Origin of the sequence: Acetobacterium sp. MES1 (assembly GCF_002237635.1) — a bacterium.
GTDB classification, from domain to species: domain Bacteria; phylum Bacillota; class Clostridia; order Eubacteriales; family Eubacteriaceae; genus Acetobacterium; species Acetobacterium wieringae.
In genome coordinates this window covers 115,344-173,014 of the sequence record NZ_MJUY01000036.1, presented here as the reverse complement: position 1 = coordinate 173,014, position 57,671 = coordinate 115,344, and the positions used below count along the sequence as shown (strand labels likewise).

At 41.7% G+C, this 57,671-nt stretch carries 56 protein-coding genes and 1 tRNA gene (2 of these 57 cut by a window edge); 49 read left to right on the top strand and 8 right to left on the bottom strand.

The genetic code is table 11. From position 1 onward, the window contains the following. The 10 genes from priA to BI182_RS11395 form a co-directional block, all read left to right on the top strand. Positions 1–1,774, top strand: the 3' portion of a protein-coding gene (gene priA, locus BI182_RS11440; protein ID WP_286808108.1) for a replication restart helicase PriA. The gene continues 617 nt to the left of window position 1, outside the view; 1,774 of the gene's 2,391 nt are visible here — the last part of the coding sequence; its start codon lies beyond the left edge, outside the window; its stop codon occupies positions 1,772–1,774. Positions 1,775–1,809: 35 nt separating this feature from the next. Next, positions 1,810–2,250, top strand: coding sequence for a peptide deformylase (def, locus tag BI182_RS11435; RefSeq protein WP_070371208.1), 441 nt, complete (start codon positions 1,810–1,812; stop codon positions 2,248–2,250). Further along, entirely contained in the window at positions 2,247–3,188 is a 942-nt protein-coding gene (gene fmt, locus BI182_RS11430) for a methionyl-tRNA formyltransferase (protein WP_286808106.1), read from the top strand. The genes def and fmt overlap by 4 nt, the downstream gene beginning before the upstream one ends. A 57-nt stretch (positions 3,189–3,245) precedes the next feature. Next, positions 3,246–3,947: a zinc metallopeptidase gene (locus BI182_RS11425; protein ID WP_070371209.1), complete on the top strand. Its 702-nt coding sequence runs from the start codon at positions 3,246–3,248 to the stop codon at positions 3,945–3,947. Beyond that, a complete protein-coding gene (gene rsmB / locus BI182_RS11420) occupies positions 3,944–5,284 on the top strand; it encodes a 16S rRNA (cytosine(967)-C(5))-methyltransferase RsmB (RefSeq protein WP_286808104.1) in 1,341 nt (446 codons plus the stop codon). Before BI182_RS11425 ends, rsmB begins: the two co-directional genes overlap by 4 nt. A 170-nt stretch (positions 5,285–5,454) precedes the next feature. Beyond that, positions 5,455–6,486, top strand: a complete 1,032-nt coding sequence (gene rlmN / locus BI182_RS11415) for a dual-specificity RNA methyltransferase RlmN (protein WP_148636443.1) — start codon at positions 5,455–5,457, stop codon at positions 6,484–6,486. Continuing rightward, positions 6,483–7,229, top strand: coding sequence for a Stp1/IreP family PP2C-type Ser/Thr phosphatase (locus BI182_RS11410; RefSeq protein WP_070371212.1), 747 nt, complete (start codon positions 6,483–6,485; stop codon positions 7,227–7,229). The genes rlmN and BI182_RS11410 overlap by 4 nt, the downstream gene beginning before the upstream one ends. Beyond that, positions 7,219–9,135 carry a Stk1 family PASTA domain-containing Ser/Thr kinase gene (gene pknB / locus BI182_RS11405; protein WP_250932802.1) on the top strand — a complete coding sequence of 639 codons (1,917 nt, stop codon included), beginning with the start codon at positions 7,219–7,221 and terminating at the stop codon, positions 9,133–9,135. Before BI182_RS11410 ends, pknB begins: the two co-directional genes overlap by 11 nt. Before the next feature lie 187 nt (positions 9,136–9,322). After that, positions 9,323–10,213 (top strand): ribosome small subunit-dependent GTPase A, encoded by an 891-nt coding sequence (gene rsgA / locus BI182_RS11400; protein WP_250932800.1) that lies wholly within the window; start codon positions 9,323–9,325, stop codon positions 10,211–10,213. Continuing rightward, positions 10,210–10,845, top strand: a complete 636-nt coding sequence (locus BI182_RS11395) for a thiamine diphosphokinase (RefSeq protein WP_286808101.1) — start codon at positions 10,210–10,212, stop codon at positions 10,843–10,845. The genes rsgA and BI182_RS11395 overlap by 4 nt, the downstream gene beginning before the upstream one ends. Positions 10,846–10,996: 151 nt before the next feature. Here BI182_RS11395 and rpmB read toward each other — a convergent pair whose 3' ends face one another. Continuing rightward, positions 10,997–11,185: a 50S ribosomal protein L28 gene (rpmB, locus tag BI182_RS11390; protein ID WP_084505041.1), complete on the bottom strand. Its 189-nt coding sequence runs from the start codon at positions 11,183–11,185 to the stop codon at positions 10,997–10,999. A gap of 138 nt (positions 11,186–11,323) precedes the next feature. Between rpmB and BI182_RS11385 the strand changes: the two genes are divergently transcribed. The 13 genes from BI182_RS11385 to BI182_RS11325 all read left to right on the top strand — a co-directional run bounded on the left by BI182_RS11385 (position 11,324) and on the right by BI182_RS11325 (position 27,283). Then, complete coding sequence (locus BI182_RS11385; protein ID WP_070371215.1) at positions 11,324–11,668, top strand: Asp23/Gls24 family envelope stress response protein; 345 nt, start codon at positions 11,324–11,326, stop codon at positions 11,666–11,668. 12 nt (positions 11,669–11,680) lie between these two features. Beyond that, entirely contained in the window at positions 11,681–13,294 is a 1,614-nt protein-coding gene (locus BI182_RS11380) for a DAK2 domain-containing protein (protein ID WP_286808100.1), read from the top strand. 42 nt (positions 13,295–13,336) lie between these two features. Then, complete coding sequence (gene recG / locus BI182_RS11375; RefSeq protein WP_286808099.1) at positions 13,337–15,376, top strand: ATP-dependent DNA helicase RecG; 2,040 nt, start codon at positions 13,337–13,339, stop codon at positions 15,374–15,376. A gap of 8 nt (positions 15,377–15,384) precedes the next feature. Further along, positions 15,385–15,981: a 16S rRNA (guanine(966)-N(2))-methyltransferase RsmD gene (gene rsmD, locus BI182_RS11370; RefSeq protein WP_148636448.1), complete on the top strand. Its 597-nt coding sequence runs from the start codon at positions 15,385–15,387 to the stop codon at positions 15,979–15,981. Continuing rightward, positions 15,944–16,441, top strand: a complete 498-nt coding sequence (coaD, locus tag BI182_RS11365; RefSeq protein WP_070371219.1) for a pantetheine-phosphate adenylyltransferase — start codon at positions 15,944–15,946, stop codon at positions 16,439–16,441. The genes rsmD and coaD overlap by 38 nt, the downstream gene beginning before the upstream one ends. Further along, the gene (locus BI182_RS11360) at positions 16,438–16,884 is read left to right on the top strand and encodes a hypothetical protein (RefSeq protein ID WP_070371220.1); all 447 of its coding nucleotides are present in this window, start codon (positions 16,438–16,440) and stop codon (positions 16,882–16,884) included. The genes coaD and BI182_RS11360 overlap by 4 nt, the downstream gene beginning before the upstream one ends. Positions 16,885–16,957: 73 nt before the next feature. After that, positions 16,958–17,797 (top strand): CvfB family protein, encoded by an 840-nt coding sequence (locus tag BI182_RS11355; protein WP_070371221.1) that lies wholly within the window; start codon positions 16,958–16,960, stop codon positions 17,795–17,797. Further along, positions 17,787–18,962 carry a DUF362 domain-containing protein gene (locus BI182_RS11350; protein WP_286808082.1) on the top strand — a complete coding sequence of 392 codons (1,176 nt, stop codon included), beginning with the start codon at positions 17,787–17,789 and terminating at the stop codon, positions 18,960–18,962. Before BI182_RS11355 ends, BI182_RS11350 begins: the two co-directional genes overlap by 11 nt. Positions 18,963–19,074: 112 nt before the next feature. Continuing rightward, positions 19,075–20,712, top strand: a complete 1,638-nt coding sequence (gene ilvB, locus BI182_RS11345) for a biosynthetic-type acetolactate synthase large subunit (RefSeq protein WP_502691639.1) — start codon at positions 19,075–19,077, stop codon at positions 20,710–20,712. Positions 20,713–20,723: 11 nt separating this feature from the next. After that, a complete protein-coding gene (gene ilvN / locus BI182_RS11340; protein ID WP_070371223.1) occupies positions 20,724–21,221 on the top strand; it encodes an acetolactate synthase small subunit in 498 nt (165 codons plus the stop codon). Positions 21,222–21,432: 211 nt separating this feature from the next. Then, positions 21,433–22,005 carry an NADH-quinone oxidoreductase subunit NuoE gene (gene nuoE, locus BI182_RS11335; protein ID WP_070371224.1) on the top strand — a complete coding sequence of 191 codons (573 nt, stop codon included), beginning with the start codon at positions 21,433–21,435 and terminating at the stop codon, positions 22,003–22,005. Further along, complete coding sequence (locus BI182_RS11330) at positions 22,002–23,753, top strand: NADH-quinone oxidoreductase subunit NuoF (protein ID WP_286808068.1); 1,752 nt, start codon at positions 22,002–22,004, stop codon at positions 23,751–23,753. Before nuoE ends, BI182_RS11330 begins: the two co-directional genes overlap by 4 nt. A 14-nt stretch (positions 23,754–23,767) precedes the next feature. After that, positions 23,768–27,283: a molybdopterin-dependent oxidoreductase gene (locus BI182_RS11325; protein ID WP_286808060.1), complete on the top strand. Its 3,516-nt coding sequence runs from the start codon at positions 23,768–23,770 to the stop codon at positions 27,281–27,283. A gap of 154 nt (positions 27,284–27,437) precedes the next feature. Here the strand turns inward: BI182_RS11325 and BI182_RS11320 are convergent, their stop codons facing one another. Genes BI182_RS11320 through BI182_RS11310 form a run of 3 tightly spaced genes read right to left on the bottom strand, consistent with a single transcriptional unit; the run spans position 27,438 to position 28,731 of the window. Continuing rightward, positions 27,438–27,740 carry a hypothetical protein gene (locus BI182_RS11320; RefSeq protein ID WP_148636456.1) on the bottom strand — a complete coding sequence of 101 codons (303 nt, stop codon included), beginning with the start codon at positions 27,738–27,740 and terminating at the stop codon, positions 27,438–27,440. A gap of 40 nt (positions 27,741–27,780) precedes the next feature. After that, complete coding sequence (locus tag BI182_RS11315) at positions 27,781–28,524, bottom strand: DUF3169 family protein (protein WP_286808057.1); 744 nt, start codon at positions 28,522–28,524, stop codon at positions 27,781–27,783. Between the two features lie 3 nt (positions 28,525–28,527). Beyond that, positions 28,528–28,731, bottom strand: a complete 204-nt coding sequence (locus BI182_RS11310; RefSeq protein WP_070369411.1) for a helix-turn-helix transcriptional regulator — start codon at positions 28,729–28,731, stop codon at positions 28,528–28,530. Positions 28,732–28,932: 201 nt separating this feature from the next. Here BI182_RS11310 and polA point away from each other — a divergent pair, with 201 nt between their 5' ends. The 6 genes from polA to BI182_RS11280 all read left to right on the top strand — a co-directional run bounded on the left by polA (position 28,933) and on the right by BI182_RS11280 (position 35,384). After that, on the top strand, positions 28,933–31,575 hold the full coding sequence (polA, locus tag BI182_RS11305; protein ID WP_286808051.1) for a DNA polymerase I: 2,643 nt from the start codon (positions 28,933–28,935) through the stop codon (positions 31,573–31,575). Between the two features lie 11 nt (positions 31,576–31,586). Then, on the top strand, positions 31,587–32,192 hold the full coding sequence (coaE, locus tag BI182_RS11300) for a dephospho-CoA kinase (RefSeq protein ID WP_250932783.1): 606 nt from the start codon (positions 31,587–31,589) through the stop codon (positions 32,190–32,192). A 110-nt stretch (positions 32,193–32,302) separates the two neighbouring features. Then, a tRNA-Leu gene (locus tag BI182_RS11295) sits at positions 32,303–32,389 on the top strand. Between the two features lie 168 nt (positions 32,390–32,557). Beyond that, complete coding sequence (locus BI182_RS11290) at positions 32,558–33,385, top strand: DUF1002 domain-containing protein (RefSeq protein ID WP_070369414.1); 828 nt, start codon at positions 32,558–32,560, stop codon at positions 33,383–33,385. A 287-nt stretch (positions 33,386–33,672) separates the two neighbouring features. Next, complete coding sequence (locus tag BI182_RS11285; RefSeq protein WP_228883423.1) at positions 33,673–34,707, top strand: HD-GYP domain-containing protein; 1,035 nt, start codon at positions 33,673–33,675, stop codon at positions 34,705–34,707. Positions 34,708–34,733: 26 nt separating this feature from the next. Beyond that, a complete protein-coding gene (locus tag BI182_RS11280) occupies positions 34,734–35,384 on the top strand; it encodes an adenylate kinase (protein WP_070369416.1) in 651 nt (216 codons plus the stop codon). Positions 35,385–35,443: 59 nt separating this feature from the next. Here BI182_RS11280 and BI182_RS11275 read toward each other — a convergent pair whose 3' ends face one another. Beyond that, positions 35,444–35,716: a DUF5661 family protein gene (locus tag BI182_RS11275; protein ID WP_026394762.1), complete on the bottom strand. Its 273-nt coding sequence runs from the start codon at positions 35,714–35,716 to the stop codon at positions 35,444–35,446. Positions 35,717–35,888: 172 nt separating this feature from the next. Here BI182_RS11275 and BI182_RS11270 point away from each other — a divergent pair, with 172 nt between their 5' ends. After that, a complete protein-coding gene (locus tag BI182_RS11270) occupies positions 35,889–36,224 on the top strand; it encodes a Rieske (2Fe-2S) protein (protein ID WP_070369417.1) in 336 nt (111 codons plus the stop codon). Between the two features lie 108 nt (positions 36,225–36,332). Here BI182_RS11270 and BI182_RS11265 read toward each other — a convergent pair whose 3' ends face one another. The 3 genes from BI182_RS11265 to BI182_RS11255 all read right to left on the bottom strand — a co-directional run bounded on the left by BI182_RS11265 (position 36,333) and on the right by BI182_RS11255 (position 41,994). After that, a complete protein-coding gene (locus BI182_RS11265) occupies positions 36,333–38,903 on the bottom strand; it encodes a chemotaxis protein CheW (protein ID WP_228883428.1) in 2,571 nt (856 codons plus the stop codon). Positions 38,904–39,097: 194 nt separating this feature from the next. After that, positions 39,098–40,654: a carboxylesterase/lipase family protein gene (locus tag BI182_RS11260; protein WP_070369419.1), complete on the bottom strand. Its 1,557-nt coding sequence runs from the start codon at positions 40,652–40,654 to the stop codon at positions 39,098–39,100. A 68-nt stretch (positions 40,655–40,722) separates the two neighbouring features. Further along, positions 40,723–41,994, bottom strand: a complete 1,272-nt coding sequence (locus BI182_RS11255; protein ID WP_070369420.1) for a nucleotidyltransferase — start codon at positions 41,992–41,994, stop codon at positions 40,723–40,725. 148 nt (positions 41,995–42,142) lie between these two features. Here BI182_RS11255 and BI182_RS11250 point away from each other — a divergent pair, with 148 nt between their 5' ends. The 19 genes from BI182_RS11250 to BI182_RS11160 form a co-directional block, all read left to right on the top strand. After that, positions 42,143–43,333: an acetate/propionate family kinase gene (locus tag BI182_RS11250; protein WP_286808025.1), complete on the top strand. Its 1,191-nt coding sequence runs from the start codon at positions 42,143–42,145 to the stop codon at positions 43,331–43,333. Between the two features lie 70 nt (positions 43,334–43,403). Beyond that, positions 43,404–43,862 (top strand): YceD family protein, encoded by a 459-nt coding sequence (locus BI182_RS11245; RefSeq protein WP_070369422.1) that lies wholly within the window; start codon positions 43,404–43,406, stop codon positions 43,860–43,862. Positions 43,863–43,895: 33 nt separating this feature from the next. After that, on the top strand, positions 43,896–44,075 hold the full coding sequence (rpmF, locus tag BI182_RS11240) for a 50S ribosomal protein L32 (protein WP_084504954.1): 180 nt from the start codon (positions 43,896–43,898) through the stop codon (positions 44,073–44,075). A 124-nt stretch (positions 44,076–44,199) separates the two neighbouring features. Then, complete coding sequence (gene plsX / locus BI182_RS11235; protein WP_070369423.1) at positions 44,200–45,195, top strand: phosphate acyltransferase PlsX; 996 nt, start codon at positions 44,200–44,202, stop codon at positions 45,193–45,195. Positions 45,196–45,198: 3 nt separating this feature from the next. Then, positions 45,199–45,423, top strand: coding sequence for an acyl carrier protein (gene acpP, locus BI182_RS11230; RefSeq protein ID WP_070369424.1), 225 nt, complete (start codon positions 45,199–45,201; stop codon positions 45,421–45,423). A 149-nt stretch (positions 45,424–45,572) separates the two neighbouring features. After that, positions 45,573–46,235 (top strand): ribonuclease III, encoded by a 663-nt coding sequence (gene rnc, locus BI182_RS11225; RefSeq protein ID WP_070369425.1) that lies wholly within the window; start codon positions 45,573–45,575, stop codon positions 46,233–46,235. Positions 46,236–46,249: 14 nt separating this feature from the next. Further along, a complete protein-coding gene (gene smc / locus BI182_RS11220) occupies positions 46,250–49,822 on the top strand; it encodes a chromosome segregation protein SMC (RefSeq protein ID WP_286808000.1) in 3,573 nt (1,190 codons plus the stop codon). A gap of 84 nt (positions 49,823–49,906) precedes the next feature. Further along, on the top strand, positions 49,907–50,809 hold the full coding sequence (gene ftsY / locus BI182_RS11215) for a signal recognition particle-docking protein FtsY (protein WP_286807996.1): 903 nt from the start codon (positions 49,907–49,909) through the stop codon (positions 50,807–50,809). Between the two features lie 188 nt (positions 50,810–50,997). Then, entirely contained in the window at positions 50,998–51,354 is a 357-nt protein-coding gene (gene ylxM / locus BI182_RS11210) for a YlxM family DNA-binding protein (protein ID WP_070369428.1), read from the top strand. A 9-nt stretch (positions 51,355–51,363) separates the two neighbouring features. After that, positions 51,364–52,701, top strand: coding sequence for a signal recognition particle protein (gene ffh, locus BI182_RS11205; RefSeq protein ID WP_070369429.1), 1,338 nt, complete (start codon positions 51,364–51,366; stop codon positions 52,699–52,701). A 71-nt stretch (positions 52,702–52,772) separates the two neighbouring features. Next, positions 52,773–53,018: a 30S ribosomal protein S16 gene (gene rpsP, locus BI182_RS11200; RefSeq protein WP_026394772.1), complete on the top strand. Its 246-nt coding sequence runs from the start codon at positions 52,773–52,775 to the stop codon at positions 53,016–53,018. Positions 53,019–53,034: 16 nt separating this feature from the next. Then, a complete protein-coding gene (locus BI182_RS11195; RefSeq protein WP_026394773.1) occupies positions 53,035–53,265 on the top strand; it encodes a KH domain-containing protein in 231 nt (76 codons plus the stop codon). Positions 53,266–53,331: 66 nt separating this feature from the next. Further along, positions 53,332–53,847 carry a ribosome maturation factor RimM gene (rimM, locus tag BI182_RS11190; protein ID WP_070369430.1) on the top strand — a complete coding sequence of 172 codons (516 nt, stop codon included), beginning with the start codon at positions 53,332–53,334 and terminating at the stop codon, positions 53,845–53,847. Beyond that, positions 53,844–54,542, top strand: a complete 699-nt coding sequence (gene trmD, locus BI182_RS11185; RefSeq protein ID WP_070369431.1) for a tRNA (guanosine(37)-N1)-methyltransferase TrmD — start codon at positions 53,844–53,846, stop codon at positions 54,540–54,542. The genes rimM and trmD overlap by 4 nt, the downstream gene beginning before the upstream one ends. Positions 54,543–54,632: 90 nt before the next feature. After that, positions 54,633–54,980, top strand: a complete 348-nt coding sequence (gene rplS / locus BI182_RS11180) for a 50S ribosomal protein L19 (protein ID WP_070369476.1) — start codon at positions 54,633–54,635, stop codon at positions 54,978–54,980. A gap of 76 nt (positions 54,981–55,056) precedes the next feature. After that, complete coding sequence (lepB, locus tag BI182_RS11175; protein WP_070369432.1) at positions 55,057–55,584, top strand: signal peptidase I; 528 nt, start codon at positions 55,057–55,059, stop codon at positions 55,582–55,584. 2 nt (positions 55,585–55,586) lie between these two features. After that, the gene (ylqF, locus tag BI182_RS11170; protein ID WP_070369433.1) at positions 55,587–56,426 is read left to right on the top strand and encodes a ribosome biogenesis GTPase YlqF; all 840 of its coding nucleotides are present in this window, start codon (positions 55,587–55,589) and stop codon (positions 56,424–56,426) included. 164 nt (positions 56,427–56,590) lie between these two features. Beyond that, positions 56,591–57,370 carry a ribonuclease HII gene (gene rnhB / locus BI182_RS11165; RefSeq protein ID WP_228883447.1) on the top strand — a complete coding sequence of 260 codons (780 nt, stop codon included), beginning with the start codon at positions 56,591–56,593 and terminating at the stop codon, positions 57,368–57,370. Beyond that, positions 57,367–57,671, top strand: partial view of a YraN family protein gene (locus BI182_RS11160; RefSeq protein ID WP_148636468.1) — the 5' portion only. 61 nt of this gene lie beyond the right edge of the window; only the first 305 of its 366 coding nucleotides appear in the window; its start codon is at positions 57,367–57,369; the stop codon falls past the right edge of the window. Before rnhB ends, BI182_RS11160 begins: the two co-directional genes overlap by 4 nt.

The following is a 57,671-nucleotide window of genomic DNA, read 5'->3' as shown; positions in this document are numbered from 1 at the left end:
AAAAAAGCAGTGCGAGTTAATGGAGTATCTACTCCGTAGCGATATGAAGGGTGAAGATTTAAAAATAATTACAGCCCAGTATAAAAAAAGTCTCGAGCCTTTAATAAAAAAAGGATATGTTTGTGTTAATAAGACAGCATCACAAGAGCAGCCTCTCAATCTGAGTGCTGCAGGCTATGAACATCAATCAGTTATCTTAACACACAACGAACAGCGCAGTTACAACCAATACCAGGCATTAACGAAACAAACTTCCGGGGTTTTTTTTCACGTTTTTGACGCAGTGAGTAAATATCGCTTGTTTTTCAAGGCAATCGAAGATCAATTAAAAGCGAATCGCTCATCGGTTGTCATCTTTCCGGAAATCAATATGACATTTCAGAGAATGGAAATGTTCTACAAATACTTTGGAAACAAGGTTGGCGTTTTTCACGGACAGCTCAGCCCGAAGCAACGAACTGAATTATATTTGCGGATTCGATCCGGGGAAATAAAGGTGATAATTGGGGTTCGTTCAGCGGTGTTTCTACCGTATGTTAATCTCGGCTTGATCATTATTGACGATGAGCATGATTCGTCTCATAACAGCATTTCGATGCCTCAATTTCATATCACTGATATCGCTAAAAAAGCGAGTGAAATAATGGGGGCTTTTTATATTATTGCAGACAATATCCCGAGGGTCGCCACGTGGTATCGAATTGAAAAAAAAGAGCTGGCAGTCATTCAAATTGGTGAAGAGCCACGATTCCGCCATGCCATTGAAATCATCGATATGCAAAAAGAAATGCACCAGGGCAATATGGGAATATTGAGCAGAACGCTGCTTCGATATCTCCAATCGGGCATTGAACAAAAGAGAATGAGTGTACTGTTTATCAATAACTTAGGCTATGCAAACAGCATTCTATGCAGAGAATGTGGTCATGTTGAAAAATGCCCTCATTGCGGTGTTTCGTTAAAATATTTAAATCACGATCATTCACTTCTATGTCATTACTGTGGATATAAGAAGGCTGTTCCAGTGCTATGTTCGGAATGTGGTAGCGACAAAGTCAGACACATGGGCTACGGTATTGATCAATTGGAAGAGTATCTTAAAAAGGTTTTTTCAGGTGTCCGGATCGCTACCGTACAAGGAAATATGAAACGATCTGACATTAAAAAAATTAATAAGAGCATTGCCAGTGGTGAATTTGATATTTTAATCGGAACCCAGGTTATTAATAAACATTTTAATTTATCCAATATAAGCGTTGCGGCAGCCGTTCTTATTGATCGAGATCTTAATCAGGGGAACTATCAGGCTTCGGAAAATGTCTATCAGATGTATAGCCGATTTTTTGCTAAAGCCATGGATAACAAAACAAAAGGAGTGATTCAAACCAACGAACCAGAAAATGATACAATCTACTCGATCAAGAATGAGAGTTTTCTGGAGTTTTATCGCAGCGAAATTCACTACCGTCAATTAATGCATTACCCGCCGACTGTTAAGATGATCAGTTTGAGTGTGTTTCATAAGAAAGAAAGTGAAGCCGAAAACGACTCAGTTCGGCTCTATGTTTCTATTAAGGAAGAACTAAAAGCATTTGGAATGGGACAGGCTGTTTATAAACCGGTGCGAATTGGTGTAACTAGAGGTGGCAATATCACCTACCAAATTGTCATAAAAACGGCTAAACAAAGTGTTTTTCAGAATTTAATGTCAAAAATTATCAGACTTGGTATAATAGAAGCACTTAAATCTAAAGTATCTATTCAGATTAACTAACAATTATTGTATTAAACATGAATCAGGAGGAAGAAATGGCAATTCGACAAATCAGGATCGATGATGATCCAATTCTCAGAAAAAAATCTCGAGTGATCGAGGAGATTGACGAAAAAATAAAAGTATTAAATGCTGACATGGTGGAAACCATGAATAAAGCTGAGGGGGTTGGTTTGGCAGCACCTCAGGTCGGGATCTTAAAACGTTTGTTTATTGTCGACGTTGGAGATGGACCAATGACCTTTATTAATCCTACCATCATCTCTACAGATGGAGAAGCAGAGGATGAAGAGGCCTGCCTCAGCCTTCCTGAACAATCGGGTTTGGTAAAACGGCCAGAATCACTCGTCGTTGAAGCAACCGATTTGGACGGCAAAGTTTTTCAGCTCTTTTGTTCGGATTTGCTGGCACGGGCTGTTTGCCATGAGCTCGATCACCTTGATGGGATCTTATTTACTGATCGTGTCGAAAAATGAAAAATATCAAAGTGATATTCATGGGTACCACAGATTTTGGTGTCCCAGCCCTGGAAAGCCTTGTAGCTGCGGGGTATGAGGTTCAAGCTGCTGTATGCCAACCGGATCGACCAAATAAAAGGGGAAAAAAGGTTGAGATATTACCATTGAAAGCCAAGGCATTAGAGCTTGGTATTACAGTTCTACAGCCTGAAAAAATCAGGGACACCCAATTTGTAGAAGTATTGAAAAACTTTCAGTCGGATATCTTCGTTGTTGCTGCGTATGGACAGATTCTGTCCAGAGAAATTTTGGAAATACCGAACTATGGGTCATTAAATATTCATGGCTCGCTTTTACCGGATTATCGGGGTGCGGCACCAATTCAACGAGCGATCATTGATGGAAAGAAAAAAACTGGCGTCACCATTATGTTGATGAGCGAAGGGATGGACACCGGCGATATGTTATCAAAAGCAGAATATCCGATTACGGAATCCACCACCTTTTTGGATCTTTATCGGAGTTTATCACTTTTGGGAGGGCACTTGCTAATTGAAACCATGGAAAAGTTTCTGGCGGGGGCATTAAAACCAGTTCCTCAAGATAATTCAGTGGCCACCTATGCCGAGAAGATACTTAAAGATACCGGGTACATCAATTGGCACAAAAGCAGCCGAGAAATACTGTATTTAATAAATGGTACTGATCCTGTGCCTGGAGCGTATATCGTATATAATGATGAAAAAATCAAATGTTTTTCTCCGGAGATCGTAATCTGGGAAGGTCATGAAAAGCCTGGAACGATTGTTATCGCCGATGATCGGGAGGGTCTTGTCATTAAAACCCAGGACGGTGCCTTAAGAATTGGATCAATTCAGGCGCCAGGAAAAAAGCGGTTGGAAGCCACTGTTTTTTTACGTGGGAGAAAGATGGCAATTGGAACTATTTTAAACTAGCCTAAGCAGATCTTTAGAAAATTGTGCTAGCATTACAAAAAGATCAGGAGGAATACAATGTTTATTTTAGACTATTATTGGACGATGCTGATACTTGTGCCGGGTATTATTTTTGCAGCTTATGCTCAGTATCAGGTAAGTAGCGCTTACAAGGCTTATAGCAAGGTGCCGACAAAAAATGGGATGACAGGGGCGGATGCTGCTCGACGTTTATTAAATGCTAATGGCTTAAATAGCGTTTCAATTGAAAATATAGCCGGGAATTTAACTGATCACTACGATCCGCGGAATAAAACTATGCGTTTATCATCTGGCGTTGGGCAACAGGCTAGCGTGGCCGCAGTTGGCATTGCCGCTCATGAAACTGGTCATGCTATTCAGGATAAAGAAGGGTACTGGCCGCTTAAGTTTCGAGGTTTCATTGTGCCAGTTACCGGTTTTGCAACGAATATTGCCTGGCCTATTTTTTTTATTGGCCTATTCTTTGGGCAAGCTTCTGGTTGGGGGACGATGTTTATGAATCTGGGTATTCTACTCTTTTCATTTAGCCTCTTGTTTACCGTGATCACCCTACCAGTAGAATTTAATGCCAGCAAACGTGCGATTGCTGCACTCGCTGAAAACAATCTGCTACAACCAGGCGAAGAGGTTGGTGTAAAAAAGGTTCTAAGAGCAGCGGCCCTCACTTATGTTGCGGCTGCGCTGATGTCTTTACTAACGTTAATTAGACTAATTATATTAAGAGGTTCAAGAGATTGAAAAACATTCGAAAATTGGCACTGGAAACCCTACTAAAAATTGACTACGATGGGGCTTATTCTAACTTGGAAATTAAGAGAACCCTGCAACGCTTCCCGATAAAAGATGATGATCGTCGACTATATCTTACTATTGTGTATGGCTGTCTTCAAAATCAGATCTACCTGGATTACTTGATTACGCAGCAAAGCAGTCGACCAGTAAAAAAGTTACACAAAGAGGTCAGTGAGATACTAAGAATCGCCATCTATCAACTTTATTTTTTGGATAAAATTCCCAATTATGCAATTGTCAATGAAGCGGTCAATTTAGCTGCTGAAATCCAACCTCAGGCCAAGGGTTTTATTAATGGTGTGTTGCGAAACATCATGCGAAAAATCGATGAAAACGGAAGAGAATTCAAGTTTGAAAATTGGGACAATGAAAAAGAAGCGTTATCGATTCGCTATTCTGTACCACTATGGATCGTACATAAGTATTATGAAGCCTATGGAGCTGAAAAGGCTGAAGCAATTATGCCGATGCTGAATGAAAAACCTCCCTTTACCGTACGCTGTAATACTTTAAAAACATCAAAAGAACAACTGATTCAAGATTTGCAACAGGTTGGTGTCGATGCGATACCGGCAGGCTTTTCGCCAAATGCCATTCATCTGACAAACTTGGGAATTTTTGAGAGTAATATTGAAAATTCCCGCTTATACAGAGATGGTCATTTTTCGATTCAGGATCAGGCGGCGATGCTGACAGTGGAGCGATTGAATCCACAGCCAGGTGACCGGGTTTTGGATATGTGTGCAGCGCCCGGCGGTAAAACTATGTATTTAAGCGAGATGATGAATAATTCTGGGGAAATCGTTGGTCGCGATGTTTATGGCAGTCGGTTGAAACTGGTTGAACAAAGTGCAAGTCGGCTAGGTTGTACCAACATCAGACTAGAAGAACAGGACGGTTGTGAGTATTCGCCAATCGATGAAGCTTCATTTGATAAAATCTTATTGGATGCTCCCTGCACCGGACTTGGAGTCATCAGACGTAAACCAGAGATAAAATATCGTAGTACCAAGGAAGGACGTAAAGCACTTGTTAAAATTCAGAGTACCTTACTGGAAAATGCTGTTCGATATTTAAAACCCGGTGGGGAGCTACTCTATTCAACCTGTACCATTAATAAAGATGAAAATGAAAATCAAATCGGAAAGTTATTAATTAAATTTCCTCAGTTACAGATCATTCCCGATGAACATGGAAGTAACTATACTTATACAAGTCCGTTAATGGAAGGTAGTGACTGTTTTTTTATGTGTCGATTAAAAAAAATGGATGTTTACGAATAGATGGGGTCAAATGAGTGATATTTTGAAATAATGTCCAATTTGAACAAAAAAGAGCTAAAAAAGGAGAATTGAAAAAATTTGAATTTGATCGGTTCTTTTGATATAATAGATCAATCTATGTTAAACATCTCATTGAGTGTAAGGTCTCTCTAATTGTATAGGAGTAAAACATGAAGGAAAATATTTTTGGCAGAGACATCCATGAGTGTGAAGCGCTCATGGTAAGTTTAGGTGAGGCCAAATATCGTGGGAAACAGTTATATCAATGGTTATATGAAAAAAAATGCGAAAAATTCAGTGAGATGACTAACTTTTCCAGTAGTTTGAGAAAAAAATTATCGGATCAGTATGATTTGTTACATAGTAAAATCGAAACCACGCAAGCTGATCCGCATGATGGTACAAAGAAATATTTGATTGAGTTGGAAGACCATCAATACATTGAAGCTGTGTTAATGCACTATGGACATGGTGCTTCGTTATGTGTGTCAACACAAGTTGGATGTAATATGGGTTGCAAATTCTGTGCTTCCACAAAGGGTGGAAAAATCAGAGATTTATGCGCTGGTGAAATACTGGATCAGATCTATTTAGTGGAAAAAAAAGAAAAACTGCGAATTTCAAATGTCGTAATTATGGGAATTGGCGAGCCACTTGAAAATTATCATGAAGTAATCAAATTTATTCGAATTGCAAATTCGGGGTTTGGAATCGGGCAACGAAAAATCAGTCTTTCAACCTGTGGGATTATTCCGGGAATTGAAGCTTTAGCAGAAGAAGATCTTCAGATAAATCTGGCTATTTCACTTCATTCAGTTTTTCCAGACCGTCGAAAGATGTTAATGCCCATTGCCAAACGCTATGATTTCGAACCTCTGATGGATGCCTGCAAAGCTTATTTTACTAAGACGGGAAGACGTATCACCTATGAATATGCTCTAATTGATGGTTATAATGACCGGGATGAAGATATTGGAGAACTCATTAAACTACTCAAAGGAAGTCAAAACCACCTGAATTTAATTGGTTTGAATGAGATTCAAGAAACGTCTTTAAAAGAGAGTCCCCGAATGAATTATTTTCTTGGGGAGCTGACACGACATGGGATTAATGTTACGATGCGACGAAAAATGGGAAGAGAAATTGATGCTGCATGTGGTCAACTTCGAAAAAAAAGATATGAGGATAAGGTGAGTGTATGAAATGTGCCTACGGATCCAATGTTGGATCACTAAGAAAGGTAAATCAAGATGCCTACTTGGCAGCAACCATAAAAAACGTTGATCGTATTTCTTATGTTTTTGCAGTTGCGGATGGCTTGGGAGGCCATCGCAGTGGAGAAATAGCCAGCAGAACAGCGGTGGATTTTATTAAAAATAATCTTTCCGGGATTAAAAATTACTTTGACCCGGAAGAAATGATGTCTTTTGTAAAATCCATTAATCTGGAACTAAAAAAAATAGGTGATGATGAACCCGCACGTTTGGGCATGGCAACCACCCTAACCATGTGTATCGTTGACGGGAATTATTTATGTATTTGCCATGTTGGCGACAGTCGAACTTATAGTATCACAGCCGACGAAATAATTCGATTAACAAAAGATCACTCGCTGGTTCAGATTCTGGTGGATGAAGGCAAGATAACTCAGGAAGAAGCCGAAATACATCCTCAAAAAAATGTTATTACCCGAGCACTAGGAACTGATAACTCTGTGAATGTGGATTTTTATCGATATGAAATAAACCCTCAAGCAACATATCTGATTTGTTCGGACGGGCTTTTTAATATGGTCTGTGATCAGGATATTAAGACCGTAGTTATGGAAAATAGTCTGGAAGATGCAGCAAAAAAACTCATCGATCTGGCAAACATAAACGGAGGCAAAGACAATATTACTGTCGTTTTATTCAAGCCTCTGGAAGGAGTGCCTAATGCTCAGTAGAACCTTAGGAAAACGTTATGAAATTGTCGAGCTGATCGGCCGTGGCGGTATGGCCTATGTATACAAAGCTCGGGATCTAAAACTAAATCGTTATGTGGCAGTTAAAGTGCTTCGTGAAGAGTATACTGAAAACGAACAGTTTATAAAAAAATTTGATCGGGAATCTCAGGCGGTAGCCTGTTTATCCCATCCCAATATAGTCGGTGTTTATGATGTTGGCGTCCAGGATAATATTTACTACATTATTATGGAATACGTTGATGGGATTACCCTGAAACAATATTTAATGCGAAAAGGGCGTTTGGACTATACCGAAGCAACCCGGTTTGTAATGGATATTTCCAATGCATTGCGCTGTGCTCACGAGAACAAAATCATTCATCGGGATATTAAACCTCATAATATTCTGTTAACTCGGGATCTGGTTCCCAAAGTTGCCGATTTTGGAATCGCTCGGGCGATTACCAGTTCGACGGTGACGATGACCAATCAAACCATGGGTTCGGTTCATTATATATCTCCGGAACAAGCCAAGGGCGGCTTTGTGGATGAACGCTCAGATCTTTATTCCCTGGGTATTTTATACTATGAATTATTAACGGGTAAGCTGCCCTTTGATGAAGAAAATACGGTGACAATTGCAATTAAGCACATCCAGGAAGAGATTGTCCCACCAAAATTATTGGAACCCAAAATACCAGAACGGGTCAATCAGATTGTCGTGAAACTGACTCAAAAGAAGCCCGACGAACGGTATCAGAATACTGACGAACTGATGGAAGATCTTGAGTCGGTATTGGAAAATATGAGTTTTGGAGCAGGTGACGGCAATCACCTCGGTAATGATACACACATTATCCGGGAGGGGCTTTTTCATGTTGAAAACACCGGTAGCCATGCAACGGTTCAGCCTGAAGAAGAAGATGATGATGACTATTATTATGAAACGCCAAAAGAAACGGCTGCCAGAAAGAAGAAACGTAAGATCATTCTGATTTCGGTTTTTGCAGCCGTAGCGATCATTGCTATGGGCGTTATGGCCTTTGCCTTCTTTTCAGGAAAGACGGTTGAGGTTCCAGACATAAAAGGCAAAACAACAGACGAGGCAAAAACGGCACTGGAAAAATTGGATCTGGTTTTGGAAGTTGAAAAAGAAGTTTATAACGCCGATGTCGAAGCGGGGCTAATCATTACTCAAAACCCGGAAAGCGGCAAGGAATTACAAAGTGGGAAGACCGTTAAGGTTACTGTCAGTAAAGGCGTAAAGACCGGAACGATCCCATCAGTTATTGGACTAAGTGAAACCGAAGCAGTAAAAGCGATCGAAGCGGCTAATTTTGTGGTCGGTGAAATAAAGCGTGAATACAACAGTAACTATAATGCTGAGATTGTCTTCCAAATGAATCCCAATGGCAACACAACGGCCAATGAAGGAACTAAAGTGACAATATATGTAAGCAAGGGTGAGGATCTGGTTACAGTACCCAGCGTTGTCGGTCAGACCGAAGCGGATGCCAAAAGCACCATCACAAATGCGGGGTTGACTGTTGGAACGATTACCCATGAAACCAGTACCGATTATGCTAAAGGCATGGTTATGAAACAGTCTCCTACTGATGGAAATCAAGTTTCGAAAGGCTCAGAAATAGCGATCGTGGTGAGTAGCGGTAAGGTCTCTACTCAGAAATTGACGATTGATTTAAGTGAATATATCCAAACCACACCGGCAAAATCAGTCAAGGTTAAGGTTGTATTAACTGCAGCAGATAAAACTGAGACAGTGATTTACGAGGGAACAAATATGTCAGACGATGTTTTTTCAGTTAATGTTGAGGGCGTTGGTCGAGAAACCTATGAAGTGTTTATCGATGGATCCAGTGTTGGGACAGGCTACATTGACTTTTGATTCGATGTGACTGCTAAAGACGTGTTTTTATAGTATTTACGGGTTTATACAACAATTAAGCATTCAATTCGTACATTTCAATGAAAGGTTCGACAAAAACGATGTTTCAATTGGTTGTAGAAACCCGTATTTAATTTAAAAAAGTGTGATGAGTACACAAAGTAAGTGTGAAAAAGGAGGGGTGATATTGATAGTTAACGAACAGGAAATTGGCAAAATAATCAAGGGAATCGGTGGATTTTATTATGTGAAAGCTGATAAAAGCCATGACATATTGGAGTGCAAGGCGAGAGGTGTATTACGGCATCAGAAAATCATTCCTACCGTTGGCGATGAGGTGATGATTCAATCAGATAATCCCGGGGAATGGATGATTGAGTCGATTAAGCCCCGAAAAAACATTTTTGTAAGACCGCCAGTGGCTAATGTTGATATTGGCCTTATTGTTTTCTCGATGACTAATCCAAAACCGAACCTACTCTTGCTTGACATGCTTTTAATCAGTTCAGAGATACAAAATGTAAAGCCGGTTGTCTGCTTCACAAAACGAGATTTAACAACGACTGAAGAGGAACTGGCGATAAAGGCAATCTACGAGAAAACCCCCTATCAGTTGTTTTTTTTCAGTAAAAACGATACGGATACCTTGGATAGGATTATTGCAGAAATAGGTGGAAAAACAGCATTTATGGCTGGCCCTTCGGGTGTTGGAAAGTCGACGATGGCAAATTATTTATGTGCTGATCAAACGATGGAAACTGGGGCTTTAAGCCAAAAATTAAAACGAGGAAAACATACAACCCGACATGTCGAGCTTCTGGAAACTAAGAATGGGGGTTATTTATTGGATACTCCGGGGTTTTCATCCTATCAAATTTCTGAAATGATTAAACCAGAGGAACTGCGGGAATATTTTCCAGAGTTTTCTCAAGGGAAGTGTCGCTTTAAAAGCTGTCTCCATAAGGATGAACCAGGCTGCGATATCAAAAATTCTGTTGAATCAGGAATCATCAGCGTAGCTCGATACGAGCACTATTTAAGTTTACTGGAAGAAATTAAGAAGGATCAATATCGATGAAAGTGATCATTTTTACGAACGGAGAATACAAGAGTAAAGATTTTTATGAGACATATATAAATAAAGTAAAGGCAGACTATCTGATTTGTGCAGATGGCGGTGCAAATTTTGCCAGAGAACTAAAACTAAAGCCAAATATTATTATCGGTGATATGGATTCAATTACCGCCGAAACCAGCGAATATTACAAAGCGGTACAACTTGAGATGTACCCACAAAAAAAGGACGAAACAGACACAGAACTGGCAATCATGCATGCGATCAAACGTGGCGCAGATAAAGTGATTGTGCTTGGTGGTTTGGGATCCCGGATGGATCATAGTATTGCAAATATCTATTTACTGAAACGTTTCACGGATGTTAACATCGAAGCTGAGATTGTAAATGAAAATAATCAAATCAGATTACTTGGAAAAACAACAGAATTGAGCTTTCCAATTGGCACGATTGTATCGATTTTGCCGATTGGTGAAAATGTTACGGGACTGACAATTACCGGTTTTGAGTATCCGATTACTGCAGGGGAAATGAGTGTAGATAAACCATATGGCATCAGTAATGTTGTAAATCGAAATTCTCAGCAAATTTCTTTTGAACAGGGGCTGTTGATGGTCATTGCTTCAGAAGACTAGTTTATGTGCAAAGGGAAATAACCAGAGGATTGTAGCTTTGGTGAGTATCAGACAATGACCAAACGAGCAAAAACCCGTCTGGCATATTGTCTAAAACAAGAAAAAAGAGTCTGTAAAGACTCTTGAACAATGGTTCCGAAGAAATAAGAGACTAGGCTCTTTCGACTTTACCGGATCTCAGACAACGTGTACAAACACTAATTCGTTGTGGTGTGCCTTCAATTACAACTTTTACTCTTTGTAAATTGGGTTTCCAAACTCGTTTATTGTGTTTATTTGAATGACTAACCTGGTTGCCACTTACAACGGTTTTTTTACATACAAAACATTCTTTAGCCATGACATAACCTCCCTTACGCTTACCTTTTATAAAACAAGGTGTATTATATCATAAAAATTAAAAATAATGCAATAGAAATTTTGACTTAAGTCGAATTATTATGTAAAATAGAGAGATAATAATAGAAGGAGCAATTCGATGAAAATAAATAATGAGTTAGGATATATTGATATTACCCGAAAAGCAATTGCGGATATCGCTGGAAACGCAGCCATGGAATGCTATGGTCTGGTGGGGATGGCTCATAAACGGGGAAAAGATGGTTTGATTGAGATTCTCTCAGGTGACCAGGCGAACAAAGGTGTTGGTGTAATCATCGAAGATGATCGATTAGTGATTGATCTTTATGTTATTGTAGAGTATGCCATTAAAATTTCAGTTGTTGCTGAAAACATCATATCTAATGTAAAATATCGGGTGGAAAAAGAAACCGGTTTAAAAGTCAAACGCATTTCTGTAAATGTTGTAAGCGTGCGTGTGTAAATGGAGGACAGAATGAAAACCCAGACAATAGACGGTGAAATGCTCATAAAAATGTTTCGTTATGGGGCGAAAAATCTTGAAATAAATAAACGAATTGTTGATGAACTCAATGTATTTCCAGTGCCGGATGGCGATACAGGAACCAATATGTCACTTACCTTTAATCATTCTGTTTCAGAGTTTGACAAGATTGAAAAAGTGAATGTCTACAGTGTAGCCAAATCGGCTTCATCGGGGGCTTTAATTGGGGCTCGGGGAAATTCGGGTGTTATCCTCTCGCAGTTGCTAAGAGGTTTTGCTGAAGGTTGTAAAACCCAGGAAGATCTGGATATTGTTTCATTGGCGGGGGCTTTAAAGTTGGCGGCTGATGTGGCCTATAAGGCGGTAATGAAACCCACGGAAGGGACAATTCTCACCGTAGCCCGGGAAATGGGTGAGTTCGCCATGGCGAAATACGAAGCTTATGACAACTTGGAAAGCTTTATCGCAGATGTTATTCATCATGGTCGGGTTACTCTGGATAAAACTCCGGATATGCTTCCAGTGTTAAAAGAAGCTGGTGTGGTTGATGCTGGCGGCCAAGGGCTGATTTGTATTGTCGAAGGTGCTCTCAAGGCACTTCTAAACGAAGAATTGGGTGTGGAACTGGAGATCAAGCCAAGTAATCTGGATAAGTTTGTGGATGACTCCCACATGAAGCCGGAAGATATTACATTCGGTTATTGCACAGAGTTTATTATCCAGGGAGCTGCAGAAATAGATGAAAGCGATTTGAGAGCATATCTGAATACACTTGGTGACAGCGTGGTTGTTGTTAAGGATGATGCCATCATCAAGGTTCACTTACACACGGATAACCCAGGTCTGGCATTGGAACGGGCGGGCAGTCTTGGAAGCCTGATTCGGATTAAAATTGATAACATGCGCGAGCAGTTTGCCGCCAAGGGAAGCAAACCGGATGAAGCACAGATACCCTATGGTTTTATCGCTGTTTCTCCGGGTGATGGATTAACTAAAATATTCAAAGATCTTGGTGTGACCCGGGTTATTTCAGGAGGTCAGACGATGAATCCCAGTACTCAGGATTTTTTGAATGAAGTGGATAAATTAAATGCTGAAACCATTTTTATTTTCCCCAACAACAGCAATATTATTATGGCGGCTAAGCAGGCCAGTGAAATTTCAGATAAACAGGTTCACGTAATTGCCGCTAAAAATATTCCTCAATGCATCGCTGCCATGCTGGCATTTTCGCCAGAGACAAGTCCGCAAGAGAATGTAGCAACCATGTCGGAAGTCATTAATCATGTGGTGACCGGAGAAGTCACTTATGCTGTCAGAGACACCAAAATTAATGGTCTTAAAATAAAAAAATCAAATGTAATTGGGATAACCGGAGGGGAAATCAAATTTACAGGAAAGAGTATTAAAGAAGTCACTGAAGAACTGCTAAGCGATATGGTTGATGAGGAAAGTGAGCTGATATCAATTTACTATGGAAAGGATGTTTCGGAAGAAGATGCCCACATCCTGGCTGCTGAGCTGGCAGACAGTTTCGAGGAATGTGATGTGGAAATGCATTATGGTGGGCAACCACTATATTATTATATTGTCTCGGTGGAGTAATATCAATTCGCAATTATTTATAAAGTATCACGAGGAAAAGCCATGAAATGGGAAGATTCGCTGGATAAAGTTAAAGGGGTGGGACCCAAACGTAGCGAAGCACTGGCAAAGGTTGGAATCAAGACGGTAGGTAATCTTTTGTCTTATTATCCTAAAAAATATATTGACCGTAGCGTTTTTGGGGACCCGGAGCACTTTTTTGAGGATCAGGAAATTTCTCTCAAAGCGACGGTTTTAGATACGGGCCGGGTTCAGCGGATTCGGGGAAATCTTTCGATTTTTTCGTTACCATTGCTATGGGAGAATAAAAAACTGTCGGCGGTATTTTTCAACCAACCCTATTTGAAACATACCTTTCAGGAGAATCAGGACTATTATTTTTATGGCAGGATCAAAAAAGGCTATGGGAGCATAAAGATCACCAATCCTCAATTTGTAAAGGCCAGTAATCCCGGTGTTTTTTTTGAACTGACACCAGTTTACCGAACTATTCAGGGTGTTCCTGGGAGTTTTATCCCGAAAGCACTCAAAGAGATCTTTTGTGATAGTCTGGAGATTCCTGAATCAATGCCGGAAGTGATCCGTTCTGGGGAAAATCTACTTGATATGAAGAGCGCATTAAAAGCAATTCATTTTCCTGACAAGGCAGAAGATGTCATTTTAGGAATTCAACGACTCAAATTCAATGAGGCCTTGAAAATAAACATGGGGATCATGTCCAGTGCCCGGGAAAAAAGATATTCAGAAATTGATATTAATCTGTTTACCGGTTTGGAACCATTTGTAAACAGCTTGCCATACGAATTGACTGCCAGCCAGCGTTTGGTAATCGACGATATGGTTGCCGATTTAAAGAATGGTCAGGTGATGAATCGGCTGGTTCAGGGGGATGTCGGTTCCGGAAAAACAGTAATTGCTGCGATCGCTGCCTGTCTGATGGCGCAAAATGGTTACCAGACGGCTTATATGGCGCCCACCGAAATATTGGCACAGCAGCATGGGCGCAGCTTTAAGGAACTGTTAAAAAATACTGGTGTAACCGTGGCAGTGGTTACTGGTAGTCTCAAAGCCAAAGAAAGACGTGAAATACTAAAACAGGTTGCTCTAGGTCAGGTTTCGGTGATTATCGGTACCCATGCTCTGATTCAGCAATCGGTGGCGTATTACAATCTGGGGCTGGTAATCACGGATGAACAGCATCGTTTTGGGGTTAAACAGCGGAGTCAGTTATCATCAAAGGGGAACCAACCCCACACCATGGTTATGAGTGCGACGCCGATCCCCCGGACATTGGCGTTGATCCTCTACGGCGATTTATCGGTATCTTACATTGATGAGCTTCCAAAAGGACGGAAACCGATCAAGACTTACTGTTATAATGAAGCATCCCTGCATAAGATCCTGGGTTTTGTTCAGGACGAAATGTCAAAGGGACGGCAGTCTTTTGTGATATGCCCTTTTATTGAGGCTTCGGAAGAACTGGAAGCAGTTCGGGATACAGAGTCTGTATATTTGGAATTACTGCAAAAAATTGATCCCAAATATCGGATGGCATGCCTCCACGGTCGTCTCAAAAGCGAAGAAAAAGATTCAATCATTCAGGCATTCAACCAGGGCAGGATTGATTGTCTGGTGGCAACCAGTATTATCGAGGTTGGCATCGATGTTCCTAATGTCAGCACAATGGTGATTCTCAGTGCTGAACGATTTGGATTATCTCAGCTTCATCAGCTGCGGGGCCGGGTGGGACGTGGAAATCATCAGTCGTATTGTTTTCTGGTTACCAATTCTAAAAGCGACGATACATTGGCCCGAATGAAGGTGATTGTCAATAATCGCAACGGCCGAAAGATTGCGGATGAAGATTTCAAGTTAAGAGGGCCGGGTGACTATTTTGGATTTAAACAGCATGGCTTGCCAAAACTCGGCTTACTTAATCCCACTGAAGAATTAGCCCTGATAAAGCGAACCAAGGAAATTGCTGAGGTCATTTTTGAATCCCACAATCAGGAAATGATGACATTTAAAAACGACGTGCTGAAGTCATTTTACATTGATATAGCAGACATATCATTAACTTAGGAGGCAAAATGCGAATAATTGCCGGCGAAAAACGCGGTAAGAAATTAACAACCATCAGTGGGGACAGAATTAGACCAACAGCTGACAAAATCAAAGGGGCCGTTTTTAACAGTCTTCAGAATGAGGTGCGGGAGGCAGCGGTTTTTATTGACTTGTTTTCGGGCACGGGGGCGATGGGCCTGGAAGCACTGAGCCGGGGTGTGGAGTCGGCGTACTTTTTTGATCTCTCCAGTGAGAGCATACAAATAACATCAAAAAATATTCAGTTGCTGGGATATGAGAAGCGTGCCCGGGTCTTTAATCAGTCGGCACAAAGTGGGGTGGAAATGTTGGCGCGGAATAAGATTCTGTGCGACATTATCTTTGTGGATCCACCGTATTGTCAGGTTGATGAGATTTATCACTTGCTGGAAATGATCTCTGAAAAAGAAATTCTTTCTGAAAAAGGAAAATTAGTGATTGAAACAGAAAAATCTGTTATAATGCCATTAGTAAAAAATAAGTTGACGTGTTACAAGTCAAAAAAATACGGTATCACGACAATTAGTTATTATTCTAGGGAGAATTATGAGCACAAAAATTGCAGTTTACCCCGGGAGTTTTGATCCCATAACCAAAGGTCATCTCGACATGATTGAACGAGCTACAAAAATATTTGATAAAGTGATAGTTTGTGTGATGATTAACAGCAGCAAAAACTATCTTTTTAACTGTGAGGAGCGGGTGGCGCTAATTAAAGATTGTCTTGACGGCATCGAAAACGTTGAGGTTGATTTCTATGATGGGCTCTTGATTGATTATGTCAGAATGCGAAACACCAATATTATTGTCAAGGGGCTTCGGGCTTTTTTGGATTTTGAATATGAATTTCAAATGGCATTGACCAATAAGCATCTTGATAATGAGATTGAAACTTTTTTTATGATAACGAGCAATAAGCATTCATATTTAAGCTCGACTTTAGTAAAAGAACTTGTTAAATATCAGGGAGACGTGTCCGATTTTCTCCCCCAAAACGTTGAAAAAGCGATACAAAAGAAGTATGAGGAAGGATGTATGAAATGAGGGTACTTGACTTATTAGCAGAATTAGAAGAAGTCGTGGAAAAAGGAAACACGCTTCCCTTTTCATCTAAAGCGTTAGTAAATCCTGAAGAAGTAATAGAGATTATTGATGAAATAAGAGATTCATTGCCAGAAGAATTGGCAGAGGCAAAAAAAATCGTAGCAGAGCGTAAAAAGATTATTTTTGCAGCCCAAAGTGAAGCGGATCATATTAAAGCGGAGGCTGAAAAAAGATTAAGAGAATTGATTGATACGAATGAGATAACGAAAACAGCGACAGCCAATGCCAATGAAATTATGAGAAATGCGAATATGAGTGCAAAGGCTTTAAAAACTGGAACACAAAACTATGCTGACAAACTGCTTTATAGTTTTCAGATACAGTTAAAAGAAATGAACGATCAAATTGAACAGAATCGACGAGAATTAAAAAACATGAAATAATTGGCAAGGCAAGGGTTGTGTGATGAACACGGCCTTTTTTGTGCCTGGCTACTAAATAAATGAGGTAAAGAAAATGATAGAAATAGGAAAAGTACAAACATTGACCATCGAACGGATAACACCCATTGGAGCATATCTTTCAGATGGATTTGATACAACGGATGTCGTCTTGCTGCCAGAAAAAGAAGTGCCAAAGAACAGCCGGGCTGGGGATCAGATCGATGTATTTATCTACCGGGATTCAAAGGATCGGCTGATATCGACAACCCGGGAACCCAAGATTCAAATAGGTGAATTCGCAGCACTTAAGGTCGCAGATATTACCAAAGTTGGCGCTTTTCTGGATTGGGGTCTGGAAAAAGATCTGTTATTGCCATACAATGAGCAAACGGTCAAGGTTCAAAAAGGCCGGGATTATCTGGTTAATCTGTATACCGATAAAAGTGATCGCTTATGTGCAACGATGAAAATTTATCCGCTACTGAAAGTTGATGCACCTTACAAGGTAGGCGATTGGATTGAAGGCTATGTTTATCAGATCAATCCAGAAATAGGCGCCTTTGTGGCCATCGATAATTTATATCATGGGCTGATATTAATAAAGGATGCAAACTCAGACATTCATTGCGGGGAAAAAGTTCACGCCCGCGTTTCTGAAATTCGAAATGACGGAAAGCTGGTTTTGAGCCCCAATAAAAAAGCCTATAAAGAAATTCCAAAAGATGCTGTTGCCATTCTCACAAAATTAAATGAAAGTCAAGGTTTCTTACCGTATAATGATAAAACCGATGCGTATCTAATAAAAAAAGAATTTAATATGAGTAAGAGTTCTTTTAAACGCGCAGTGGGTAAATTATTAAAAGAGAAAAAAATCAAAATAACGGAAAGAGGCATTGAGAAAAATGGAAAATAAAAAATCCCGGGTTGTTATTATGGGCTGCGAATCCTATGATAACGAACTGGTTTATGAAAAACTGAAAGCTGCCATTGAACTTCTCGGCGGAATCGGACAATTTGTAAACGAACAGGAGCGGATTTTACTCAAACCCAATTTACTAAGAGGAAAAACCCCGGATGCTGCTATAACCACCCATCCGGCGGTATTTGAAGCAATGATCCGACTACTCAAAGAAGCAAATTGTAACCGCATTTTCTTTGGTGATTCACCTGGTTTCGGCGCTCCCGGGGGGGCAGCGAAAGAGAGTGGTCTCGCCGCTATCGCAGCAAATTATGAAATACCATTAAAAGAATTTAGTCATGGACAGCAAATGGATTTTTTGCTGGGTATCGGAACTAAGAAATTTGAAATCGCCCAGGGTGTTTTGGAAAGTGATGCAATCATTAGCCTTCCGAAAATGAAGACGCATGGGTTAACCCGGATTACTGGGGCTATCAAAAATCAATTCGGCTGCGTATATGGTTTAAACAAAGGCATGTCACATGCACACTATCCGAATGTCCAAAGTTTTTCAAAAATGCTGGTGGATTTAAACCGGTATCTGATTCCCAAATTACGACTTTTTGTTATGGATGGAATTGTTGCAATGGAGGGAAATGGACCGGCCTCGGGTAATCCAGTGCCAATGAAGGTATTGCTGGTATCAGACGACCCAGTGGCCCTGGATGCGACTTTTGCCAGAATGATTAATCTCGATCCGACCTATATACCGACCATTACTTATGGAGAAGAAATGGAACTGGGATATTGGAGTGAAGAAAATATTGAAATTCTGGGAGAACCATTTGAACAGTTTTACAATCCTGAATTCGATGTAGTTCGGATTCCTGTCAGTGAAGGAGAGCCTTCGACCCTTTCGGTATTAAAGCCGATTCAGGATTTCATCATACAAAAGCCAGTCGTTGATAAAGAAAAATGCATCGGTTGTGGGATTTGTGAAGCGAGTTGTCCGGTTGAGAAAAAAGCCATCCGGATTGTGGAGCGAAAGCGCAGAAAATATCCTTTATATTTTTATAATCGCTGCATTCGTTGCTATTGCTGTCAGGAAATGTGTCCGGTAGGCGCTATTTCTGTTAAAACCCCGTTATTGGGAAAGATGACCATTTATAAAAATAATTAATGTATCGATACGTTCATACAAAAATATTTTCTTCATGTGAGAAAAAAGACATTGACAAAATGTCTAAATTTTAATAAGATAATCGGAAATACTTAAAAAGGGAGTGATTCCACTGTTAGCATCAAAATTAATTTTAAAATGTCTTGAACGAGAAAATGTTGAGTTTGTGTTTGGTTATCCCGGAGGTGCCCTCCTGCCTCTCTATGAAGCATTTAGAACATCTCCAATCAAACATATTTTAGTGCGAAACGAACAGACAGCGCCGCATTATGCGAGTGGATATGCCAGAGAATCTGGGCGTGTCGGTGTATGTTTGGCAACATCAGGTCCTGGGGCAACCAATTTAGTAACCGGTATTGCAACCGCTTACCTTGATTCGATTCCCATTGTTGCCATTACCGGTCAAGTGGATCGGGCCCTCATCGGAACAGATGCCTTCCAGGAGGCAGATATCACCGGTGCAACCGCTCCCTTTACAAAACATAGTTATTTGGTTCAAAATGCTGCGGATATCCCCAGAATCATTCGAGAGGCTTTTCATATTGCTTCGACAGGCCGACCAGGACCGGTTCTCATCGATATTCCCCGAGATGTTCAACTGGAGAATGTCAAAACCGGACTCACCTATGACAAAATTGACATTATGGGGTACAAGCCGAATCTCAATGGTCACAGTGGACAAATTAAGCGGGCAATAAAAAAGATAAAAGAAGCGACAAAGCCGGTTATTTATGCTGGTGGTGGCGTTGTTCTGGGAAATGCACAAACAGAACTACTAGCCTTTGCAGAAAAGAACAATATACCCGTAATTACTTCGCTAATGGGGATTGGTGGGTTTCCAGAAGATCATCCGTTATATTGCGGAATCGTTGGTAGCCACGGCTATAAGTATTCCAATGTGGTAATGAATGGTGCCGATTTAATCATCAATATTGGGGCACGAATGTCGAATCGCGCGACATCGCAGTTGACAAAATTTGAAAAGGATACTGATTTTGTTCATATTGATATCGACCCGGCAGAAATTGGAAAAAATATGGAAACAAATATCCCGATTGTCGGAGATGCCAAAACGGTATTATCCGAACTGGTACAAAAGGATACCGTTGGTGACCATGCTGGTTGGTTGGCTGAAATTGAAACAATTCGCAGCGAGAACCCGCTGGTTTACGATGCTGATCCGCCATGTAGCGATTTGATTAACCCGAAGATTTTGTTTAAAGATATGTCGGAAATGACTTCAGATAATGCTACGGTAGTGGGTGACGTCGGACTTAACCAAATTTGGTCTGCTCTGTATTATCGGATTATTAAAAACCGCAGATACTATACTTCTGGTGGGTTGGGAACCATGGGCTATAGTATCCCGGCTGCCTGCGGCGCCGCTTTTGCATCCTTGGACAAACCTAAGGAAATATTTATCGTCTGTGGAGATGGCAGTTTCCAGATGAGTATGGGTGAACTGGGAGTAATAGCCGAACATCAGCTGAATGTCAATATTATTCTGATTACCAATACAAAGTTGGGAATGGTGCGACAGCTGCAGTTTGATAACTATGGTAAAGGTCATTATAGTGGAACGGATATTAATTTCGATATTGATTTTATGAAACTGGCCGAAGCCTATGGCATCAAAAGTTTTAAGGTTGATAAAAACGCTGACTTTAACAAGGTGCTCCCGGAAGTAATCAAGCATCAGGGTCCAACCTTGATTCAATGTCAGGTTCATCCTGATTTCATAAGGATATAGGGAGAGTGACAATGGAGAAAAAAACCTGTTTATCATTATTGGTAGAAAATAATTTTGGTGTCTTAAGCCGCATTTCAGGTCTCTTTGCGAGACGTGGTTATAATATTGACAGTCTAACAGTCGGAACCACCGAAAATGCTGAACTTTCCCGGATTACCATTACGGTGACCGGAGATGATCAAATTTTAACCCAAATTAAAAAGCAATTAAACAAACTCATTGATGTAATTACCGTTATTGAGCTAAAACCAGATGAAGCCATTATCAGAGAGTTGGTTTTTATTAAGGTGAAGGCTGATGACACGACCCGATCTCAAATTGTTGAAATTGCCAATATGTTCCGGGCTAATATCGTCGATGTTGCCAGAGAAAGTTTGGTTATTGAAATTACCGGCACCCGCTATAAAATCGAAGGCTTCTTTGAAATGGTTGAGCCCTATGGAATTTTAGAGTTTGTCCGATCTGGGGATACCGGTTTACAACGTGGCGGGAAAATATTATCCCATTAATAAAAATCAAAATAATTATGAACAAAACATGCTATCGAACCGCTGGAATTAATTTCAGCGGTTCGTAACCGTTCTGGTTCTTTTGTTTTTTTGTTATTTTACTTAAATTATGAAAAAATATACAATTTTTTATGTGTCAAAAAGTGTATAATTATGAAGACTATCAATTACTGAAATAATTCATTAGCCGAATTTGAAAGGAGTTTATTATATGAGTCATGAAATAAACGAACATGAGCATAATTGTGGATGCGGCTGTCACGGGGAAAAAACAAATCCCTTCACTGAACTAAACCCAGTGTTGGATCGTTATGCTGATATTCCCGGAAGTCTGATTTCGATCCTACAAAAAGCTCAGGAACTTTATGGTTTTTTATCGGTGGAGCTGATGCGTCATATCGCAGCCGAAACCCACATAAGTATTGCCAAGGTTTACGGGGTGGCCACCTTTTACACCCAGTTCCGTTTCGAGCCGGTCGGGAAATACCTGATCATGCTGTGTCAGGGGACTGCCTGTCATGTCAACGGCTCCAAACTGGTGGAAGAAGCGGTGATGGACTATCTCAAGATTAAGGAAGGCGAAACCACCGCCGATGGTCTGTTTACCCTGAACAACGTGGCCTGTCTGGGGTGTTGCAGTTTATCTCCTGTAATGATGATCAACGACGATACCTATGGTCAGCTGACCAAAGAAAAGGCCACTCATATTCTGGCCGAGTTAAAAGAAAAAGCCAGTAATGAAGGGACTGATTCAGAGACCAGCATCCAGGAGGTGACGGCATGAAAATTATTATCGGATCAGGCAGCTGCGGCATTGCCGCCGGCGCCCACAAGGTACAGAGCGCATTTGAAACCATCATCGCCGAAAAGGGTCTGGAGCTGTCCGTTGAACAAACCGGATGTATCGGCACCTGTTACCTGGAACCCATTGTTGACGTGGTTGACGATGCTGGCAACAAGGTGACCTTTGTCAACGTCACCACCGACGATGCCCGGCGGATTATTGACGACTACGTGGTTGCCCAAAAAGAACTGACGGATTTACAGATCTCTCAGGATGACCTGACCATGATTGGCAAACAGAAACGGATTGTGCTGCGCAACTCCGGGATCATCGATCCCGAACGGATTGACGACTATCTGGCCGTTGACGGCTACCTGGCCGCCCGGAAATGTCTGACCGAGCTGACCCCGGAAGCCATCATCGAAACCGTCAAGATTGCCGGTTTAAAGGGCCGGGGCGGGGCCGGTTTCCCCACCTGGTTCAAATGGGACGCCGCCCGGAAATCCCCCGGAACCACCAAATATATGGTCTGTAACGCCGATGAAGGCGACCCCGGCGCCTTTATGGATCGGTCCGTGCTTGAAAGCGATCCCCATGCTTTGATTGAAGGGATGTTAATCGGGGCCAAAGCCATCGGTGCCAGCGAAGGCGTTGTTTACGTCCGGGCCGAATATCCCCTGGCCATTGTCCGTTTGCAGAAGGCCATCGACCAGGCCCGGGAAAAAGGCTATCTCGGCTTAAATATCTTCGACACCGGGTTCGACTTCGACCTGCGGATCAAAGCTGGCGCTGGCGCCTTTGTCTGCGGCGAAGAAACCGCCCTGATCGCCTCACTGGAAGGGGAACGGGGCATGCCCCGTTTAAAACCACCCTTTCCGGCCCAGAAAGGCTACTGGAACAAACCCACCAACATCAACAACGTCGAAACTTTTGCCAATGTGCCCTGGATCTTCCGTAACGGCGGCGACGCCTATGCCGCTCTGGGCACCAGAGAGAGCAAAGGCACCAAAGTTTTCGCCCTGACCGGCAAGGTCAGAAAAGGCGGTCTGGTGGAGATCCCCATGGGATTGACATTAAGAGATGTTATTTTTGATATCGGTGGTGGAATTAAACAGGATAAAGCCTTTAAAGCCGTGCAAATGGGGGGGCCCTCCGGCGGATGTATCCCCGCCAGTTTACTCGATACCCAGATCGACTACGCTGAAATCACCAAAACTGGTGCCATCATGGGCTCCGGCGGGATGGTGGTCATGGACGAAACCACCTGTATGGTGGACATGGCCCGATTCTTCCTCGATTTTACCTGTAAAGAATCCTGCGGCAAATGTACCTACTGTCGGGTGGGTACCACGCGGATGCTGGAAATCCTCAACCGGATTACTGCAGGTGAAGGAAGAGACGGCGACATCGAACTGCTTGAAGAACTCTGTTACAAGATCAAAGACGGTTCCCTGTGCGGCCTCGGTCAGACCGCTCCCAACCCGGTACTGACCACCATCAAATATTTCCGGAACGAATATGAGGATCATATTTACCATCATAAATGTACCGCCAAAAGCTGCAAGCCGCTTCTGACCTACACCATTGATCCTGAAAAATGTGTGGGCTGCGGTGCCTGTAAGAAGAACTGTCCGGTAGACGCCATTACCGGCGAAAAGAAAAAAGTCCATGAGATTAATCAGGAACTTTGTATCAAGTGCGGCAAATGTTATACGGTCTGTAAATTTGATTCCGTCAACATCGACTAGAAAGGAGTGGGAGAATGAAAAAATTTAAACTGAACATCGATGGAAGAGAAGTCACCGGGACTTCCGGTCAAACCATTTTGGAAGTCGCCCGGGAAAACGCAATCGAGATTCCCACCCTGTGCTATGACGAACGTCTGGACATCTACGGATCCTGCGGACTCTGTGTGGTGGAGGTGCAGGGGATTCCCAAAATCCTGAAAGCCTGTGCCACCGAAATCAGCGACAACATGGTGGTCAACACCCGGACTCCCCGGGTTATTGAATCCCGCAAAACCAATCTGGAACTGCTATTATCCAAACACATCGGCGACTGTGTCGCCCCCTGCAAACGAGCCTGTCCCGGAACCACCGACTGTCAGGGTTACGTCGGCCTAATTGCCAACGGCGAATTTTCCGAAGCTTTAAAACTGATCAAAGAACAATTACCCTTGCCCGGAGCCATTGGCCGGGTCTGCCCCCACCCCTGTGAAACCGCCTGTCGCCGGGGGGAAGTCGATGAGCCCATCTCGATTGCCTGGCTCAAACGTTTTGCCTCTGACTTTGATATGACCCATGCGATGTTTGTACCGGAAATTGCCAAAGACACTGGAAAATCCATCGGGATTATCGGCGGCGGCCCCGGCGGACTCACCGCTGCCTATTACCTGATCCAGTCCGGTCATGCCGTGACCATTTATGACGCCATGCCCAAAATGGGTGGGATGCTGCGTTACGGGATTCCTGAATACCGACTGCCCAAAGGTGTGGTTGACGAAGAAGTGGGACTGATTGAAGACATGGGGGTGGTCTTTAAAAACAACACCCGGGTCGGTACCGATATCCCCTTTGACACCATCCGCAACAGCCATGACGCCGTCTACGTCGCATTAGGTGCCTGGACCAGTTCCGGACTAAGATGCGAAGGTATCGACGCTACCGGTGTCATCGGCGGAATTGAACTGCTGCGGCAGGTGGCCAATAACGAACCCATCGTTCTCGGTGAAAAAGTCGCCATTGTCGGCGGCGGCAACACCGCCATGGATGCCTGCCGGACTGCCATCCGTTTAGGCGCCAAGGAAGTCTATAATATCTACCGCCGCACCAAAGCCGAAATGCCGGCCGAAGCAATCGAGATCATCGAAGCCGAAGAAGAAGGGGTGATCTTTAAAAATCTGACCAACCCCATTGAAGTCATCAAAGGCGATGACGGCCAGATTGTTAAAATCCGGCTTCAGAAAATGGCCCTTGGCGAGCCCGATGCCAGCGGCCGCCGCAGCCCGATCCCGATTCCCGGCGAAGAAGAGATTCTCGACATTGATACCCTGATTCTGGCCATTGGCCAGGGCATCAACCCGGATGGGATTGGCGGCGAAAATGGCCTGACGCTGACCAAATGGAATACCGTGCTGGCCGATGAACAGACCTTCCGCACAAATCTGGAGGGCGTTTTTGCCGGTGGTGACTGCATCAACAGCGGCGCTTCCATTGTCATCAAAGCCGTTGGCGATGCCAAAAAAGCCGTGCCCTTTATTGAAGGCTACTTAAACGGTGAAACCATTGCCTACCATGAACCCTATTATGTTACCCGGGAAGTCGTCGATCAGGATTACCTCGAAAGCATCAAGAAAAACAAACGGCCGGCAATGACTCATCTGGCACCGGAAGAACGCAACGACAACTTCCTCGAAGTCGTCGAAGGCTATACCCCGCTCCAGGCCGTGGAAGAAGCCAAACGGTGCCTCGAGTGCGGCTGCCAGGATTATTTTGAGTGTAAGCTGGTGGCCTATGCCAACGAATATGCGGTCAAACCCGACCGCTTCAAAGGAAAGAATCCGGAAGCAAAAATTCAGGATGACCACCCCTTTGTCATCCGGGATAACAGCAAGTGCATCACCTGTGGTCTCTGCGTCCGGGTCTGCGATGAAATCGTCGGCGTCCAGGCTCTGGGTCTGGTTGATCGGGGCTTTGAAACCATTGTCGAACCAGCCCTGCGCCAACCATTAAAAGACACCGGCTGTGTCAGCTGCGGCCTGTGTATCTCGGTCTGTCCCACCGGCGCCTTAAGAGAAGGTCTCACTGGCATTAAACAGATCCCGCTGGATACCGATAAAACCGAATCCACATGCGGTTACTGCTCTGCCGGTTGCCAGATTATTATTGAATCCAAGGGTGATACCATTATTAAAGCGATTCCCCGGAAAAACCATCAGGAGATCAACCAGGGGGTCATGTGCGGTCGGGGCCGCTTCGGCACCAACCTGGTGCAGTGGGGCGATCGCATCACCACCCCGCTGATTCGCAACAAACAAGGCGAGCTTATCGAAGCCACCTGGTATGATGCCCTGGTTGCCATTGCCAAAAAATCCCAGAGTATTGCCGCCCGCTATGGTGCTAATGCTGTGAAGATGGGGATTTCACCCAAATATACCAACGAAGAAATCCATACTTTCACCCGGCTGGCGGCAGTGCTCCGGGCGGAAACCTTCAGTTTCAGCAACCGTCATGATGGTGCGAAAGACGTTCTCAAGAGTGATTATCAGATCCGGGATATGAACGCCATTGTGACCGCCGATACCATTCTGGTCCTGGGTATGCTGCCGGTCAACAACCCGATTGTCAAGTATAAGCTCACCCAGGCATCAAAAAACGGCGCCAGTATTTTTGTCATCAACCATCTGGAAAGCGGTTATGATCACATCGCCGATGAGTTTATCACCGAATGCGAGGATCTGGAGTTTTTGGGAGAAATTACCAAGTATGTGCTGGAAAACGGAACCATCAACACTAATCTCAACAATCTGGAGCAGTTAAAAGCATCCCTGGAAGACTTTGATATCGGTGACGAAGCCCAGATTATCGGCGAAGGTCTGGTCAATGCCAAAAACCTGGTGGTGGTACTGGGTGATAAGTATATCACGGAAGAAGCATCCGCTTTGGTCGGCGATATACTGGCGCTATTGGGCAAAACAGACGGCAGACGCAGCGGTATCTTCAGAGTGGCTGTTAAGAACAACAGCCGGGGACTCACTGCCCTAGGGGTGACCAATACCCCGGAAGTTCTGGCCGATGCCAAAGCGCTGCTGCTTTTTGGTGAAGATCCCAATGCTGACTTAAGTGGCTATGACTTTTTAATGGTGCAGGATACTCATCTGACAGATGCCGCTCAGAAAGCTGACGTGGTGCTGCCAGCCCTGGCCTTCCCGGAAGTGAGTGGCACCTTTGTCAATACCGAAGGACGGTTACTAAAAGTAAAAGAAGCTGTGGACAATCCCCTGGAACTGAGTAATCTGAAAATGGCTCAGGCCATCGCGGATATTCTCTCAACCGATCTGGGATCCGCCTGTCCGGGCAAGATTTTAAAAGCCATTGGGGAAACTCATGATGCCTTCAGAAATGTGGGCGTCGGTGAACTGCTCAACGGCCAGCAAACCGAAAGCGGTGAAACCGCCCTTAAACCCTATCAGGAAGGACGTCTCTTTACGGAAATCCCCTATACTGATTATTTGATGAATGAGATTCAGGGCGAACTGAATAAGGTGATTAATCATTAAAATCCCTTTTATTATGAGCTTTTAAAGAATAGATCGTAGAACTCAATAAAATAACTAAAAATTGTCGATAAACTAAAAGTACCGTTTTGATGATCGTTTCAAAACGGTACTTTTTAGATAAAAGATGTAAAATAGAAATGCGGTTTTTGGTGTGTTATTCTTCTTCACAAATCAGTAAAAATATTTCTCGGGCGACCCCAGTTAGATTGGTTTGATCTTCAAAGGATAGGTTTCGGATTTTGGCTACAATGGGATCATTTCCTGAATATAAGGCATCAGCCTTCATTACAACTTGCATTTGCGACGGTGACATATTTGTCAATTGATAAGTAGCCGGATTAAGGGTGATACCAATTCGTTTTTCGTTTTTGATAAACTCCATTCGATTTCCGCAAACAAGACCTTGTTCAAGATAGGTCCATCCTTCACACTGGGCTTTGGCTAAAATTTTCTTCATTGTTGGCAACTCCTATAAAAATTATATTACTTTAGTGAAATTATTGGACATTGTCCAGCTGTCCATGCTGAAATCGGTTGGCAGATCTAGCATAAACCAGAGTTTGAGTAATCCATAAAAACCCAATCAGTAAATAAGGAAAGATGCCAATATTAACTGCAATGGAAATGAGCAGACACAATGTCATAACACCGCAGTAAACAAAATTCATGAGTTGGTAGCAACGATAGGACGCCTTGTAAATCACAAATTTTTCAGCTTCATCACAACTTTTGATCCATTCTTTGTCAAAGTTAAAATCGAGTGGGTTGCCTTTTTTCTCGGGATACAAAACTTTTGTCAATTTTATCGTAAGAACCATCATGATTAAAGCAAACGATGTATTGAGTAAAAATAGAATCAGACCAATAAGTACAGGTTCATTCAGGGCATTAGTAACGGTGATTCCGAAGAGACAAAATCCACTGATCATGGTTGCCGAAATTAGCGGAAGTAAAACACCAAGCTGATGATCAATCTGATCAAAAAGGGCATCATCATTAGGATCGAGACGATTTAATTTATGTTTTACTGAGAAGAAGATAATTAGTATCAGCAATGCGCATAATCCAAAGATAAAGAATTGAATGTATAAATTGTTATGCAAGATCAAATTTTGAAAGTTTAATAAACCGTGGAAGATTGCGGTTTCAAAATGAATAATGAACCAACCCAATAATCCGCCAATCAGTGATGAGACGATGATGGCGATTAAAAATTTTAGTGTCTGTTTTTGTATTTTCATTGTTTACTCCTCTTCATATAAAAATAGTTCTTCAACGGTTGTTCCAAATACTTTAGCGATTCTTAGAGCCAAAATAACAGATGGGGAATAGTCACCCCGTTCAATCAGACTGATTGTTTGTCGGGATGTGCCGACCATTTTTCCCAAATCTGACTGGTTCAGATTATCGCGCGCACGATATTCCTTCAAGCGATTCTTCAATCCCACAATGGCACCTCCAGAGCCCATAATTGTTTTGACAATAATAAATGTCATGATGACAACTATTATTGTCAAAAACAGTATAACTCTGACAATAATAATTGTCAAGTGAAGCTTTTCAATTTATTCAATGTTCAATCGTCAATACTTTTGGTATAATAACTATATTTGTATTATTGAGAGTAAAGAAAGAGAAAGCGAGATCAAATGAAAAGTATCTTAATCGATGGGAACAGTCTTTTTTACCGAACCTTTTACGCTATCCGGGAAATGTCAAATTCCAAGGGCGTGCCGACAAATGCCATTTATGGTTTTGTTAATATATTAGTTAAAATTCAAGATGAATATAAACCGGATTATTTAGGGATTGCCTTCGACCTTAAGGGGCCAACCTTCAGACATCTGGCTTATGACGACTATAAGGGCGGACGTCTCAATATGCCAGAGCTTCTGGCGGAACAGTTTTCAATTTTAAAAGAGCTACTAAGAAAAATGAACATTGCCATTGTTGAGCTGGAGGGTTATGAAGCTGACGATATTATTGGCACATTGGCTACCATCGGAGCTGAAAAAGGGATCAAAACAGAAATCATCACCGGCGATCGGGATGCTTTTCAGTTAGTGGGGCCGCAAATTAAGGTCTTGTATACTAAAAAAGGAATATCTCAATTGGAAGAAGTTGATGAAGCCTGGGTACAAAATCAGTATGGTTTGACACCCCCGGATCTGATTGATTTAAAAGCGCTGATGGGTGATAAATCGGACAATATACCCGGAATTGCGGGAATTGGCGAAAAAACAGCGATCAAATTGATTCAGCAATATGGAAATCTGGAAGCGATCTATGATCACATTGACGATCAAAAAGGTAAGCAAAAGGAAAAAATCATCGCTGGAAAAGATGATGCTTTTATGAGTCGGATGTTGGGAACCATAAAACGGGACGTTCCCTGGCAGGGTGACTTTGAAGAACTGAGCTTTCACGATATTTTTAATCCTGAAAGCATTGCATTGCTCAAGGAATTGGAATTTAATACATTATTATCAAAAATAGATGCAACCGATACAGTGGAAACCATCGAAAAATGCCTTGACTTTCGTTGGATAAAAACGGCTGCTGAAATGGATGAATTGTTTAATAAAATGGCAAACGCCGCAGAAGTGATCATATATTATCATCAAGAGGATACCCAGATTTATTTTGCCCTTGGAATTGAAACGAGCTATTACTACCTTAATTCCGCGGCGGTTGTAAACTTGAAATTTTTTGATAAGCTCAAAAATTTGCCCAATATGAAAACAATCGCACTGGTTAGCCAGGATTTAAAGAACCTGATTCATATTTTTCATAAAAACGGCATTTGTGAAGTTAACGAAGCCTTTGATACCTATATTGCCACCTATCTATTGAGTCCTGGTGATCAGCGCTATGACTTAAAATCTGCCGCCTATCAGTATCTCAATCGAATGATTCTGGATGATGAGGAAATGTTTGGGAAAGGCAAAAAAATGATCAAGGCAGAAGACTTGGACGAACAGCTACTAGCTGACTATATGATCAAAAACTGTGAAACCATCAAAGATTTAAAAGCTGTTCTGGAAAGAGAACTTGAAACAACGGAAATGATGACCTTATTTAAGACCATCGAAATGCCTTTATTGGAAGTGATGGTATCGATGGAGGAACTGGGATTTAAAATTGACTTAAGCCAACTTGAAGTGCTTTCAGGTGAGTTTGAGAGCAAGCTTACCAGTCTCACCAGTGATATCTACGAACTGGCCGAAACGGAAAGTTTTAACATTAACTCTCCCAAACAATTGGGAGAGGTGCTTTTTGAACAGCTAAAACTGCCGATAGTGAAAAAGACCAAAACTGGTTATTCAACCAATATCGAAGTATTGGAGCAACTGATTCATTTTCATCCCATCATTGAAAAAATTATTGAGTATCGGATGCTGTCAAAATTGGATTCGACCTATGGCCGGGGGTTGATGGCTTTTGTAGAACCCAAAACCCAGAAGATTTATTCAACCTTTAACCAGACCGTGGCGGCAACTGGAAGGCTTAGCAGTTCGAACCCTAATCTGCAGAATATTCCGGTAAAAACAGAAATGGGACGAGCGATCAGGCGGGTTTTTGTACCTTCGACGAGTGATCGTATTTTGGTGGATGCCGACTATTCGCAGATTGAGCTCCGGGTTTTAGCCCACCTTTCAGGGGATGAAAACTTGATCGATGCGTTTAGAAAAGAACAGGATATACACACTCGCACCGCCTCTGAAATTTTTGGGATTTCACTGGATGCCGTTACCCGAACCCAGCGTGGCCAGGCCAAAGCCATTAATTTTGGACTGATCTATGGCAAACAGGCTTTTAGTTTGGGGAAAGATCTGGGAATCTCCCGAAATGAGGCGCAAGATTATATCAACCGTTATTTTTCCCGTTATCCCAAAGTTCAGGCTTATATGGATAATGTCAAACAACAGGCTAAAGAAGAAGGTTATGTGACCACCATTTGGGGAAGAAGACGTTACATTCCGGAAATGAACTCCAGAAATGCCATGCTGGTTCAAGCGGGTGAAAGGATGGCCCTAAATACCCCAATTCAGGGGAGTGCAGCGGATATTATCAAGCTTGCCATGATTAAAGTCTATAAACGCCTAAATGCGGAGAATCTAAAAGCACAGCTGATCCTGCAAGTGCATGATGAGTTGATCATTGATACCCCTAAAAATGAATGCGCCCAGGTGGAGGTACTGATTAAAGAAGAAATGGAAGGGGCGGCTCAATTAAGTGTGCCGTTAACGGTGGATGTAAACACCGGGTTGTCCTGGTATGATGTGAAATAGCAGGTGTAGTAATGAGAATCATTGGAATAACAGGTGGAATTGCTTCAGGCAAGTCCACGGTCACAGATATTTTAAAAAAACGCTTTAACTACATTGTCATTGATGCGGATCAATTAGCTCGCCAGGCAGTTGAGCCGGAAAGTCCTGGCCTAAAGAAAATTATAATGGCTTTTGGAGAGACGGTCATTGATGAAAATGGGGAATTAAATCGTAGTATGCTGGGAGAGATTATTGCTAATAATGACCATGCCAGGATAAAACTCAATGCGATGATTCATCCGGAAGTAAAAAAACTCTATGATCAGCAAATCAGCTTTTATCGAAAATCAGGAATTCCGACAGTTTTCTATGATTGTCCCCTGCTTTTCGAAACAAATCTGCAAAATACGGTCGATGAGACGATTTTGGTGGTTGCAGACAAAGAGATTCGCATTGAGCGGATCATGGAGAGAGATAATCTGACCAGGGAGCAGGCAATCAGACGAATTGAGATGCAGATGTCAGATGAAGAAAAAATCGCTCTGGCTGATACAATTATCGAAAATAATGGCAGCATGAATGATCTTTTAATCACAATCAATGTTTATTTTAGTCGAAGAAAGTTATTAGTGAGATAATCTTGCCATAATGAAAAATTCAAAAAAATGTCGATAAGTAAAAAAAATAGTTGAAATTATTAAGCCATTCCGTTATAATAAAAAAACAGGGTCAAAACACCTGTTATTATGCGAGGATGGTGGAACTGGCAGACACGCAGGTTTGAGGGATCTGTTGCAGCAATGCAGTGAGGGTTCAAATCCCTTTTCTCGCACCAATTTAAAAACAAAAAGTCGATTGCTTATGCAGTCGACTTTTTTCTTTGGATGACGATTTTGGTCTGATCCGTTGTTGGTTATAATTAAGTAAAAAAATAGGAATTTTTGTTATGATAACTTGGCTGTAAAATATTAATTTAAGCGACAGTGATTATGCGAGGTGAAGAATGAAAAAGAAAATATTATCAGGCGTTTTAGCGATTGTGCTATCGCTGGCAATGGTTAGTCCGGTGTTGGCGGACTCGAAAAGTGCCTGTGTGGCGATTGGTGCAGACAATACTGAAGCCCAACTCAAAACGGTTTATGGTTATTTTGATATTAAACGGGGCGATGTCGAGGAAACGGTGGTAACCAATGCGGATGAACGGGAATATCTGGAAGGTGTTGTATCGCTTGATAAAATTGGGTCTTTGGCCTTATCCAGTGTTTATGTCCAGGAAAAAAGCTCTGGCGGAATCGACCTGGAAACCCACAATATTGATTGGGTCACTGACGAGATGTATAAATCGGCCTTGGGAACGGCGGGAATCAAGAATGCCAAGGTGATTGTTGCAGCCTATACGCCGGTATCCGGAACGGGTGCGTTGACTGGCATCTATAAAGCCTATGAAGCAGCAACCGGTGATAGCCTTGATGAAGCGGCCAAAACAACGGCTGTTGAAGAAGTTGTGGTAGTTGGAGAACTTCAGGATGCCATCGGAGATGATGCGGTTAATATTATCAATAGTTTAAAAGGAGAAATTGCCCAGACCAAAACGATGAATGATGATCAGATTCGAGAACTGATCGTTGAGACGGCAGAAAAATATGATACTGTTTTGGATGACCAGCAAGTTGAGGAAATCTTAGTTTTGGTAAATAAGTTCAATGAACTGAATATGGATCCGGATACATTTATTAAGTTGATGGAGGCAGGCCAGCAAACCCAGGGCTTCTTCCAGCAGGTGCAGAACTTTTTCCAGGAAATTGGCAACTTCTTCACGAACTTAAAATAAGAAACAGAAAAATGAATGCGACCGTAAAACGCCATTGTAATCAAACCGATTAGAATGGCGTTTTTCTTTTTAGTAGAACTAAAAGTCAATAATCGTTTTCAAAATACTATTGACAAAAATAAGGTAAACAGATATCATCGTATCTAAAGAAACAAACTTTATTTCAGATAAAGCTTACTTTATAATAATAAATTATTAACAGCCCATTCAAAGAAGCATGGGTTGCAAGAGGTTACTGTGGAAGGACAATTATGAGATTCGTGCCAATATTTTGTTTACGAGAAGGAATGGTTGTTGCGTCGGACCTGTTTGGGGATCGGGGTGAACTGGTACTTCCGAGAAAAACAGTTTTAAATATAGAATTAATTCATAAAATTCATAAGTTTAAGTGTAATGGTCTCTTTATTGAAGAGGAACAGATCCAGAGCATTCCAATTGTGAAGACGATTGACAGCAGTTTGAGAACGAAGACCGTTAACGGGATCAAAGAGATTTTTATTTGTAAAGAGAATAACCAGCCGGTTCAAAAAGAACAGTTCACTGAGATGGAAGATCAAGTTGAAACAATAGTGGATGTGATCCTTAGGAACAAGGAAATGATGTTAAATATGGTTGATCTGAAAGTTTTCGATGACTATACTTATTTTCATTCAGTGAATGTTGCGGTATTATCCATAGGTCTTGGAACAGCCATGGGCCTTGATAAAACAGATTTATGCAACCTTGGATTTGGAGCATTACTTCATGATATAGGAAAGGTCTTTGTACCAAAAGACATTCTTCATAAGCAAGGTCCCTTGACGGATATTGAGTTTTCTGAAATGAAAAAGCATTCATTTTTAGGGTTTGAATATCTGGCCAGTGAATATGTTGGCAGTGTGGGAGCACAGGCTGGAATTCTGGATCATCACGAGAAGTTCTCGGGCGGAGGATACCCGAACAATGCAAAAGGTGACAAGATCTCGTTATATGGGCGGATTATCTCCATTGCCGATGTTTACGATGCCCTGACTTCAGATCGGCCATACCGAAAAGGGTTATTGCCCTCAGAAGCAATTGAATATATTATGGGTGGGACCGGAAATCTCTTTGACCCGGAGCTGGTGCGGGTGTTTGTTAGAAAAATCGCCCCTTATCCGGTTGGAACAACCGTTAAATTAAGCAATGGATTGTCGGGTATCGTCACAGATAATTTTGAGAGCTTTTGTATGCGCCCGAATATACGAATTTTTAAGAATGGCGATTATGAAATAAAACCCTTTGACATCTGTTTGGCAGATCGTCAAGCCCTGAATATTACTGTTGTAGACTATGCCAAGTAACACATTTTAATTGTGGAGGATTTTTTGTGAGAATAATTTTATTAGGAACCCCCGGAGGGGGGAAGGGAACTCAGGCAAAATTGATTTGTGAACACTATGGCATTCCCCATATTTCGACCGGGGATATCTTTCGTAGAAAAATTAAAGAAGGCACAACAGAAGGCAAAGAAATAAGCACTTATACGGAAAAAGGTCAGTTGGTTCCAGATCGACTCACGATTGGTCTTGTCGATGAACGCTTAAAAAATGATGACTGCCAGAAGGGTTTTTTGCTCGATGGCTTTCCCCGTGACAAAAAGCAAGCTGAGGCTCTGGATCAGATCATGAAGGCAAAGAACGAACAGATTAATTTCGTTTTTTTGATTGATGTGCCAAAAGAGATCATTGTTGAACGAATTATGGGACGACGGGTTTGCCCAAAATGTGGTGAAAGTTATCATATCAAATATAACCCGCCAAAGGTAACGGGAGAATGTGATGTTTGTGGAACCCCTTTAATACACCGAGCGGATGATCAGGAAGAAATCATTCTAGACCGATTGGCTATTTATAATCAAACAACTGAGCCAATTTTGGAATTTTATAGAAACAAAGGAATTCTTCATAAAATCAAGGGCGATGGCGGAATCCAAGATATTTTTTCACAAATCGTCACGATTTTAGATGGCGTAAAGTAACGTATAGAAAAAAAGAGAATCCTTTTGTCAAAGAATTCTCTTAGGGTCATCATTAATAGTTATTTGCCTTCCCAAAAAGCCTCGGCCTCTTTTTCCATTTTTTCCAGACGGGTATAATAATCGGGAAATTCATTCAGGTGAGCCAGGGCAATTTTTCCGGTGACGAAAGGATCATCGCCAGTTACGTTTGTGCGGGAGTTATCGGTGCCATGCTCGAGCTCAACATCCATGCCCATTCGAAACTGCTCAATGTCAAATTTACTCCAACTGATTCCTAGCATTCTGCCAATTTCTTTTGCCTGCTCGGTTGTAAATACTTTTTTTGCTGACATAATATCACCTCTTCTTAAAATTTTAAAACGTGACAATACTGGTTGGATTTATTAATACTCAGTTTCATTATAGGGAAAATCAATATATTTGTCAATCAATGAGTGAACGTGTCTTGTTTGGGATTATATATTTGGGGTAAAACAACTAAAATTATGCACACAGGAGGGAAAAATGGGGTTTAAGAAAGTTGCTGAAATACAGGAGTTTGCGCAAATTGAAAAGAAACTGATTGAATTGGATAACGAAAAAATTTTGCTGACAAAGGTGGATGGGGATTATTATGCCATATCAAATAAATGCCCCCACATGGGAGGATCTTTGTACAAAGGCACCTTGAGGGATGGTATTATTACCTGTCCAAGACATGGTGCAAAATATGACGCAAAAACTGGCAAGGGTTTGGGAAAACCGAAGATTTTATTTTTGGAATTTAAAATGGAGAATGATCGCAGTTATCCGGTGAAGGTCGAAGACGGTGCGATACTGATTGATATTGATGCTAAGTAAACACGACTCAAATTAATTACCCGAGTGCAGAATGCCGATATTAAAGGCTATTGCGGCACCCGGGCTTTTTTATAGTAGATATATTTTGATTTGTATGATTGTAAAGTTTTAATTTGTTTCCATCGATTCCAGTAGGGGAAGCGCTGCTTCCAGATCTTCATCAACCTGGTTTTCAACCAGTTTTTCAAGGATAATCTGCGGATCCATTTCCAGAATGGTTCGGTCGGAACCATCGCTTAGGCAGATTATGCCTGTTATCGCTGATGAAATTTCTACGGGTTGGATATCATTTAAATTAATTTCCAGGACGCTCACCAGTTTCTCAACTTGAATGGCGATCATTTCATCATCGGATAATTGTAATAATAGCAGATGGGAGGTGTTCAGGCTGGGGTCATCTTTGTCAAATAAGGCCAGGGCATCGACTACTGCATAATAGTGATCATTAAATTCTACAGCCCCCCGAATTACAGCATTGGTACCCGGAACTGAAATGGTTTTGCTGGCTTCGAGTGCTTCAACAACATATGACTGCTCTAAACCATAAACCTGGCCATTAATAACAAAGGTGGCCAGTTTCTTATGTTCATTGTTCATTGAGAAAGCAAAGTCAGATTGCTCGATTTCTTTATCATTTGATCTATTAATGGTGATCTCAGCATAGTCTGCCATTTTTTCAAAAACAAAAGCAATGACATCATTATGGTACCCGTCTGAATTTTTGTATTCACGATAACAGGAAGAACAGGCACAGCCTATGGAATAATAACTGTTTTCGTAAACAAGAATTTCGGATCGGGTTTTGCCATTGGCGACAGTGAACAGTTCATCGGGCAAATCCAGTATATCACCAACGTGATAAGCTTCGTTAGTTGTTGATAGAATCATTTTTTTGCGATCAGCAAAGACAGCAAATGAATTATTATCAGAATGGAGGGACTCTTCTAAAATGGTCCGAAACTGATCTTCACTGTCAAAGACGATGCCGATACCACCAACAGTGCGGTTAGGATTATTAAAATCGGTGATGGATGCCCCGTAAATATAGGTGTGACGATGATCATACAATGCTGTTTGCTCAAAAGGCGAAACAAAATACTTTTCCTGTTTGGAGTTAGCCAGAACTTCACTGATATAGGGGTCTGTGAGCGTTTTGCCAATATCTTCACTACGATTGGGATTTGAAACGGCAATGATGGTTCCAGTTTTATCAAAAATAAATAAATTGCTGTAAACGGTGTAAAGATCATTGATATAGACAAGAATCTCAGTTAACTGTTTTTCTTCGGAAGTTGTTCGCACGTCTTTCGCAAGAATACGCCGAATCGTCGAATCCAATGCCCACCAGCGGCAATCATTAGCGCGTTCATAAAGGTTCCGATCCATGATATCCACCGATAATGAGGCTAAAAAGCTGGTATCGACGAGGCTGGTCGAGACAACCGTTGAAAACAGATTGGAAACGGAGCTTTGAAAAAGACTGCTGGTGTTAGTGCCGATCCGTCCAATGGCTCTTAAAATTGGTTTTAGGCGTGAATACTCGGCATCGATACTATCATCTCTGGCAATGATCTGACCGTTATAGACGATGCGTTTGAGTGACCCGTTAATGGTTTGGGTTTTATTGATAATTTCATTAAGTTCTGACGAAAATGAGTCGGCCTGATGCATCAAACCGGTGGTCACCGATGTATCAATGCTTTTCAGATTTCGATTATCTCGGAAAGCCAGATGGAGAGGTAGCATCACATGACCTTTCCAGCCCAGACCATAGTATTTCTGGTAACCTTGAGTGGCAATGGTTTTGGCAATGTAATCAGAGCCCCGATAGTAGACAACACCATTAACACCAGATTCGACGGGTTCAACAATGGTACCGGTGGGGACATGGTTTTCATCACTGCTGGCGATGACCATGTTGGTGTCGTCGATGATGGTCATCACCGAGCCGTCGTAATCGTTGGTTAATTTTTCAAAGATTTGAGCCATCTCATTTTCGAAGCGGAAACACAAACAGATCAGACCGATCGCCTGGGAAGTCCCTTCCCGGCAGATTCGACTGGAAAAAATATGAGAATTTTTATCACCATATTGGAGTTTCGAATTCTTAAAATACTCGACGAAATTTTGTTCCCCATCCATTGTCTTGATCAGATTGGGTCCTTTGATCTGTTTTCCCAGGATTTCATTTTGCTCATCAAGGTTTGCCAATACCCGGTAGTTATTATCGAGGACGATAATATCTTCATAAACGGAGTATTTCGCAACATAGTCCCGCATCCGTCTCAAAATCAAGTTGCGGTCACTGTCAGTGCGATCCTGGTTTTCGACAAAGCGGCGAATATCGTCATCAGTGGCCAGAAAACCAATATCTGCGGTTCTTTCGAACAGGTTGCGGATGAGAATATCGATGGCCACCTGGGTTTTCGAAATAATCTTCTGCTCCATTTTTTTTAGTTTTTCAGAAACGAGGGTGTCAATCAGCTCTTCCTGCAAATCAATAAAGCCATTTTGAATTTTTGTCATATTGGGAAGAACACTTTTTGATTGGATCGGACAGTTGATTTCAGATAGCAGTTTAATATTATCCCACTGGTCATTTAAATCAGAGATACTTTTATTGCACTCCTGCACATCGGGCATATAGGTTAAAAAATCCTTTTGTTTATATATTATCATTTCAATCTCCTTTTATTAAAAAAGATGCTTAGTGGTTAAACGACTCCAAGTTAAGCATCTTCATTATAATTATAGCCTCAGCTAAATGTAGCATTTTTTTATGGATTTTGCAAGATAATATGGAAAGATTAACAAATTGAAGGGAGTGCTGGGATCGCAATGTTACCGATCAAAACAAAGAAATAATTAACGATTCATCCAAACATCAGCGTCTCCAGAAATTCCAGATCCTCCCGATTCGGTAAAATTTTGCTGGAAAGCTGCGTGTCAAAAACCATGATGTACTGATTTTTGGGATCAAATTTTGGCCAGACGATCTGCCCCTTATACTCAACTCTGAAATTAGGATTACCATATTTAATAAAATTGACCCAGGATTGCTGCATAATCCAGGATAAATTACTGATCTTGGTAGCACGGCGTTGCCCGATGCCGTTGCCAAAAACAAAGGGCAGTTCCATTCCATGGGCAGTATTCAGTCCGACAATTTTCAGGATTGTGGGATCAAAATCAAAATTGTAAAAATAAACATCTTCGCCTAACTGGGCATATCGTTTGGACATCATGACCATCCCGATCAAAAAAGCGGTATAGGTATATATTTCCTGCGCTCGCACCAAAGGCGAGTGGCCGGAATCAACAAAAAAGTGATCCATAGCTTTTTGAGCATTTTCTGGACCAAAAATATGATAGCAGAGCATCTGATAAATACCCAGATTCGTGTGACTTTTAATAAATAGGGACGACTCATCGGTATTATAGCCTGCCAGAATTTTTACTGGATTGAGCTCGCCATTTTTGAGTGCCTGAATAGGGTCTTTTGGCAACACAACGCCATCGTATACTGGCCAGAAACCAAAAGCGTTTGGAACCGTGGCTTGGTTTGACTTAACCATGGAAAGTGCTGCGAAAACATCGCCAGGAAGAGCTCGCAGTTTTTCAAGACCAGCTACTGAATCTTCAATACCATACAAGTCGCATAGCAGTTTTCCATTAGCCATGGTTTTTTCAAAATGACCGCGATTGAGCACTGAAAAGGCTGAAATTGAAAAAATAGATCCACTTTCAACCACGGCCTGATGAAAAAGCCCTTTTGCCAGCGGCGACAGCATCAGTGCTGTGACACTGTAGGCGCCGGCAGACTGACCGCCGATTGTGATTCGAGCAGGATCTCCGCCAAAGGTCTCGATGTTGGCTTGAAGCCAACGAAGGGCCTGGATCTGATCGAGTAAACCATAATTACCGGTAGTGCCAGCTTCTTCAAGCAACCCCCGGGTTGCCAGAAATCCCAGGGCGCCCAACCGGTAATTAATTGTGACAACCACGACGCCTTCCTGAGCCATCCGACCACCATCATAAATCATTTCGGAGCCGGAGCCTGAAGAGAAAGCACCACCATGTATGAAGACATACACTGGCAGGCGTTCATCTGCCTGAACTGCCGGAGTCCAAATATTTAAAAACAGACAATCTTCGCTTTTTCCGTCCATATGGTAAGTACTTGGAGAATCAACGGTAATACCACCCATTTGAAGCGAGGCGTTGCCATGTTTTGAGCAATCACGAACATCCTCCCAGGTTGGCATCGGTTCAGGGGCTTTAAAGCGACGACTGCCAATCGGAGGGAGAGCATAGGGAATCCCTTTATAACTGGACACGCCCCGTCGAAATTGCCCTTGAACTGGACCGGCTGGGGGATAAAGGATGGGTCTTTTAGACAAATCGTTTTTTTCTTTATTAAAAAAAAGCATAGCATTCTCCTTTGAATTGTGAAAGTAGCCCAGAATAAGGGACTTTATTAACGATGGCCAGCAGCGTATTATTGATTGGCAGGCCAAGTTTTGGGTGATCCTTGAACCGGACTCTGTGTGTAATCCTGATGATAGCGATACACGGTTTCGTAAAATTGATTATGAAGGTCAGTGGCCCGGCAATCGTAATTGAGCATTTTTTTTTGGAGGGGAGTCAAGTTAAAACGGCTTTTTTTCAAGCTGGAAAGAATTGGTAACCGTCCCTGATTTTTTATTGCTTTCAGGATAGCGGCGCCAGTTTGATTAAAACCCAGTACCCGGAGGTAGGGGACAAACGAGTCGGCCTGAAAGAGGTTTAAGCTTTCTTTATCCAGTTCCAGTAGCCGATTGCACAAAATTCGACGAACCCGGGTTTGAGGAATGCGTTTTGAGATGATTTTATTGACGCACTCATCCAGGCTTGTGGCAATTTTTAAAGCATCTCTGATTTTATGCTCGAGTCCTTCATTTACATAGGGGGTATTTCTTAGGTGATGAACATCATGGGAAAGAATCTGCAGTCTCAGGGCGTTGAGAAAATAATCATCGCCCTGGAGATTGTAGTTTTTATTAAATGAGTTAATCAGAAGTTCAGGCAAATAAGGAAGCCTGTTATCCAAGCTTCTTAAAATTGCTGTTGCTGATTCCGGGTGGACAAGGGCATCCTTTAAAATCGAACGGATACCACTGGCACTGAGATACTTAGAGGGCAATACGCTGTGATAGTCGGCTCCTTGCCGCTTAACAGTCATTGAATCGATGGTACTTTGGGTTTTGTGAAGGGCTTTAAGATATTCAAGAGCCAGGATGTTGTTCGGGGTTTTTAAAAGATTACTAGCCTCATGGCCCAGGTAGGAACGAATCGCCAGCTCTCGGGCACGGGGAAAAGAAACCCCGGTCGCCAACTCCAGTTTAAGGAAATTTTTAAATTCAGCTGGTTCTTGAACCAGTATCTCAGCCAGATTATTTAAAGGACGGATATGTCCGAATTCGGAACCAAAAGAGAGGACATCGATCACGCCGGTGGCATTAAAAATTTTTATTCCGCCATGTGCAAAGGTTTCGGCACTTTGGCAGGCGTAACCAAAAGGCAGTTCGCAGACCAAATCTACGCCAGCGGTCAGCGCTAGGCGGGCACGTTCCCACTTATTTAAAATAGCAAATTCGCCTCGCTGAGTCAGACTGCCACTCATAAGAACCATCACGGCATCGCACTGGCTTTCTTTTTTTGAAGTTTGGATTTGCCAGGCGTGACCCAGGTGAAACGGATTATATTCGGCAATGATACCAAGAATTTTCATATTGGCCTCTCTTTTGTTAAAAAAATAGCAATTTTTAAATTTATTATCGAAATATGACAAAAAAATAATGGTATTATTTGCTTATTACTGTTATTATATAGAACGTATGAAACGTAATCAATAAAAAACTAAAGGAGAGTAATTATTAATGAATGTACTTGTTATTAACTGCGGCAGTTCTTCACTTAAATATCAATTGCTTGATATGACTACTGAAGAAGTTTTGGCAAAGGGTTTAGTTGAAAGAATTGGTATCGAAGGATCTGTTTTGGTTCACGAAGCGCCAGGTCAAGACAAGGTTAAATTAGAACAACCGATGAAGACACATAAAGAAGCGTTGAATCTTGTCATGGCTGCTTTAGTTGATCCTGCACACGGGGTCGTGAAGTCTTTAGAAGAAATCTCTGCTGTTGGCCATCGGACTGTTCACGGTGCTGAAACATTTTCTGATTCAGTCGTTATTGATGATGCGGTTATTAAGAGCCTGGAAGAGTGTTCAGAACTGGCACCTCTTCATAATCCAGCCAACCTGATTGGGATTAATGCGTGTCGGGAATTACTGCCAAACGTACCAATGGTAGCAGTATTTGATACCGCTTTCCATCAGACCTTGCCTGGTGAAGCTTTCATGTATCCACTCCCTTATGAATTATATGAAAAATTCAAAATCAGAAAGTATGGTTTCCACGGAACTTCTCACAAATTTGTAAGTCAGGCTGCTGCTGAATTAATGGGTAAAAAACTGGAAGACTTAAAACTGATTTCCTGTCATTTAGGCAATGGTGCCAGTCTCTGCGCCATTAAAAACGGTAAATCGGTTGATACGTCAATGGGATTAACACCGCTGGCAGGACTGGAAATGGGAACCCGGTGTGGCGATATTGACCCGGCTATTATTCCTTTCCTGGTCAACAAAGGCTACACTGTTGAAGAAGTTGATGTACTGATGAATAAAAAATCAGGTGTACTTGGTGTATCTGGAATCAGCTCCGATTTCCGTGATGTTGAAGGCGCTGCTAATAACGGTGATAAACGAGCGCAATTAGCACTGGATATTTTCCATTATCGGGTTCGAACAACAATCGGTGCTTATGTAGCTGCAATGGACGGCGTTGATGGTATTATTTTTACAGCTGGTTTAGGCGAAAACTCGACAACCTCCCGGGCGGCCATTTGCGGTGGTTTGAAATACTTGGGAATTACTATCGATCCAGTTGCCAACAGCAAACGCGGCGAAGCAACGATTATCTCTGATAAGGATTCTAAAACAACGGTAATGGTTATTCCAACCAATGAAGAATTAATGATAGCGAGAGACACACTGGCATTAGCTAAATAATGTAAAGTATTTCACTTGACAAAACGGGCAATCGTCTATATAATGATGATTGCCCGTTTGGAGTGATAAAATGAATTTTGAAATCAATAAGCTATTGCAGGAAAAAATAATCCCTTTTGAATTTGTTGTTAAAAATACCGATTTAAATGATATAGAGGGAGAACTGGATGAACATGGAGCCTTAGTGTGTGGAACCATTGAGAAGTTATCGAAAGGTAATTTTTTAGTAACTTTCACCATCGAGATGACTATGATCTTTCCCTGTGCGCGTTGCCTAGAACCAACCCCAATCGATTGTCTTTATGACTATACGGATACGGTAACGGTTGAAGATGACGAAGCAATACTTGATTTATTGCCCGTCGTTGAAGAATGCATTTATATTAATGAACCTTTCCGTGTACTGTGCAGTGAAGATTGTGCGGGTTTGTGTCCAAAATGCGGCAATAATTTAAATCACGAGCAATGTGAATGTGACAAATTTGGTGATTATGATCCTCGATTTGAAGCGTTGAAAAATTTATTGTAAGTGAAATGACTTTACTATTAGGAGGTGTGAGTGATGGCTGTACCAAAGAGAAAAACTTCAAAATCAAGAAGAGACAAAAGAAGAACACATTACAAATTAAATATTCCAGGAATGAGTACTTGTCCAAAATGTGGTGAAATTAAATTGCCTCATCGAGTTTGCAAGTCTTGTGGCACATACAAAGACGTTAGCGTTATCAGCTTCAACGAATAAACAGAGTCTAGACTCTGTTTTTTCTCTATCTGGGATTATTTCAGACCCGGATAATTTTTAGCGATAGTATTTACTGAATAGCTTTTTTCTGGGATAATAGACAGATATATGGGAGGGTATAATTTTGAATATATTTTTAGATGCCATGGGTGGTGATCATGCACCCTATGAAATCGTCAAGGGTGCCATTGATGCTGTAAAAGAATATGATGTCAAGCTGACCCTGGTGGGTCACAGGCAGGCCGTTCTAGAAGAACTTTCAAAATACGATTACCCTAAAGACAAGATAGAAATTCTGCACGCCGAAACGGTCATTGAGAACACGGAAGAACCGGCCATGGCGATTCGGCGAAAACCGGATTCCTCGCTGGTGGTGGCCTTGGATGAAATGAAAAAAAGAGAAAATGCGGTGCTGATTTCGGCCGGTAGCACTGGTGCACTTTTATCTGGTGGTTTATTAAAGCTTGGTCGGATCAAGGGGATAAAGCGGCCTGCTTTAGCGGCGACTTTACCCAAAAGCGATGGCGTGTTTGTGCTCATTGACACGGGTGCCAATGCCGATTGCAAACCAGAGTATCTGGAACAGTTTGCTCAATTGGGAAAAATTTATTCAGAAAATGTTTTAGGTAAAAATAATCCGGGGATCGGTTTGATCAATATCGGTGCTGAAGCAAAAAAAGGCAACAGTCTGGTAAAAGCTGCTTACGAGCTTTTGGAAACTGGTGATTTTAATTTTTTGGGCAATGTGGAAGCACGGGATCTACCCGAAACCAAGGCTGATGTGTTAGTCTGTGACGGATTCACCGGGAATATCGTTTTGAAATTAACTGAAGGCATAGCGGCGTATTTGCTCAAGGGAATGAAGACATCAATCATGAGCAACACCAAAGGAAAAATTGGAGGAATGCTGATTAAAGACAATTTACGAAGTTTTAAGAAGCAATTTGACTATGCTGAATATGGTGGGGCACCTTTTCTGGGAGTCAAGGGCGGAATCATTAAAGCCCATGGCAGCAGCGATGCCTTTGCCATCAAAAATGCAATAAGGCAGAGCATGAAGTTTATTGAAAATGATGTGTTGCAAAAAATAACTGATAATGTAAAAAATATGGAGGCTTAAATCATGGATGAACGATTCTTAAAAGTCACGGCGATTATTTCAGAACAACTTGATGTTGATATTGATAAAATTACCCTTGAGACCTCACTCATTGATGATCTGGAGGCAGATTCACTGGATGTGGTTGAACTGATTATGGCATTCGAAGATGAGTTTGGTACAAAAATTGACGAAGGTGCATTAGAGAATATCCAAACAGTGGAAGATATTATCAACGCAATTTCCTGAGTAAACAAAATGAGTGCCGAAACAAAAATTGGCACTCATTTTCAAACAATTACGAAGTTTACACCAGGCGTTTGCATGTTTGGTCTTTTGATTGGGAATAGCGAGAAACGCCCAGGGGGGATCTCGTAATCGATAAGGGGGGATATTACGTGACAATCGAAGAAAAAATCGATTACCGTTTCAAAAAGAAAGATTTATTAAAAGTAGCATTAACACATAGTTCACATTCAGGAAATTCAACCAATAATGAACGACTTGAATTCTTGGGGGATGCAGTATTGGAACTGATTATCAGTGAGTATTTATTTTTAGCTCACAAGTTATCTGAGGGTAAAATGACGAAAATCCGTTCCAATATTGTATGTGCCGAGTCTCTTTCCAAGGCGGCTTATGAGCTTCATTTGGGAGATCATATCTTTTTGGGTAAGGGAGAAATTGTAACCGGTGGCCGACAGCGAAAATCGAATCTTGCGAATGCATTTGAGGCCCTGATTGGGGCTGTTTTTTTAGACAGTAATTTCGAAACGACACGAAAAGTTGTCCTCAAAGTACTGGAAAACAATATTCAACTGGCGTTATCAGGTGCCTTGGTTAAAGACTATAAAACTGAACTTCAGGAGTATATTCAAAAGAATAATGACAATGTGATTGAGTATATTCTGGAGCGGTCTGAAGGACCAGAACACAACAAGACCTTTTATATCAATTTGATTTTTAATGGCGATTGTGTGAGTCATGGGATCGGAAAAAGTAAAAAAGAAGGGGAACAGGACGCTGCAAAGAATTATTTGCATAAGACCAGGAAATTGTAAATTGAGGTGAAGGCTTGTATTTAAAAAAATTGCGATTGTCGGGGTTTAAATCATTTGCAGACCCTGTAAGCCTTGAGTTTTCAGAAGGTATTTCTGCAATTGTTGGTCCTAACGGCAGCGGAAAAAGTAATATCACCGACGCCATCAAATGGGTTTTGGGTGAACAAAGCATAAAATCCCTGCGGGGAAAGAAAATGGAAGATGTAATCTTCTCAGGAACAGAAAAAAAACCAGCCTCAGGTTATGCCGAGGTTGTTTTGATTTTAGACAATAAAGATGGTACACTGGAAAACTATCCTCAGCAAATAGCGATATCCAGAAAACTATTCAGATCAGGTGAAAGTGATTATGCCATCAATAAAAAGAGCTGTAAACTTAAAGAAATTCACAGCCTCTTTATGGATACAGGCTTAGGAAAAAATGGTTATTCGTTAATCAGCCAGGGCAGTATCGAAAATATATTAGCCAGTAGCCCCACGGAACTTCGGAATATTTTTGAAGAAGCGGTGGGCATTGTATCGTATAAAACAAAAAAAAACGAGGCCGAAAAAAAACTGGAACAAACCCAGGGCCATTTGGATCGGCTTCGGGATATTATGACCGAAATCGAAAAACAACTAGGACCATTAAAAAACCAGTCCCGGAAGGCTCAAAACTGGTTAGTTTTGCATGAGGAATTAAAGACTGTTGATCTGGTCATCTTTTATCGGAAAATGAGCAGTGCCGTCACGGAACTTGAAGAACTAAAAATAAACCTTAAAAATCAAATAAAAAGCTGCAATCAAATTGAAGCGGCCATTCAAAAAAAGGATGAGCTCTATCAAAAATTGACCATCGAAAACCGCGAATTGGATCTTTTAACTGATGCTGAAAAGAAGAATCTTAGTGTTCTCAGCACGGATTTTGATCAGGTACAGCGGGAAGCGATCCGCTGTAAAAGCCAGTTGGAGGCCAATGAAATAAGCCAGCAACGGCTTGCCAAAGAGCAGGAAAATTTGTCTTTTCAGATTGATGAAGCCCGAGCCAGAATCAATGGTCTTGAACGTGAAAAAAAAGTCTTGCTCAAAAATCTTAAAAACCATGAAACGGCCTGGCGTGAAATGGATAACACGCTTCACAGTCTGCTGATTGAAGAACAGCAGGAAAAAGAGCGAATCAAAGCGACTCAAGATGCAATTCAAAATCATCAATCCTGTTGTGAAAGTTTGGAGATAAAGCGTTTTGAAATAAAAACGGCGATTCAGGAGGCAACAACAGAGTCTTCTTTTATAAAAAAGCACTTGGATGAAGCCTTGGTCAACCAAAATCAAATCACTTCAGATTTGGAACAACATAAAATAGAACTGGACAAACTACGAGAAAAAAAGCAGCAACAGAACGAGCTCTATAGCCAGTTGCAGTCTCAGTATAGTCAAGTTTTGGAAGAACAGCAAAAAATTCAGCATCAGGTCCATCACATTTCCAATAATTTAAAAGTTAATGCCTCTAAAGCAGAGTATTTAAAGAATATTCAAAAAAATTATCAGGATTATTTTCCGACCATTCGAAAACTGATGACATCTGAAAAACTGCTGGGCCCGGTGATCCATGAGGTGTATGGGCCGGTTGGCGAACTGATCACCACAAAACCCAGGTATCTCCAGGCCATTGATATTGCGTTGGGGGCAAAAAGCCAGAACATTGTGGTAGCCACAGTTAAGGTTGCCAGTGATTGCATAAATCTCCTGAAAAAAGAACGTTTAGGACGGGCAACCTTTTTACCACTGGATAATTTAAAATACAATTCAATTGATGACCGAACCCGGGCGGCGCTTAAGAATATGTCCGGGGTGGAAGGAATTGCCAGTGAGTTGGTTAAAACTGAAGCTGCTTATGCGGCGGCAATCGAAAGTCTTTTAGGACGGATCATCGTTGCCAGTGATTTTGCTTCGGGACGAGCTATCCAGAATAAATTGGCATCGCGTTTTACGGTGGTGACGCTGGAAGGTGAAATCTTCTATCCCGGCGGTGCTATTGTCGGCGGTCAAAGCAAAGATAACCGGCAGTCCCCGCTGTCTAAAAAAATTGAAATCCAGAATCTGGAAAAGGAAATGGAAGCTTATAAAAAAGCCCTCGTTCTTGCAAAAGACCAGGAGTTACAGTCGCACGCATCAATATCTCAGCTGAGTAAACAATTAAAAGAATTGGAATATGAACACAATCGTTGCAAACAGGGTTTGTGGGAAAAAAATAAACGGATTGAAGATTTAACTGAAAAACAACATGTAAACACCCGTTCAATCGCAGTTCACAAGAAAAAGCTTCAGGAGCTAAGTCAGACACTCGAACAATCCAGTCAGGAACTGACAAAGATAGAAACGGCCTACAATCAGGCGAAAGAAGCGACTAAAGAGCAGGATTCCGATGATCGCACTCAGGAGATTCGGGAGCGGTTGGATGATTTTCGGTTAAAAATTTCTGACAGGCAAATGATCATCACTCAGATTAAAGGTGAAATTGCCGGGCTTGATCAACAAATTATCTTGATGCAGGAACAATTGACTCACCAAACAACCAAAAAAACGGCGTTAGAAAAAGAAATTGGATGCTACCACAGCGATTCGAACGACTTGATTCAACTTCAGCAGAATCTGGAGGCGGATTATCAACGATTGTCGAAGCTGATTGAAGCCCATCGCAACAAAAATAAACAAGCGACGGAACTGCAAAAAGCAAACGCCCAGCGCCTGGAAACACTGCAGGAAGAAATAAAAAACGACAATCACCAGTTGATTGTGGAGAATGACAGAAAGAACACTGTTTCCAGCCAGGTAAACAGTCTGCAACTACAGATGAACCATTGGGAAGATACTATCTATAAGAGTTATGAAATCAATTATTTGATGGCCGAAGATGCCTACCGGCAGCTGGAACAAGACAACAAACTGGATGCGCTGGATTTATCTGAAGAACGTCAGCGTGATTTACAAGAAAAAATTAATGCTCTCGGTAATGTCAATCTTAATGCCATTGAAGAATATCAAGAAATTCTCATCAGGCATGATTTTATGAAAGCACAGATGGATGATCTTAAAGCCGGAAAAAGCGAACTGTTGGATATTATCAATACCCTTTATGACGCCATGACTGAGCAGTTTAAGGCTAACTTTATCAAGCTTCAGGAAAACTTCACCCGGATCTTCAGTATTCTATTTGAAGGCGGTCGGGCTTATCTGGAGTTTACCGATCCCACCGGGGTACTGGAAGGGGGAATTGAGCTGGTGGCTCAGCCCCCGGGGAAACGGCTGCGCCATATTTCGTTGCTTTCTGGTGGTGAAAAATCGATGGTTGCCATTGCTCTGCTATTTTCCTTTCTGGAAATAAACCCTTCGCCATTTTGTGTAATTGATGAAGTGGACGCCGCCCTGGATGATCACAATATTTACCGGTACATTTCGTATCTGAAAAAAGTGGCGGAACATAATCAATTCATCACGATTACCCATCGCCGCACCACCCTGGAAGTCTGTGATAATCTCTATGGGGTATCGATGTCCAAGGATGGGGTTTCGCAATTGGTGTCAGTCCGACTGACGGATTATGCATAAAATAATATCATGGATAATGTTAAAGTGATTGGGTAGTACACTCATTTTAGCTCCAATTGATGAAGTAAAACTAAGGAGGCAATTATGGAATTAAGTTTATATGAACGGATGCGCAATAAACTGATCAAAACAGCTGACAATTTTAAGGAGAAAATTGAAAATGTCATGTATATGGGCAGTTTTGACGATGATTTCTTCGACGAACTGGAGGAAACGCTGATTCTTTCGGATTTAGGGGCGCAAACTTCGGTGAAAATCACTGAAGCGCTCCGAGCAAAGATTAAAGAAACCCGATCCAAAAGCAAGGAAGAAGTCGTGGGTTTTCTAAAAGAAATCCTGGTGGAGATGGTTCAGGTAGAAACCGAAAAACCCCAACTTCCTACTATTATGCTGATTGTCGGGGTCAATGGGGTTGGTAAAACCACCACTATTGCCAAGCTTTCCGAGCGTTATAAAAAAGAAGGAAAAAAAGTTGTTATTGCGGCTGCTGATACCTTTCGAGCTGCGGCGGTGGAACAACTCGACGAATGGGCTAAACGGGTTGGTGTTGATATTATCAAAAGTACAACCGGCGCTGATCCCAGCTCGGTAATTTTTGATGCCATTGGGGCAGCTAAGGCCCGGAAGGCCGATATTCTGATTTGCGACACCGCCGGACGACTCCATAACAAGGTCAACCTGATGAAAGAACTTGAAAAGATCAGCCGGGTGATTAACCGGGAAGGTGAAGGCTTTTCGATCCACAATTTAATGGTGCTGGACGCCACAACCGGTCAAAATGCCATTAATCAAGCCCAGGTCTTTTATGAATGTGTGGAAATCAAGGGTATCGTTTTGACCAAGCTGGATGGTACGGCTAAAGGTGGTATTGCCATTTCGATTATTGATGAAATGCAGATCCCTATCGAATATGTTGGCATCGGTGAAAAATCGGAGGACCTTATAGATTTTGATCCAAAGAAATTTGTTGATCTGTTGTTTGAATAAGGCTTTGTGTGATTGTGAAATCGGACACCACAGGTTGTAACAAGCTTAAACTTTTAAGAGAAAAAATCTTGAAATTATTGAAGAAATGTCCTGAAAATCGGGAATAAAAGCTTGACTTTTTCTCTGCCAGGACTTACAATAGGTAAGTCGTCAAGTAAATATCCTTTACGACGATGCTGAAGGTGCTTATGGAAAAAAAAGTAGGGGAACAGTATTTATTTGATTTTTATGGTGAGCTGCTGACTGCTAAGCAGAAGCAGATTTTAGAGTATTACTACGATGACGACTATAGCCTGGCGGAAATTGCCGAGGTAATGGCAGTTACCCGACAGGGTATTTTTGATGTGATTAAACGCTCGAAAGCCATGATGGAAGCCTATGAAGAAAAACTGGGACTCATCGCCAAGTTTTTAAAATCTCAAGTTCTTTTGGAAGAAATTGAGAAAGAACTATTGGATTGTGTTGATCGGGAAAAAGACGAACAGCTTAAATCCGAATTGATGCTGGTGGTTGAAAAACTGAAAAATGTCAGTGAAGAAAACTAGAGGTGACAGATGATCTTTGAAGGATTAAATGAAAAATTTCAAAATATATTTTCCCAACTAAAGCGCAAAGGAAAACTCAACGAAAAAGACATCCAGGAAGTTAATCGGGAAATTAAAATGGCCCTATTAGAAGCTGATGTCAATTTCAAAGTCGTTAAACAATTTACCAAAAATATCGGTGAACGGGCAATCGGCCAAGAGGTACTAAGTAGCCTGACGCCCGGGCAACAGTTTATTAAAATTGTCAAAGACGAAATGACAGCCCTTTTAGGTGGCGAAATTGAGCGGATGGACTTTGTTCAGGGCCGCCAGAACGTGTATATGATGGTCGGTCTTCAGGGGGCTGGTAAAACAACGACCGCAGCCAAGCTGGCCAACTTGTTGCGCAAAGAAAAAAAATTCAAGCCACTACTGGTCGCCTGTGACGTCTATCGTCCGGCAGCAATTAAACAGCTGGAAATCCTCGGGGATGAATTAAAGATTGACGTCTATTCCGAACATGATGTAAAAGATCCGGTGGGGATAGCCAAACGGGGACTGCAAAAATCAATTGAAGGTCATTATGATCTGGTGATCATGGATACCGCCGGTCGCTTGCAAATTGATGAAGCCTTGATGGCTGAATTGGTCAACATCAAAGAAGCGATTAATCCTACCGAGATTTTATTAACGGTCGATGGGATGACTGGTCAGGAGTCGGTCAATGTTGCCAATGAATTTAATCGTCTACTGGATATTTCAGGAGTAATCTTAACCAAACTCGACGGCGATACCCGGGGTGGTGCCGCCTTATCGATTACTTATACAATTGGTAAAGCCATCAAATATATCGGAACCGGTGAAAAATTGACCGATATTGAACTCTTTTATCCAGATCGGATGGCATCACGAATTTTGGGAATGGGGGATGTATTATCCTTTATTGATAAGGCCCAGAGTATGATGGATGAGGAAAAGGCCAAAGAACTTGAAGAAAAGTTCAGAAACCAGGATTTTGATCTTAATGACTTTCTCGATCAGATCAAGCAGATTGAAAGCATGGGCTCGATCAGCAGCTTGCTGGAAATGATGCCGGGGGCCAATAAAAAAGCATTGAAGAATGTGGATTTATCTGGTGCTGATACCAAGAAAACCGAGGCTATCATCTTGTCGATGACTAAGGAAGAACGTCATAAACCAGGGATTATCAATGCCAGCCGACGAAGACGAATTGCGTTGGGGAGCGGTACCATGGTTGCGGACGTCAACCGGTTGTTAAAGGGATTTGAACAATCCAAAAAGATGATGAAACAAATGTCAAACCCAAACATTGCAAAAAAAGGACGGATGAAGCTACCGTTCATGTAGACTGAAATATGATTAGTGTTATCAAGGACTTTATGTCATTAGATAAAGAAGTTAAGAAAGGGGGAACGAACATGGCAGTTAAAATCAGATTAAAAAGAATGGGTAAAAAGAAAAAACCTTTTTATAGAATCGTTGTTGCCGATGCACGAGCACCACGTGATGGTAAGTTCATCGAAGAAATTGGATACTACAACCCTTGTGTTGACCCTGCACTCGTAAAAGTCGATGCAGATAAAGCCAAAACATGGTTGGCCAATGGCGCAAAACCAACAGATACCGTCAAGTATTTGTTAAAAAGAGAAAACGTAATCGAGTAGTACCAGGAGGTAAATGATGAAAGAACTTGTGGAAATTATTGCAAAGGCTCTTGTTGAACACCCCGATGCGGTATCTGTCCAGGAAGTTGAAGGCGAACAGTCCATTATTTTGGAACTCAAGGTCGCAGACGACGATATGGGCAAGGTCATTGGAAAACAGGGGCGTATCGCAAAAGCAATTCGTACCGTCATAAAAGCCGCTGCCACGAAAGAAGATAAACGTGTCATGTTGGAGATCATCCAATAAAGGCATTGGGCTGTGTATACAGCTCTTTTTTTTCGGGTGTTTTTAGGGTTTAAACAGGAGAAAATAATGGAAAATAATAATCGTTTAATCATCATTGGCCGGATTCTTGGCGTACATGGAATTAAGGGTGAATTAAAAGTTCAACCGCTGACTGATGATCCGGGTCGTTTTTATGATCTGGATGAGGTCATTTTAATCCATGATAAAGCTGCAACAGATTATAAGATTACGAATTGCCGTCTTCATAAAAACAATGTATTGCTGTTTCTGGAAAATGTAAAAAACCGTAACGAGGCTGAAGCATTAATTGGCCGGGAAGTCGGGATTCCCCGGGAACTGGCAGTGGCATTGTCTGAAGATGAATTTTTTATTGAAGACTTGTTGGGATTGCCAGTTTACAATGACGGAGTGTTGCTTGGAAAAATAACCGATGTGATGCAAGCAGGCGGGGTGGATGTTTATACCATCACTGCCGACAAGAAGGTCTATTGCGTTCCGGCCCGCAAGCTTTATTTTACAAAAATCAATGTTACTGAAGGCCGGATCGATGCCAGTATCCCTCAGGAAATATTAGAGCTATGAGATTTTATTTCTTAACTTTATTTCCGGAAATCTTTGAAATATATTTTCAAACCGGGATGATTGGCCGAGGTGTCAAAGCGGGTCTGATTGACTATACGGTGATTAATATTCGGGATTTTTCCGGAAATAAACATCATAAGGTTGATGATACCCCTTACGGTGGCGGTGCCGGGATGGTGATGGCGGCACCTCCGATTGTCGCCGCCCTGAAAAGCATTGCTGATTTAGGCACATATCCAGTTATTTACTTGACCCCTGGCGGCAAACCATTTGAACAAAAAGATGGGATAAAGCTATCGGAGTATCCGGGCATCATTTTTATCTGTGGTCATTACGAAGGAATTGACCAGCGGGTGATAGATGCTTATGTGGATCTGGAATTTTCAGTGGGGGATTATGTCTTGACTGGTGGTGAATTACCGGCCTTAACTCTGGCTGATGCCATTGCTCGACATATTCCCGGCTTTCTGGGAAATAGCGACAGTTTGGCAGAAGAATCCTTTGAAAGCCATCTGCTGGAATATCCCCAGTATACCAAACCCCGGGAATTTGAGGGCCAGGAAGTGCCTGAAGTATTGCTCTCCGGCAACCATGCCGCAATCAACAAATGGCGCTTATTACAGGCAGAAACACGGACCCGGTTGAAGCGGCCTGACTTATTTGAAAAATATCAAAAAAGCTTGCATAATGAATAGACAAAGTGTATAATATATCAGTATGTTATTAAGTGAGACGGTCCTCTGTACCCGATGCATGAACGTCGCAAATCGAATATTAAGGAGAAAATAATGGACATTATCAAAAAGATTCAATTAGAAAACATGAAGGCTGAGCCACCAAAATTTAGTGTTGGTGACACCGTTAAAGTTCATGTTAAAGTAATCGAAGGTAAAAAAGAACGTATTCAGATTTTTGAAGGCATCGTCCTTAAAAAGCAAAACGGCGGTGTTGGCGAAACGTTTACGGTACGAAAAATCTCGTCTGGCTTTGGGGTAGAAAGAACCTTCCTGGTGCATTCGCCAAAAATCGAAAAGGTTGATGTGGTTCGTCGTGGTAAGGTGCGTCGAGCTAAGCTTAACTATCTTCGTGACCGTGTTGGTAAAGCAGCAAAAGTCAAAGAAAAAAGAGCGTAATTCAGAGGCTATCAAGCCTCTTTTTTGGTTAATTCAAGCGTTTTAATAACTAGAAATTTAGCAAGGAAGTGAAAAAATGAAAGAAGATCAGGAATCTAAAGGTAATTTGGAACTTAAAGAATGGATTCAATCCGCTGTGATTGCCATTGTGCTTGCTTTTATCATAAAGATGTTTTTGTTCGACTTTGTCATGGTTCAGGGCAGTTCGATGTTTCCCACGCTGGTGGAGGGAGATCGTCTGATTGTCAATAAAATAGGCTATACCATCGGTGAACCGGATTATGGCGATATTGTGATCCTCAGTTATAGTGATAGCATTGAGTATGTCAAGCGGGTCATTGGCAAGGGCGGCGATACCATTGCAATCAAGGATATGGTAGTTTATCGTAACGGCGAACCGCTAGAGGAGGATTATATTAACCCTGATCCTTATGAAGACTTTGCTGAGGTTACCGTCCCAATGGGAACCTATTTTGTCATGGGTGATAATCGGGCCAATAGCTCAGATAGCCGTTATCCCAGCCTGGGTTTTGTCGAAAGGGATGCCATTGATGGGAAAGTTATCTTTAGAATCTGGCCGCTTTCAGAAATTGGTACGGTATAAGGATGTCTGAAGAAAAAATAGAATATATACAATGGTATCCCGGGCACATGGCCAAAGCCAATCGGGAAATTAAAGAAAAACTCAAACTGATCAATGTGGTAATCGAAGTAGTTGATGCCAGATTACCGCTTTCCAGCAAAAATCCGGAAATTAATCAGTATACCTGGAATAAGCAGCATATCCTGCTATTGAACAAGTCAGATTTAGCCGATCCGGAAGTCAGTCTGGAATGGATTGAGTGGTTTAAAAAAAATACCGATATTCAAAAAGTGGTGCTGTTTGACGCATTTGACCGACGGATGAAGACTGAGCTGGTCAGAACCATTCAGGATTTGAATGTAAAAGAAAAAGCTCAGGTAAAATGTCTGGTTTGTGGAATCCCCAACGTTGGTAAATCCACAGTAATCAACAGTCTGATCGGTAAGAAAAAAACTCAGATTGGCAATAAGCCAGGAGTCACCAAGGGGCAGCAATGGCTGAGTACCCCGGATCACCTGATGCTTTTGGACACCCCGGGAATCTTATGGCCAAAATTTGAAGATCCCCTGGTCGGTCTCCACTTAGCCTGGTTGGGTTCCATTAAGGATACCATTTATGAAAAAGAGAACATCGCTGCAGATCTGTTAAAATATCTACTAATCTATTATCCGGGAGATTTGGAAACCCTATACAAAATTGAAGTAGAAGGCAAAAATATCCCCGAGGTATTCGATGCCATTGCTAAAAGTCGGGGATTGCTGATTAAAGGTGGCGAATATGATTATGCCCGCACCAGTGTGCTGATTCTCAACGATTTCAAGAATGGCCGAATTGGCCGCATTACCTTGGAGCGACCAGAGTAACGATGGACTTGTGACAGTCCCTGCTGGTAACGATAAAACAACCAATTTTTATTGAGAGTTGGTTGTTTTTTATTTGGGTTAGAATGGATTATTGGGTGGTGTTGTCTATATTTGTTTTACCACTTGTAGTATAATGACGGTAGAATCGTAATAAAGAGGTAATCATGAAAAAAATTGATAATATGACTGTTACACAGATAAAAGAGTATGTTGTGACCAGGCAGAAGGAAGAATATCCTAACCTGATCCCGATGCTGAAAGAAGATCATCGGGCTGCTGTTAAAAAAATTGGGCAAAATTTAGAGAAGAAAACCGCAGCCAGAGACCAGGAAGTTCAACGAATTGAAAAAATGAAATCAATTGAATCCGGTTACTATGATCAGGGTATCTTGAATATCGGTGGCATCGACGAGGTTGGGCGGGGTCCCTTAGCAGGACCAGTGGTGACCTGCGTCATTATTCTGAAACCAGATTCCAGTCGCTTATATGTTAATGACTCAAAAAAAGTTGCGAAAAAAAATCGTGAAACTTTGTGTGAACAACTCCTTGAAGATGCTGTAGATTATGCCATTGGACAGGTTGATTGTGATGTGATTGATAATTTGAATATTCTTAATGCGACCAAAAAGGCCATGACTGATTCGCTGGCGAAGTTGTCTATTAAACCGGATTTGCTCCTGATTGATGCTCTTCATATCGATACAGATATCCCCCAGAAAGCGATTGTCCATGGTGATGCCACCAGCTATGCCATTGCTGCAGCAAGCATTGTTGCCAAAGTCTACCGGGACAATCTGATGCAGATTTATCACGAAGAGTACCCGGAGTACGGTTTTGATCACAATATGGGCTATGGAACGGCTGAACATATAAAAGCCTTAAAAAAATATGGACCGACGCCGATCCACCGTAAAAGTTTTATTCAGAATCTGGGCTTAAAATGAAAACACATAATGTAAAAAAAGGTAAAGCCGGAGAAGCGTTAGCATTAAACTATTTAAAAAATAACGGTTTTCAGATTTATGAAACAAATTATAAAAAGCCATCTGGAGAAATCGATCTCATTGCAAAAGATCATGACACATGGGTATTCATTGAAGTAAAATATCGAAAAAATCTGGATTTTGGATATCCCCGGGAAGCGGTGAACCGGTCAAAACAAAAACGAATTGGTAAAACAGCGCTTTGGTACATAAAAGAAATGCAGCTCGATGATGTCAATATCCGCTTTGATGTTATCGAAAT

Bases quoted from the DNA above. Each gene is read 5' to 3' on its own strand.
- def (WP_070371208.1), top strand. From the start codon at position 1,810: ATGGCAATTCGACAAATCAGGATCGATGATGATCCAATTCTCAGAAAA.
- fmt (WP_286808106.1), top strand. From the start codon at position 2,247: ATGAAAAATATCAAAGTGATATTCATGGGTACCACAGATTTTGGTGTC.
- BI182_RS11425 (WP_070371209.1), top strand. From the start codon at position 3,246: ATGTTTATTTTAGACTATTATTGGACGATGCTGATACTTGTGCCGGGT.
- rlmN (WP_148636443.1), top strand. From the start codon at position 5,455: ATGAAGGAAAATATTTTTGGCAGAGACATCCATGAGTGTGAAGCGCTC.
- BI182_RS11410 (WP_070371212.1), top strand. From the start codon at position 6,483: ATGAAATGTGCCTACGGATCCAATGTTGGATCACTAAGAAAGGTAAAT.
- pknB (WP_250932802.1), top strand. From the start codon at position 7,219: ATGCTCAGTAGAACCTTAGGAAAACGTTATGAAATTGTCGAGCTGATC.
- BI182_RS11395 (WP_286808101.1), top strand. From the start codon at position 10,210: ATGAAAGTGATCATTTTTACGAACGGAGAATACAAGAGTAAAGATTTT.
- rpmB (WP_084505041.1), bottom strand. From the start codon at position 11,185: ATGGCTAAAGAATGTTTTGTATGTAAAAAAACCGTTGTAAGTGGCAAC.
- BI182_RS11385 (WP_070371215.1), top strand. From the start codon at position 11,324: ATGAAAATAAATAATGAGTTAGGATATATTGATATTACCCGAAAAGCA.
- BI182_RS11380 (WP_286808100.1), top strand. From the start codon at position 11,681: ATGAAAACCCAGACAATAGACGGTGAAATGCTCATAAAAATGTTTCGT.
- recG (WP_286808099.1), top strand. From the start codon at position 13,337: ATGAAATGGGAAGATTCGCTGGATAAAGTTAAAGGGGTGGGACCCAAA.
- rsmD (WP_148636448.1), top strand. From the start codon at position 15,385: ATGCGAATAATTGCCGGCGAAAAACGCGGTAAGAAATTAACAACCATC.
- coaD (WP_070371219.1), top strand. From the start codon at position 15,944: ATGAGCACAAAAATTGCAGTTTACCCCGGGAGTTTTGATCCCATAACC.
- BI182_RS11360 (WP_070371220.1), top strand. From the start codon at position 16,438: ATGAGGGTACTTGACTTATTAGCAGAATTAGAAGAAGTCGTGGAAAAA.
- BI182_RS11355 (WP_070371221.1), top strand. From the start codon at position 16,958: ATGATAGAAATAGGAAAAGTACAAACATTGACCATCGAACGGATAACA.
- BI182_RS11350 (WP_286808082.1), top strand. From the start codon at position 17,787: ATGGAAAATAAAAAATCCCGGGTTGTTATTATGGGCTGCGAATCCTAT.
- ilvN (WP_070371223.1), top strand. From the start codon at position 20,724: ATGGAGAAAAAAACCTGTTTATCATTATTGGTAGAAAATAATTTTGGT.
- nuoE (WP_070371224.1), top strand. From the start codon at position 21,433: ATGAGTCATGAAATAAACGAACATGAGCATAATTGTGGATGCGGCTGT.
- BI182_RS11330 (WP_286808068.1), top strand. From the start codon at position 22,002: ATGAAAATTATTATCGGATCAGGCAGCTGCGGCATTGCCGCCGGCGCC.
- BI182_RS11325 (WP_286808060.1), top strand. From the start codon at position 23,768: ATGAAAAAATTTAAACTGAACATCGATGGAAGAGAAGTCACCGGGACT.
- BI182_RS11320 (WP_148636456.1), bottom strand. From the start codon at position 27,740: ATGAAGAAAATTTTAGCCAAAGCCCAGTGTGAAGGATGGACCTATCTT.
- BI182_RS11315 (WP_286808057.1), bottom strand. From the start codon at position 28,524: ATGAAAATACAAAAACAGACACTAAAATTTTTAATCGCCATCATCGTC.
- polA (WP_286808051.1), top strand. From the start codon at position 28,933: ATGAAAAGTATCTTAATCGATGGGAACAGTCTTTTTTACCGAACCTTT.
- coaE (WP_250932783.1), top strand. From the start codon at position 31,587: ATGAGAATCATTGGAATAACAGGTGGAATTGCTTCAGGCAAGTCCACG.
- BI182_RS11290 (WP_070369414.1), top strand. From the start codon at position 32,558: ATGAAAAAGAAAATATTATCAGGCGTTTTAGCGATTGTGCTATCGCTG.
- BI182_RS11285 (WP_228883423.1), top strand. From the start codon at position 33,673: ATGGTTGTTGCGTCGGACCTGTTTGGGGATCGGGGTGAACTGGTACTT.
- BI182_RS11275 (WP_026394762.1), bottom strand. From the start codon at position 35,716: ATGTCAGCAAAAAAAGTATTTACAACCGAGCAGGCAAAAGAAATTGGC.
- BI182_RS11270 (WP_070369417.1), top strand. From the start codon at position 35,889: ATGGGGTTTAAGAAAGTTGCTGAAATACAGGAGTTTGCGCAAATTGAA.
- BI182_RS11265 (WP_228883428.1), bottom strand. From the start codon at position 38,903: ATGATAATATATAAACAAAAGGATTTTTTAACCTATATGCCCGATGTG.
- BI182_RS11260 (WP_070369419.1), bottom strand. From the start codon at position 40,654: ATGCTTTTTTTTAATAAAGAAAAAAACGATTTGTCTAAAAGACCCATC.
- BI182_RS11255 (WP_070369420.1), bottom strand. From the start codon at position 41,994: ATGAAAATTCTTGGTATCATTGCCGAATATAATCCGTTTCACCTGGGT.
- BI182_RS11250 (WP_286808025.1), top strand. From the start codon at position 42,143: ATGAATGTACTTGTTATTAACTGCGGCAGTTCTTCACTTAAATATCAA.
- BI182_RS11245 (WP_070369422.1), top strand. From the start codon at position 43,404: ATGAATTTTGAAATCAATAAGCTATTGCAGGAAAAAATAATCCCTTTT.
- rpmF (WP_084504954.1), top strand. From the start codon at position 43,896: ATGGCTGTACCAAAGAGAAAAACTTCAAAATCAAGAAGAGACAAAAGA.
- acpP (WP_070369424.1), top strand. From the start codon at position 45,199: ATGGATGAACGATTCTTAAAAGTCACGGCGATTATTTCAGAACAACTT.
- ftsY (WP_286807996.1), top strand. From the start codon at position 49,907: ATGGAATTAAGTTTATATGAACGGATGCGCAATAAACTGATCAAAACA.
- ylxM (WP_070369428.1), top strand. From the start codon at position 50,998: ATGGAAAAAAAAGTAGGGGAACAGTATTTATTTGATTTTTATGGTGAG.
- ffh (WP_070369429.1), top strand. From the start codon at position 51,364: ATGATCTTTGAAGGATTAAATGAAAAATTTCAAAATATATTTTCCCAA.
- rpsP (WP_026394772.1), top strand. From the start codon at position 52,773: ATGGCAGTTAAAATCAGATTAAAAAGAATGGGTAAAAAGAAAAAACCT.
- BI182_RS11195 (WP_026394773.1), top strand. From the start codon at position 53,035: ATGAAAGAACTTGTGGAAATTATTGCAAAGGCTCTTGTTGAACACCCC.
- rimM (WP_070369430.1), top strand. From the start codon at position 53,332: ATGGAAAATAATAATCGTTTAATCATCATTGGCCGGATTCTTGGCGTA.
- trmD (WP_070369431.1), top strand. From the start codon at position 53,844: ATGAGATTTTATTTCTTAACTTTATTTCCGGAAATCTTTGAAATATAT.
- lepB (WP_070369432.1), top strand. From the start codon at position 55,057: ATGAAAGAAGATCAGGAATCTAAAGGTAATTTGGAACTTAAAGAATGG.
- ylqF (WP_070369433.1), top strand. From the start codon at position 55,587: ATGTCTGAAGAAAAAATAGAATATATACAATGGTATCCCGGGCACATG.
- rnhB (WP_228883447.1), top strand. From the start codon at position 56,591: ATGAAAAAAATTGATAATATGACTGTTACACAGATAAAAGAGTATGTT.